We start from the raw sequence: 54,673 nt of genomic DNA on the forward strand, positions 1-54,673 counted from the left end.
CTTCTCCAGCAAACGCTGGGTAACGTCGTAGCAGCCCTGCAGGTCGCCGATGGCCCAGACACTCATGCGCGCGCCTCCATCAGTGCAGTGTGCGCGGAACGGTCAACACGAACGGCGCGATCGCGGCGGCGAACTCGGTGCCATCGTCGGCCACCATGTCGTAGTGCCCCTGCATCGTGCCGTGTTCGGTTTCCAGCATGACACCGGAGGTGTAACGGAAGTCTTCACCCGGGCGCAGCCGCGGCTGCTCGCCGATCACGCCGTCGCCATCCACATGCTCGACCCGGCCGTTGGCATCGGTGATGCGCCAATGCCGGGCGATCAGGCGCGCAGCAACGCGGCCCTGATTGTGGATGCGGATGGTATAGGCGAACGCGTAGCGCCCGTCCTCCGGCGTGGACTGGTCGTCAAGGAAGCGCGGGGCGACCTCGACCGAGATCGCATACTGTGCAGCGTCGTTCATGCGGGCAGTTTAGCGTGTGCTTACGCGGTGGGCGCGTGTGGAACGTTGGCCAGTGCGATGAACTGCGCGACTTCCAGCTGCTCGGCGCGTGCATCGCTGCGCACGCCGGCCGCTTCGAACTGCTCGGGCGTGCACACGCCATTCAACGCATTGCGCAGGGTCTTGCGACGTTGCCCGAAGGCGGCCCGGACCACGTCGGCGAAGCGCTTGCGGTCAAGAATGCCAACCGTGGCCGGATCGCGCGGGACCAGGCGGACCACGGCCGAATCGACCTTCGGCGGCGGCCGGAACGCACCCGGCGGCACCACGAACAGCGAGGTGACCTTGCAGAATGCCTGCAGCATCACGCTGAGCCGGCCAAAGACCTTGCTGCCGGGATCAGCGGCCATGCGGTCGACCACTTCTTTCTGCAACATGAAGTGCATGTCGGTGATCACCGCCGCGTGGTCCAGTGCATGGAACAGGATGGGCGAGGAGATGTTGTAGGGCAGGTTGCCGACCAGACGGATCTGGCCGCCGGCGGCCAGCTCGGTGAAGTCCACCTGCAGCACGTCGCGGTGGATGATGGTCATCTCGCCCAGCGGTTCGGCGGCGGCGGCCAGCGGGCCGACCAGATCACGGTCGAACTCGATCACGGTCAGCTTGGGGTGGCGGCGCAGCAACGGCAGGGTGATGGCGCCCTGGCCCGGGCCGATCTCGACCAGGCGGTCGCCGTCCTTGGGGTTCACGGCCAGCACGATCCGGTCGATATAGCTGCGGTCGGCCAGGAAGTGCTGGCCGAGCTGCTTTTTGGCCGGTCCGGTGAACCCGGCGGCAGAAGAGGAATACGGGGAAGTCATGACACCAGTGTACGTTGGCGCGCCAGCCGGGCACACAGGCCGGTGGCAGCGAGGAGGCTGGAGGGGTCGGCGATGCCGCGGCCGGCCAGGTCCAGCGCGGTGCCGTGGTCGACGGCCACGCGCGGGTAGGGCAGGCCCAGGGTGATGTTGACCGCCTGTTCGAAGCCGCTGTACTTGAGCACCGGCAGGCCCTGGTCGTGGTACATCGCCAGCACCGCATCGAAGCCGGCCAGTTTGGCCGGCAGGAAAGCGGTATCGGCGGGCAGCGGCCCGACCAGATCCATGCCCTGCGCGCGCAGGCGCGCCAGCAGGGGAATGATCAGGTCGAGTTCTTCGCGGCCCAGGTGGCCGTCTTCGCCGGCATGCGGGTTCAGCCCGAGCACGGCGATACGCGGGGCGGCGATGCCGAACTCGCGCCGCAGCGCGGTGTGCACGGTGTGCAGGGTATGGGCCAGGCCGTCGGCGGTGATCGCATCGGCGACCGCGCGCAGCGGCAGGTGGGTGGTGGCCAGCGCGACGCGGACGATGGCGTTGGCCAGCATCATCACCACCTCGACGCCGGCTTGGTCGGCCAGCAGTTCGGTGGTGCCGCTGTAGGCGATACCGCCCTGGTTGATCACCGCCTTGTGCACCGGGCCGGTGACCACCCCGCCCAGTTCGCCGGACAGGCAGGCCTGGCCGGCCTGCAGCAGGGCACCGATGACCGCGCCGGCATTGGCCGGATCGGTGTGGCCGAAGCGGGAGGGGACGGCGTTGCGCACCGCGCGCAACGGCAGATCACCCGGCTGGCGGGCGATGGCATCTTCAGGCAGGAGCTGCAGCGGCAGCGACAGCGCTGCGGCAGCAGCACGCAGCGTGTCCGGGTCAGCGAATGCCAGCAGCCGGCAATCAGTGCGCGGCTGCTGGATGAGACGGAGGCAGAGTTCCGGGCCGATCCCGGCCGGCTCGCCCGGTACCAGCGCGAGCTGCGGGATCATCGGCTCAGGACTGCGGCGGCGGCGTGGCGGCGCCTTCGGCGCGGTCGCCGCTGCGCAGGTTCACGTAGGCTTCGCCACGCAGTTCCTGCAGGAAGCGGTTGTACTCTTCTTCCAGCTTGCGACGGCCGATGGTCTCGCGGACCTGGGCCCGCTGGTTGTCGGTGGTGGCATCGGTCTGGCGGGTGGCCACGCGCTGCACGATGTGCCAGCCGGCATCGGTGCGGAACGGCGAGCTGACGCCGCCATCGCTGACGCTTTCCACCTGCTTGCCGAACTCCGGACCGAACGCATCGGCCGGGAACCAGCCCAGATCACCGCCCTGGCCCTTGCTGTTGTTGTCCTCGGAGGACTCCTTGGCAACGGTCTGGAAGTCGGCACCCCCGGCAATACGTGCCCGCAGGGTATCGATCTTGGCCTTGGCGGCAGCAGCATCCTGCTGGTCGGTGATGCGGACCAGGATGTGGCGGCCGTGGTATTCGGTGATCGACTGGCCACCGGCGGCGGCACTGGCGTCGCGCACTTCGACCAGCTTCAGCAGCTGGAAGCCACTCGGGCCACGCAGCGGACCGACCACGTCGCCGGACTTCATCTGGGTCATCATCTGCGCGAACGCATTGGGGATTTCATCCAGCGAACGCCAGCCCAGGTCGCCGCCTTCCAGCGCGTTGGGGCTGTCGGAATAGCGCACGGCGGCCGCGTTGAAGTCCAGTTCGCCCTTGTCCAGCAGCGCCTTGACGCCATCGGCCTTCTTCTGGCCGGTGCTGATCTGCTCGGCGGTGGCGCCTTCGGGCAGGCCGATCAGGATGTGCGCCAGGTGGTACTGGGTACCGGCGGTGGCCTGCTGCTTCAGCGCGGCATCCACTTCGCCTTCGCTGACGGTGATGCGGCTCTGCGCGAAGCTCTGGCGCAGGCGCTGCACGGTGATTTCGTCACGCACCGAGGCACGGAAGTCGTTGAAGTCGATGCCGTCATGGGCCAGACGCTGGCGCAGGGCGTCCAGGTTGGAGCCGTTCTGCTGGGCAATCGCGTTCAGGGCCTGGTTCAGTTCCTGGTCGCCGATCTTGATGCCGCTGCTTTCCGCACGCGCCACCTGCAGCTTGACCAGCACCAGGCGCTCGAGCACCTGGCGGCTGAGCACGTCGTCCGGCGGCAGCTGGTTCTCGCGGCCGGCGTACTGTGCCTTGATGTTCTGGATCGCACGGTCCAGTTCGCTCTGCAGCACGACATCCTCATCAACGATCGCCGCGATGCGGTCCAGCGACTGGCTCTGCTGGGCCAGCACCTGCAACGGTGTGGCGACGGTGGATACCGCCAGCAGTGAAGCGAGTAGAACGGGAAGGGTCTTGGTCATGGGATCAGGTTCGGATCGTAGTCATCGCGGTCCGCGCCGGTGTTGCTGGGCGGGACGAGATAGAGGTCGTCTCGGTAGTACCCGAGAATAGCACGGCGCAAGGTGCGGTCCGTGTTCTGGCCGATGGAGCTCAAGCCCTTGAGCACGAACTCGATCTGGAAGGAATTGTTCAGCTCACCCTCGCGGTTGCGGACGTAGCGGCGGGCCAGTGCGCGGACGGCCAGGCAGCAGCTGTCCCACTGCACGCCACCGATGATTTCCAGCGGGGCCCGGTCTTCGATGGAGTAGTAGTAGCGGCCCACCACGCTCCAGCGCGAATTGATCGGGTACAGGAAAGACAGGTCGGCCTGCTTGAGCAGGTTGGTGCCATCCGGGTTCAGGCGGTGGCGGTAGGTCAGGTTGACCACACCATCGTTGGACATCAGGTAGCGCGCGCGCACGCTGGCCAGGTCCTCGCGCTTGTACTTGGGATCCCACTGGTAGGTGGCGCCCAGGTTCCAGCGGTCGTTGATGGCGTAATTGGCATCGGCGATCCAGGCCGACTTCCCTTGTTCCACCGGCGTGGTGTTGCCGGGCAGGCTGACCCGCGAATCGTCGAAGTACAGGATCTGGCCGATGCTGCCGGAGAACCGTTCCTTGCCGGTGGTCTGGTCGATGAAGCGGGTGCTCAGCGCCATGGTCAGCTGGTTGGCATCGTTCTGGCGGTCCGCGCCGGTATAGCGCGAATCGCGGAACAGCTGGCCCCAGCTGAAGGTGAAGTCGCGGGTATCGAAGACCGGCAGGTCACTCTGGTCGCGGTAGGGCGTGCGCAGATAGAACAGGCGTGGTTCCAGCGTATGCAGGAACGACTTGCCGCCGAGGGTGGTCTCGCGGTCGAAGAACATGCCGGCATCGAGGGTGGCGATCGGCAGGCTGCGGCTGGGCGATGAATTGCCGCGCAGCTGTTCGGGGGTCGGATTGGTGATACCGGCCGCGGCGAGGTTGGCCGCACGGATCTGGTCGGCCAGGCCCTGGTCCAGGTCATAGCCGGTATAGCGCCAGGCCACGGTCGGGGTGACATACCAGGCCGGGCCACTGAACGGCATCGACACGTACGGCTTGATGTCGATGCGCGAGCCGTTGTAACGCTTGAACACCCGTCCGTCGCGCGCGTACTCGCGGTCCGCGCCAAATTTGACGTTGACATCTTCGTGGGTGAAACGCACCGCCTCGGCATAGACGCCGGCTTCCAGCCACGGCAGCAGCGGCTTGTCCCAGTTGAAGAACAGGCGTGGCTGGCGGGCGTAGGGCAGCGAGTCTTCGGTGAGGGTGTAGTCGGTGAGCTGCCAGTAATCGGCCATCAACCCACCGGTCCAGTTTTCGCCGGTACCGTAGATGCCCGCCTGGCTCTGCAGGTTGGAGGCGGTCACCCCGAGCAGCTTGCTGGAGAAGTCCTCGGTGTAACGCTCATCGCTGACCCAGGCCAGGTTCGCACGCGCCTGCCAGTGGGAGTTGATGTTGTGGTACCCGGTGAAATCGACCTGGCCGCGATCGCGATCGCGCAGCTTGTCGTTGGGCAGGTAGGCGGTGGTCAGCTCGCCGCGGCCGCCTTCATACAGGTAGCGGAACTCGTTGGTCAGCATCAGGCCGCGCTTGCTCATGTAGCGCGGGGTCAGCGTGTCGTCGTAGTTCGGCGCCAGGTTGAAGTAGATCGGCTGGGCGTAGTCGAAGCCATTGCGCCCGGACAACCCCAGCTCGGGATAGAGCAGGCCGGTCTGGCGACGGTCATCGATCGGGAACTTGAAGTACGGCGCCCACAGCACCGGCACCTTGCCGATCCGCAGCACGGCGTTGCGCGCGGTGCCGAAGCCTTCGTCGTTGTCCACTTCAATCTGCGGCGCCGTCAGCGTCCAGACCGGCTGCGACGGGTCGCAGGTGGTGTAGGTGGAGCGGTGCATCTGGCCGACCGCACCCTGCAGGTCGACAGACTCGGCCTTGCCGTTGCCGCGCCGGGACACCAGCTGGTACTGGATGTCGCTGATCTTGTGGGTGTCGCTTTCCTGGTTGCCTTCGGCACGCTTGGCCAGCATCCGGATCGAGGAGTCCTGGTAGCGGACGTTGCCCTCGGCGATGTAGTTGCCGCTTTCGGTATCGAAGCTCAGGTGGTCGGTGCCCAGGAACTGGTCGCCGCGCTTGAGCGCCACGTTGCCCTCGTACTGCGGCACCGTGGTGGTACCGAACAGCTGGTTGCCCTCGATATCCGTGGGCTGCTGGTCGCGGGTAGCGGCAGCGCTTTTGTCGACTTTGGGGGCATCGCTGAAGGCAGGCAACACATCGGTGGCCGGGCACAGGCCCCAGTTCACCGGTTTGTCGTCGGCCATGGCCGGCAGGCAGATGGCGATGCTCAGGGGGAGAGGCAACAGGCGGAGGGCTCGGCGCACGCGGTAGTCGGATTCGGGCGAAAACGGATCGTAGCTTGCCCCATCCCTTGCATAGGGGCAATGAAGGCCTGCTCGGCGCTGGGGTTCAGGTTCATGCGTGGGCCCGGTCTGCGCCGGCTCAGCGCAGGGCGCCGACGTGGGCCACGCTGCACTCGGCCAGCGCCTGCAGGTCGTATCCGCCCTCCAGCATCGACACCACCCGGCCGCCGCCGTGGCGCCTGGCCAGGGCCCGCAGCTCGCTGGTGATCCAGGCGAAGTCCTCGGTTTCCAGCATCAGGTCGGCCTGCGGATCGCGCATATGCGCATCGAAGCCGGCCGAGATCAGCAGCAGCTGGGGCCGGAAGTCGTCGATGGCCGGCAGCATCTCGTCGGCCCAGGTGTTGCGGAAGCGGAAGCCGCCACTGCCCGGCGGCAGCAGGATGTTGAGCAGGTTGCCGGCCCCGCGGTCGCGGCGCAGCCCGGAGTTCGGGAACAGCCCGGCCTGGTGGGTGCTGTAGTAGGACACGCCGGGGTCGGCGATGAAGATGTCCTGGGTGCCGTTGCCGTGGTGCACGTCGAAATCCACGATGGCGATCCGTTCCAGGCCATAGCGGTCGCGCGCATAGGCGGCGGCCACCGCGATGTTGTTGAACAGGCAGAAGCCCATCGCGGCGGTGGCGGTGGCGTGGTGGCCGGGCGGGCGCACCGCGCAGAAGGCGACCGGGTCGGTGCCCAGCATCACCGCATCCACCGCGGCCACACCGGCGCCGGCCGCGTGCAGGGCCGCGGTTGCCGAGCCGGGCGAAGTCAGGGTGTCCATGTCGATCAGCCGCAGCGGTTCGGTCTGCGGGGTGAGCACCAGGTCGATCAGCGCGCTGTCGTGGACCCGCGCCAGCTCACCGAGCTTGGCCGGCGGGGCTTCACGCCAGTCCAGCTGGTCCGGGTAGGCGGCCTGCAGGGCATCGAGCACCACCTGCAGGCGTTGCGGGCATTCGGGGTGGCTGCGGCCGGGATCGTGTTGCAGACAAGCGGGGTGGGTGAAGACCAGCATGCGGGCAGGGGTTCCGGTGGGGCGGCAGCGCCGCTCAGGCGTGGCGGCGCGCGTGGTGCCAGAGCACCTCGCCCTGACCATCGGCCCGGGCCAGCACGCGCGCCAGCACGAACAGCAGGTCCGACAGCCGGTTGAGATAGCCGATCGCCTCGGCACGGACCGGCTCCAGCCGGGCCAGGCTGACCGTCTCGCGTTCGGCGCGGCGCACGATGGTACGGGCCAGGTGGCAGCGTGCCGCAGCTTCGCCGCCGGCCGGCAGGATGAACTCCTTCAGCACCGGCAGGTCGGCGTTGTAGTGGTCCAGCTGCTGCTCCAGCGCAGTGATGTCGGCGGCCTGGATGGCCGCGTGGCCGGGGATGCACAGCTCGCCGCCCAGGTCGAACAGCTGGTGCTGCACGGTGGTCAGCAGCGCGCGCACGTCATCGGGCAACGGCACCGCCAGCAGGACGCCGAGCGCCGAGTTGGCCTCATCCACGGTGCCATAGGCATGCACGCGCGCGGCATCCTTGCCGACCCGGGTGCCATCGCCCAGGCCGGTGCTGCCGTCATCGCCGGTGCGGGTATAGATGCGCGAAAGCCGGTTGCCCATCGTCAGTGCAGCACGTCACGGCGGGCCTGCAGCAGCTTGCCGACCTGTTCGGTGGCCAGCTGCAGCGCGGCGGCCAGCCCGACGTAGATCGCTGCGGTGCGCAGGTAGGGCAGGAACCAGTCCGCATAGTTCTTGGCCCAGCCGGCAACGCTGGGCTCGGCGACCATGCTGCTGGACCAGTAGAAGCCGCCCTGCGCAAACAGGTGGCATACCGCCACGGCGGTGATCAACAGCAGCGCGCCGCTGGCCAGCGCGGCCCAGTTGGCACTGCGGTAGCGCTGGCGCAGCAGCATGCCGCCGGCCCACAGGGCGAAGTAGGCGGGCAGCAGCATCCAGGTGCCCGGCGAGACACAGTAGTGCTGCCAGTAGCTCTGGCCACTGGCGCGGATCACCAGTACGTCGATCACCAGCGCCAGCCCCATCAGCAGCGGGAAGGCCCAGCGGGTCCAGCTGCGCAGGTAGAAGCCGCCCAGGAAGAACACCGCCCAGGAGGCATCCGGGATCGCCGCGAAATGGTTCAGGCGGGTCGCGGCCATCAGCAGCACGAGCACGGACAGGATGAAGGCGCGTTGGGCGGAGGTGGTCATGGCGGCGACAGAGGTGGATTCAGCTTCCATTCTAGGGCCGCGCCCGGGCAGCGCAATGTGCCGCCCGGTGCGACCGGACCGGATGCGGCCGCGCGACGCACGCCGGGCCGGGGGTGAGCGATTATCATGGGCACCATGAGTGAACGACATGATGTGGTGATCGTCGGCGGCGGACTGGTCGGTGCCAGCCTGGCCATCGCCCTGGACCGCGCCGGGCGCGACGTCGGCCTGGTCGAGGCCTCGCCGGCCGGGGCACTGCCGCCGGTGTTCGACCAGCGCAACCTCAGTTTTGCCGCCGCCACCGTCAATGCGCTGACCGCGTTGGGGGTGATGCCGCTGCTGGGCTCGGCGGTGGGCCCGATCACCCGCATCCATGTCAGCCGCGCCGGGGACTTCGGCCGTGTGCAGATGGAGGCCGCCCAGTACCAGCGCCCGTGGTTCGGCCAGGTGGTGGTGGCGCGCGATTTCGGCCAGGCACTGGAAACCCGGCTGGCCACCCTGCCGCACCTGACCCGCTACCGGCCGGCGCGCTTCGTGCGCCTGGGCGGCACGGTCGACGGCTACCGCGAGGTGTTCATCAGCGGCGATAGCGGCGAACGCTGCCTGCGGGCGCGGCTGGTGGTGGGTGCCGATGGCACCCGCAGCGGGGTGCGTGAAGCGCTCGGCATCGCGGTGGACGAGCACGACTTCCAGCAGACCCTGTTCGTGTCGCGGGTGCGCAGTGCACGCGCACCGGACGGCACCGCCTACGAGCGCTTCACCGATACCGGCCCGACCGCGCTGCTGCCGCGTGGCGACCGCCACTACGGCGCGGTGCACGGCGTGGCCCGTGACCAGGCCGATGCGGTGCTGGCACTGGACGACGCCGCATGGCTGCAGCGCCTGCAGGAGGCGATCGGCTGGCGTGCCGGGCGCCTGCTCGAGAGCGGCCCTCGCAGTGCCTACCCGCTGATCCAGGTGCTGGCGCAGGCCCTGACCGGCGAACGCGCGGTGCTGCTCGGCAATGCCGCCCAGACCATCCATCCACTGGGCGCGCAGGGCTTCAACCTGGGCCTGCGCGATGCGCTGACCCTGGCCGAACTGATCACCGATACAGAAGATGTCGGCAGCGATGCGCTGTTGCGCGCCTATGTGGCTCGGCGCGAGGAAGACCGCACGCAGACCATCGCCTTCTCGGGTGGCTTGGCGCGGCTGACCAGCAATCCGGCGCCGCTGATGCGGCCGCTGCGCAGCCTCGGCCTGCTGGCCGCGCAGGCCACGCCGATGCAGTCGATGCTGGTCGGTGGCGCGATGGGCTTCCGCGGTGACGTGCCGGCCCTGTGCCGCGGGGGCGGCGCATGAGCCGGCGCCCGCGCGATGTGATCGTGGTCGGTGGTGGCGTGGTCGGCGCGGCCTGCGCGCTGGCCTTGGCCGATGCCGGGTTGGAAGTAACTCTGGTGGAAGGCCGCGAGCCTGCCCCGTGGCAGCCACAGCAAGCGGACCTGCGCGTGTATGCCTTCGCCCCGGACAACGCGCAGCTGCTTGCCGCACTCGGCGTATGGCCGGCGGTGACCGCGGCGCGTGCCTGTGCGTACCGGCGCATGCGGGTCTGGGACGCGGCCGGTGGCGAGGAACTGCGTTTCGATGCCGACACCCTGGGGCGCGAACAGCTCGGCTGGATTGTCGAGAACGACCTGCTGGTGGACCGCCTGTGGGCCGCGTTGCCTGCAGCCGGGGTGCAGCTGTGTTGCCCGGCGCGGGTGGAGGCGTTGGAACAGGACGCCGATGGCGTGCGCCTGCGGCTGGACGACGGGCGCCGGCTGGAGGCCGCGCTGGGGATCGCCGCCGACGGTGCCGAATCCACCCTGCGCCGGCTGGCGGGCCTGGAGGTCACGCGCCAGGACTACGGCCAGCGCGGTGTCGTCGCCTACGTGGACAGCGAAAAGGACAATGAAGCCACGGCCTGGCAGCGCTTCCTGGTGACCGGGCCATTGGCGGTGCTGCCGATCGGTGCGCGCCGCAGTTCGATCGTCTGGACGCTACCCGATGCCGAGGCCGAACGCGTGCTGGCGCTGGACGAGGCGGCGTTCGGGCGTGAGTTGACCCATGCCTTCGCCGGGCGCCTGGGCGCGATGACGCTGGCATCCACGCGTGCGGCATTCCCATTGCGTCGGCAGCTGGCCACCGGCTATGTGGCCGGTCGGGTGCTGGCGCTGGGCGATGCCGCGCATGTGGTGCATCCGTTGGCCGGGCAGGGCGTCAACCTGGGGCTGCGCGATGTGGCGGCCTTGCGCGCGCTGGTGCTGGCCGCACAGCAGCGCCGCCAGGACTGGATGTCACCGCACCGGCTGCAGCGCTGGGCGCGCGAGCGGCGCAGCGAGAATACCGTGGCCGCCTACAGTTTCGATGCGATCAACACGGTGTTTTCCAACGACGAGATGCACCTCACGCTGGCGCGCGGCCGCGTGCTGGGCTGCGCGGGCAAGCTGCCGCCGTTGGTGTCGATGTTGTGGAAGCGCGCCGCCGGGGCGTGAGCGGCGCTGGGGTATGCACGGTAACGCCGCGCGGCGCGCGGTTGCCACGCATGGCGTGGCACTACCGGGATCGTGCGACGGGGTCCATCAATCGGGATCGTGCGACGGATGCCCGGACCGGGTCTGGCGATATCCGGGTAGTGCCACGCCATGCGTGGCTGCGCGGAATCAATCGGCAAGCCACCCGGCCAGATCGACGCGATCCAGCTTGCCGCGCCGCTTCACATCCAGCGCAGTGAATTCATCGGCCAACGCCGGGTTGGCCTGCGCTTCGGCGCGGCTGATGTAACCATCGCCGTCGACATCCAGCGAAGCGAACACGAACCGGTACTGGCCGACCACGCTCACCGGTTGCACCGAGCGTACCGTCACCTGCGCTTCGCCGGCCGGAGCGGAGAGGGTCACCTGCCGGGTGACGCGCCCTTCCGACAACGGCTGGGTACGCACGCTGGCGGGAACCTCGCGCAGCGGTTCGCTGATCGCCGGCGGCGGCGTGTGGACCTGGGCCGTGGCGAGGGTGGGCAGCAGTGCCAGCAACAGGATCGAACAGCGGCTCATGCGGGTCTCCGTGCATGGGGACAACGGTAGCGCCGACCGCGCGTCGGCTGGCGGCGCACCGCGCGGTGATGATCGAGGTACGTGCCAAGCGATGCCCGGCACCTGCCCTCACTTCATCGGCGAGGCCAGCACCGTGATTTCCTCGCGATCGTGGTACAGCTGTTTGGCGCGCACCACCAGCGGCTTGCCGGCCTGTTCCTGGAACAGGTCCAGGCACATCCGGGTCTCGTCCCAGCGCTTCTTCATCGGCAGTTTCAGGTTGAAGATCGCATGCTTGCACCAGCCCTCGCGGAACCAGGTGGCCATGCGCTCGGCAACCCGGCGCGGCTGTTCGACCATGTCGCAGACCATCCAGTCCAGCGGCGCATCGGGCTGCCAGCGGAAGCCATCGGCACGCAGGTGTTCAACCAGCCCGCCTTCCAGCACGTGCTCGCGCAACGGACCGTTGTCCACGCTGATCACCCGCACGTGCTGGCGGGTCAACACCCAGGTCCAGCCACCCGGTGCGGCGCCCAGATCGGCCGCGCGCATGCCCGGCTTGACCAGCAGTTCGCGCTCTTCCGGGGTCATCAGGGTCAGCAGCGCCTCGTCCAGCTTCAGGGCCGAACGCGACGGCGCTTCCGGCAGCAGCTTGAGGCGCGGAATGCCCAGCGCCCACGGCGCGCTGTCACGGGTATCGGCCACGCACACGAACGCGTGGCGGCCATCGACGAATACGATGTGCAGGCGCGGCAGCCCGGTGTTGGGCTTGTCGGTGAGCAGCCCGGCCTTGCGCAGCGCCGGGCGCAGCGCATTGCCGAAGGCGCGGGCGAGCCCGGCCAGCGGCTTGCCTTCATCCGAATCGGGGTGCTCCACCCACATGTCGCCGAAGCGTAGCTGGCCGGCCAGCGCGGCGATGATCGGGGTGATGCGGTCGCTCGGGTCCAGCTGCGGCAGCTCGGCCAGTACCACCAGTTTCTGCCGGGCGAAGATCAGCGAGCGCCACGGCAATGCCTTGGACAGCGCGGCCCCTTCCTCGGTGGCGAACAGCACGTAGCCATCGTTGCGTTGGGTGCGCGCATAGCCGGCGACACCGGCATAGGCGGCGCGCTCGGACAGTTCACCGGCCAGTTCCGGCTCGAAGCCCTGGCGGCACAGACACAGCAGGCCGCTCATCGCATCGCGCCCGAGGCGCGGCGGTCAGTAATGCGCACCGTTGGCCTCCCCGTACTGGCGCAGCACCGCGCGTGCGGCGTCGCGCTCGATGTCGCGCACGACCTCAATGCCACGCTTGTTGAGTTCCCCGACCCAGTCGGCCGGCAACGGGCCTTCATCGAACGGGGTGAGTTCTTCCACATCCTGCGCGCTCGCCCCGATCAGCAGGCGGTCGATGCCCGCCCACACGGTGGCGCCGTAGCACTGGCAGCACGGCTGCGAGGAAGTGGCCAGGGTGATCGGCGTCAGCACGTCGTTCAGACGCGGCGTCTGCAGGCGCTGCTGGGCCAGCATGTAGGCCATGTTCTCGGCATGCGCCAGCGAGGTGCTGTGCGGCACCACGCGGTTCACGCCCGCGGCGATGACGCGATGGTCCGGGCCGAACACCACTGCGCCGAACGGGCCGCCGCTGGCATGCTCGACATTCAGCCGCGACAGTTCAATGGCCAGGGTGACCTTGTCGGCATCGCCGGGATAGGCGCGGCCGAGGTCGATCTGGTCGTGGATCCAGGCGGGCAGGGTGAGGTGGACTTGCGCGTACAGCATCGGGGCGGGGGTCTCTTTCAAAGGGGGACGGCTTACGCCGACCAGGTGTCGCGCAGGGTCACGCTGCGGTTGAACACCGGCGTGGTGGCGGTGTGGTCGCGGCGGTCGGCGACGAAGTAACCGGTGCGCTCGAACTGGAACGACTGCTCCGGCGCGGCGGTGGCCGCGGCCGGCTCGACGTAGCCGGTGACGGTACGGCGTGAATCCGGGTTGAGGTAATCGCGGTAGGTCTTGCCCTCGGACTCGTCGTCCGGGTTGGCCACCGAGAACAGGCGGTCATACAGGCGCACTTCGGCCGGCACCGCATGCACCGCGCTGACCCAGTGGATGGTGCCCTTGACCTTGCGGTTGGCGCCTTCCATGCCCGGACGCGATTCCGGGTCCAGCCAGCCGCGCAGCTCGGTGATGGTGCCGTCGGCATCCTTGATCACCTCATCGCAGCGGATGATGCCGGCGCCGCGCAGGCGCACTTCACCACCCGGAACCAGGCGCTTCCAGCCCTTCGGCGGCACTTCGGCGAAATCCTCGCGCTCGATCCACAGTTCGCGGGCGAACGGCACCTCGCGGGTACCGAAGGTTTCGTCCTTGGGATGGTTGGAGAAGGTCAGGGTCTCGGCGTGGCCGTCGGCCAGGTTGGTCAGCACCAGCTTGACCGGATCGATCACCGCCATGCGGCGCGCGGTGGCACTGTCCAGGTCTTCGCGCAGCGCGCCTTCGAGCACGCTGAAATCGATCAGCGAGTTCTGCTTGCTGATGCCCACGCGCTCGGCGAACAGGCGCATCGCCGCCGGGGTATAACCACGGCGACGCAGGCCCTGCAGGGTCGGCATGCGCGGGTCTTCCCAGCCGTCGACCAGGTTTTCGGTGACCAGCGCCATCAGCTTGCGCTTGCTCATCACCGTGTAATTGATGTTCAGACGCGAGAATTCGATCTGGCGCGGCTTGGCTGCTTCACGCGGGAGGCCACGTGCGACCAGCGGCTGGGTCAGCGCGTCGTCATGGGCGAAATCGACGTTGTCCACGCACCAGTCATACAGCGGGCGGTGGTCTTCGAATTCCAGCGTGCACAGCGAATGGGTGATGCCTTCGATGGAATCGCCCAGCGCATGCGCGAAGTCGTACATCGGGTAGATCGGCCAGGCATTGCCGGTGTTCTGGTGTTCGACGTGCTTGATGCGGTACAGCGCCGGATCGCGCAGGTTGATGTTGCCGCTGGCCATGTCGATCTTGGCGCGCACGGTGCGCGCACCGTCCGGGAACTCGCCGGCGCGCATGCGACGGAACAGGTCCAGGTTTTCCTCGACGCTGCGCTCGCGCCACGGCGAGGGACGGCCCGGCTCGGTCAGGGTGCCGCGGTAGGCGCGCACTTCCTCGGCCGACAGGTCGCAGACGTAGGCCTTGCCATCGCGGATCAGCTTCTCGGCGGCCAGGTAGTACGCATCGAAGTAATCGGAGGCGTGGCGCAGTTCGTTCCACTCAAAGCCCAGCCAACGCACATCGTCCTGGATGGCGGCGACGTACTCGGGGTCTTCCTTGGCCGGGTTGGTGTCATCGAAACGCAGGTTGCAGGCGCCGCCGAACTCGCCGGCCACGCCGAAGTTAAGGCAGATCGACTTGGCATGGCCGATGTGCAGGTAGCCGTTGGGCTCGGGCGGGAAGCGCGTCTTGATCGCGGCATGCTTGCCGCTGGCCAGGTCCTCGCGGACGATCTGACGGATGAAATCCCGCTTTTCGTGGGTTTCCGGAAGGGCGTCGGTGGGGGCGGCAGTAGGCTCGGACATGATGCGCGGGTCGCAATGAAAAGGCAGAAAGACCAACAGTTTAGCCTGTCGCAAGGCGACAGGCTAAACGGGTAGGTGCCGACCGTTGGTCGGCACGCCTTTCGCCGGCCGGCTCCTTCAGATAGATGTCGGTAGTGCCGGCCGCTGGCCGGCTCTCGATGCTGCCGGCCTTGCGTGGCGCCGGCCAGCGGCCGGCACTACCCGGTGGGCGGGCGTATCCTGAAGCCATTGCCCGCCGGAGCCCGCCCATGCACGTGATCTACAAGGCCGACAACCTGTTTGACGCCCATCTGGTCAAGCACGCGCTGGAAGCGGCCGACATCCCCGCCTTCGTCTTCGGCGAGTCGCTGCTGGGCGGCATGGGTGAGCTGCCCTTGTTCGGTGTGCTGCGGGTCTGCGTCCCGGACCTGGCCCGGCCACAGGCCGAGGACATCGTGGCCCAGCTCGACTTGGGCCATGGCGGGGACGACCCCATATTGGACGGTGACGAAAGCGCCGGCCTGTCGCCGGCCTAGGAGAACGCCATGTTGGGCATTGCCAAGGGTCTGTTGGGGATCGGGGCGTTCAAACAGCGCCTGCCACGCCCGGAAGAGGCGCTGCCGGGCCGTGAGCAGCCGTTGCCGCTGCACGACCAGCACTACGTCAACAGCCACCCGCTCACCGGCAGCCCCGACGGTTTGCCGCGTATCCGTTTCGCGATGGGCTGCTTCTGGGGCGCCGAGCGCAAATTCTGGACCCTGCCGGGCGTCTACACCACCTCGGTCGGCTACGCCGGCGGCTCCACCCCCAATCCCACCTATGAAGAAGTCTGCTCCGGCCTGACCGGGCACACGGAGATCGTCGACGTCGTCTACGACCCGACCATCATCCCGTTGGAGCAGCTGCTGCAGGTGTTCTGGGAAAGCCACGACCCCACCCAGGGCATGCGCCAGGGCAACGACACCGGCACCCAGTACCGCTCGGCCATCCACGCCACCAGCCAGGCCCAGCACGACGCCGCCGTGGCCAGCCGCGACGCCTACCAGCAGCGCCTCACCGATGCCGGCTATGGTGCCATCACCACCGATATCGAATTCCCCGCGCCCACCTACTTCTACGCCGAGGACTACCACCAGCAGTACCTGGCCAAGAACCCGAACGGCTACTGCGGTATCGGCGGCACCGGCGTGAGCTGCCCGATCGGGGTAGGTGCCTGAGCCCGGATAGCCGAGCATGGCTCGGCTCTACCGATCCGGATGTCGACGAAGCCTGCCCCGCTTGTTCCCGATGCGACGACGCTGCGTCGTTGGGACGGGGGTGTGTGCGGGTACGCGACCGTAGGCAACATGGATGTTGCCTACGAGCCCCCATGGATGGGTTCACGGCGTGTCGCGTACCCGCGCACACCCCCGTCCCAGGCTCGAGGCAGTGACGCGTTGCTGTTGACGTTGACGTAGCGCGCAAAACAAAAGGCCCCGCAGTGCGGGGCCTTTTGTCGTTCGGCGCAGGGGCGCTTACAGCCGCTCGCGGATCGTCTGGCGCAGCGCTTCCAGGTCCTTCGCGAACGCATCGATCCCCGTGGCCAGCTTCTCAGTGGCCATCGCATCGGCGGCCAGATCGGCTGCGAAGCGCGCCGCATCGATCGGCGTCACCGCCACGTCTTCCGCTGCGCCCGCCACCAGCTTGCGCGGCAGCACGCCGTGGTCGGCGTCCAGCTTCTCCAGCAGGTCCGGCGAAATCGTCAGACGGTCGCACCCGGCCAGCGCCTCGATCTGCGCCGTCGAACGGAACGACGCCCCCATCACCACCGTCGCCGAACCGCGACGCTTGAACTCCGCATACACCCCGCGCACGAACACCACGCCCGGATCGGCATCGATGTCCGCCGGTGCCTGCCCGTTGGCCACATACCAGTCCAGGATGCGCCCCACGAACGGCGAAATCAGGAAGGCGCCCGCCTCGCTGCAGGCCAGTGCCTGGGTCGGATTGAAGATCAACGTCAGATTGCAGTCGATCCCCTCCGCCTGCAGCACACGGGCTGCCTCCACGCCTGCCCAGGTTGCCGCGATCTTGATCAGCACCTTGCTGCGCGGCACACCGGCCGCCTCGTACATCGCAATGAACTGGCGCGCCTTGGCCACCGTCGCCGCCGTATCGTGGGCCTGGTCGGCGTCCACCTCCGTCGACACCCGGCCCGGCACCAGCGTGCTCAGCAGCGTGCCCACGCCCACCGTCAGGCGATCGGCCACCGCGTGCACAATGACCTCGCGCTCACCGGCCTGCTCGCGGCCCCAGGCCAGCGCGCGTTCGATCAGCTCGGCATACACCGGCAGATCCAGCGCTTTCTTCACCAGGGTCGGATTGGTCGTGCAGTCGACCGGCTTCAAGCGCTTGATCGCCTCGTAGTCGCCGGTATCGGCCACCACGACGGACAGATCACGCAGCTGGGAGAGTTTGGACGGCGAAACGGTACTCATTGCAACTCCTGGTACGGAACGTGGGACCTGCGCGGTGCGCGGCAGGGAAGAATCAGGCGTGGGGCTGGTTGTGGACCGCCGTCACGCGCAGGCGCAGCTTGCGGCCACCCGGTGCATCCCAATCCATGGTCTGGCCGACCGACAGGCCCAGCAGGGCAGTGCCCACCGGTGCAAGAATCGACACCTTGCCCTGCTCGACATCGGCTTCGCGCGGGTAGACCAGCGTCAGCACGTGCTTTTCGTTCTGCAGCTCATCTTCGCATTCCACCCGCGAATGCATCATGACGGTGCCCTCGGGCATTTCTTCAGGCGCCACCACGGTGGCCCGGTTCAACTCCTTGGACAACGCGATCGCCGCCGGGGTCTGGCTGACCGCGGGCGATTCGAGCATGGCGTCCAGGCGATCCATGTCGTGGCTGGAAACAATGATGGACGGGGGCAGTCCGCTGGAAGTGGACATGTGAAGCTCCTTGCGATTGATGATGGCCCATGCAAAAGGCGGCGCCTGCTGGCGCCGCCTGTGTTCTATTGTGCTGCCTATCGAAGACGGATGCGACCCGTCCCCCGCACCGGCCGCTGCAGCCGGTTCAGCGGGCCTCAGGCCGGGCGCTGCGGCGCGGCCTGCGGGGAGACTGCGAAGTCGCCACTGTCCAGCGTGAACAGCTCCTGCGGCAGGCGTTTGAACTGCTGTGCCAGCTGCTCCAGGAACCCGGTCATCGCCGAACTGCGCCGCCAGGCCATGGCGATGCGCCGGCTCGGCCGGTCATCGCCGCTGAAATCGAGCAGGCGGATGTTGTCCGAACGCGGCACCGGCGGCTTCACCGACAGCGTCGGCAACAGGGTGATCCCGACATCGGCGGCCACCATCTGCCGCAGGGTCTCCAGGCTGGTCGCGCGGAATTCGGATTTCTCGTTGGCCCCGAACAACCGGCAAACCGCGAGGGCCTGGTCACGCAGGCAGTGGCCATCTTCGAGCAGCAGCAGCTTCTGCGAGGACAGCTCCTGCACGTCCAGGTGATGGCGGCGCGCCAGCGGATGCTGGCCGGACACCGCCAGCAGGAACGGCTCCTCGAACAGGAACTCGGCATGCAGCTGGTCGTCGTCCAACGGCAGCGCCAGCAGCGCCGCGTCGAGTTTGCCTTCGCGCAGACGGGCCAGCAGCTCGTCGCTCTTTTCCTCCACCAGCAGCAGTTCCAGCTGCGGGAAGCGTTCGCGGATACTCGGAATCACATGCGGCAGCAGGTACGGCCCCAGCGTGGGGAAGATCCCCAGCCGCACCGTCCCGGCCTCCGGATCGCGGCTGCGTCGCGCCGCTTCCTTCATCTGTTCCACTTCGGCCACGATCGTGCGTGCACGCGCCGCGGCCTCGACCCCGGCCGGGGTCAGCATCACTTTGCGGGGCGCACGTTCGACCAGTGGCAGGCCCAGCTCATCCTCGAGCTTGCGGATCTGCGTGGACAGGGTGGGTTGGCTGACGAAGCACGCCGCCGCAGCGCGGCCGAAGTGCTTGTGGTCGGCCAGCGCCACCAGATATTTCAGATCACGTAGGTTCATTCCTTAGACCTCTAAGCGGTAATGGACCGGGTGACGGCGTGGCTTACCCAGCAGAAATACAAGGTTCCCGGCGAACCGGGAACCGGACGTTTCAGGCAGCTTCGGCAACAGCACCGCTGCTCTTGGGAACGGACGTGCGGATCAGATGATCAAAGGCGCTCAGTGCGGCCGTGGAGCCGGCACCCATCGCGATGATGATCTGCTTGTACGGAACGGTAGTGCAATCTCCTGCCGCGAACACACCCGGGACACTGGTCTGGCCGCGGTCATCGATGATCACCTCGCCACGCGGCGACAGCGCCACCGAATCCTTCAGCCATTCGGTGTTGGGCAGCAACCCGATCTGCACGAAGATGCCTTCGAGCTCGACCCGGTGCGCATCGCCACCGACACGGTCGTGATAGACCAGGCCCGTCACCTTCTGGCCATCGCCCAGGACTTCCTGGGTGAGTGCGCTGGTGATGATGGTGACGTTGCCCAGGCTGCGCAACTTGCGCTGCAGGACCTCATCGGCGCGCAGTTTGTCATCAAATTCCAGAAGGGTCACATGCGTCACGAGGCCGGCCAGATCGATCGCCGCCTCGACACCGGAGTTGCCGCCGCCGACCACCGCCACGCGCTTGCCCTTGAACAGCGGGCCGTCGCAATGCGGGCAGTACGCCACGCCCTTGTTGCGGTACTGGTCTTCGCCGGGCACGTTCATCTGCCGCCAGCGCGCGCCGGTGGACAGGATCACCGAACGCGACTTCAGCGACGCGCCGTTCTCCAGCACGATTTCGACCAGGCCATCATCGCCGGCCGGCTTCAACGCGGTCGCGCGCTGCAGGTCCATGATGTCCACGTCGTACTCGCGCACATGCTGTTCCAGTGCGGTCGCCAGCTTCGGGCCTTCGGTTTCCTTGACCGAAATGAAGTTCTCGATCGCCATGGTGTCCAGTACCTGGCCGCCGAAACGCTCCGCGGCCACACCGGTGCGGATGCCCTTGCGCGCGGCATAGATCGCCGCGGCGGCACCGGCCGGGCCACCGCCGACCACCAGCACGTCGAAGGCCGCCTTGGTGGCGATCTTCTCGGCATCGCGCTTGGCGGCGCCGGTGTCCAGCTTGGCCACGATCTGCTCCAGGGTCATGCGGCCCTGGTCGAACACTTCGCCGTTGAGGTACACGGTCGGCACCGACATGATCTGGCGGGCCTCGACCTCGGCCGGGAACAGCGCACCGTCGATGGCCACGTGCTGGATACGCGGGTTGAGCACGGCGGCCAGGTTCAGCGCCTGCACCACGTCCGGGCAGTTCTGGCAGGACAGCGAGAAGTAGGTTTCGAACTTGAACTCGCCCTCCAGATTGCGCACCTGTTCGATCAGCTCGGCGGTGGCCTTGGACGGGTGCCCGCCAACGTGCAGCAACGCCAGCACCAGCGAGGTGAACTCATGCCCCATCGGCAGCCCGGCAAAGGCCAGGTGGATGTCCTGGCCCGGGGTGGTCAGCGCGAACGACGGCGTGCGCGCGCTGTTGTCGCGGCGCACCTCCAGCGTGATCTGCGTCGACAACGACACCAGGGTGTTCAGCAGCTCCAGCATTTCCTGCGACTTGGCGCTGTCATCCGCATGCGCCGTGATCTGGATCGGGCGGGTGACGCGTTCCAGGTAGGTCTTGAGCTGGGACTGGAGGTTGGCATCCAACATCGAAAAACTCCTTGATTCAGGCAAGCGGTCGGCGTCGACGCACCCCAAGGATGCACCTGCGCAGCGTAGGGGTGAACCGGAGGCCGCGCGAACGGGCACGGGCTTCGGTTCACCCCCACTCCCGCCGAAACGGGAATGGGAGTGGGGTACGGCTTAGATCTTGCCGACCAGGTCCAGCGACGGGGTCAGGGTCTTCTCGCCTTCCTTCCACTTCGCCGGGCACACCTGGTTCGGGTTGGCGGCGGTGAACTGGGCAGCCTTCAGCTTGCGCAGGGTCTCGGAGACGTCACGGGCGATCTCGTTGGAGTGGATCTCCAGGGTCTTGATCACGCCTTCCGGGTTGATGATGAAGGTGCCGCGCAGGGCCAGGCCTTCTTCAGCGATATGCACGCCGAAGGCGTTGGTCAGCTGGTGGGTCGGGTCGCCGACCAGCGGGAACTGGGCCTTGCCGACGGCCGGCGAGGTTTCGTGCCACACCTTGTGCGAGAAGTGGGTGTCGGTGGTGACGATGTACACCTCGGCACCGGCCTTCTGGAACTCGGCGTAATGGTCAGCCGCGTCTTCGATCTCGGTCGGGCAGTTGAAGGTGAATGCGGCCGGCATGAAGATCAGCACGGACCACTGGCCCTTCAGGGTGCTGTCGGAGACCTTGATGAACTCGCCATTCTGGTAGGCGTTGGCTTCGAACGGCTTGATCTGCGTATTGATGAGCGACATCGGTATTCCTCTTGGTGAAGGGGGTGGGTGAAGCGACCAACACAGGTTAGCGGCTCCTTTCCCATAAGGACAATCCATTGATTGCATCTATACGATAGATGCAGGCTATCAAATTGGGCTGATCCTGCGATGAATGCTCCCTCCGATATCGGCCAGAAGCGTTGCAGCACAATGACTGCCCGGGGACGTCCGCTGATCGCAGCAATAGCCGGTGTTTATCCGAATGCGATGAAAGCTGAACGAATATCTCAGCGTCGGCCCGCCGTTGCCGCGATCTGAGCGTCATTTCGATAGTGGCCAGATATCGATATTGGCTCCGCAGTTCATCTATTCAATGTATTTGCGCCTGCGCAGGCGCCGCCCGCTGTCGCCACCGCCGTCCGGCGATGTCCGATCCGGTGGACTAAACTGCGCGGCCGTTCCGCCTGCGCCTTCACCATGACCGTCGCCCCGCGAGACATCCGTCAGTTGCTTGCCGAGGCGGCCGTCGCCCTGCCCGGGGTCGAGGGCCGCCACGAAGCCGAGCTGCTGCTCCTGCACGTGCTGGGGCGCGCGCGCAGCTGGCTGTTCGCGCATGCCACTGACCCGGTCGCGCCAGAGGCCGCCGCCGCCTTCCAGGCGCTGCTGGCGCGGCGGGTGGCCGGTGAGCCGGTCGCCTATCTGGTTGGCCGCCGCGGTTTCTGGACGCTGGACCTGGAGGTCGATCCGGCCACCCTGATCCCGCGCCCGGAAACCGAGTTGCTGGTCGAGCTGGCGCTGGCGCGCCTGCCAGTGGACACGCCCCTGCAGGTGGCCGACCTGGGCACCGGCAGCGGCGCGATCGCGCTGGCGCTGGCCAGCGAACGTCCGCAGGCGCAGCTCACTGCCACCGACTTCAGCGCTGCCGCGCTAGCGGTGGCCGCGCGCAATGCGCAGGCGCACGCGCTCGGCAACGTCCGTTTCGTGCAGGGCCCGTGGTATGCGCCGCTGCAGGGCCAGCGCTTCGACCTGATCGCCAGCAATCCGCCGTACATCGCCAGCGATGACCCGCATCTGCAGCAGGGCGACCTGCGCCATGAGCCGGCCACCGCGCTGGCCTCCGGTATCGATGGGCTGGACGACATCCGCCAGATCATCGACGGTGCCGGCGCGCACCTGCGGCCCGGTGGCTGGTTGCTGATCGAGCACGGCTGGGACCAGGGTGCGGCGATCCGCGCGCTGTTCCAGCAGGCCGGTTTCGCGCAGGTTGGCACCGCGCAGGATCTGGAGCAGCGCGACCGGGTGAGCCTGGGCTGTCTCGGCCACTGACTGACGCCGGGCCGCCGGCCGGGCAAGGCTAGAATGACCCCCTCCACCGCACGGCGTCGCCGCCTGCGTCATGCGCGCGCCGAGGGTGGTTGTCATTCCACATGGAGTTCTGTCATGCGTACGCTGTACCCCGCCATCACCCCTTACGACGTCGGCACACTGAAGGTCGACGACCGCCATACGCTGTATTTCGAGCAGTGCGGCAACCCCGACGGCAAGCCGGTGGTGATGCTGCACGGCGGCCCGGGTGGCGGCTGCAGCGAGAAGATGCGCCAGTTTCATGACCCGGCCAAGTACCGGATCATCCTGTTCGACCAGCGCGGCGCCGGTCGCTCCACCCCGCACGCGGACCTGGTCGACAACACCACCTGGGACCTGGTCGCCGATATCGAGAAACTGCGCGAACACCTGAAGGTGGATCGCTGGCAGGTGTTCGGCGGCAGCTGGGGCTCCACCCTGGCGCTGGCGTATGCACAGACCCACCCGCAGCAGGTCACCGAACTGGTGCTGCGCGGCATCTTCATGCTGCGCCGCTGGGAGCTGGAATGGTTCTACCAGGAAGGTGCCAACCGCCTGTTCCCGGATGCGTGGGAGCACTACCTCAAGCCGATTCCGGCGGTGGAGCGCCATGACCTGATTTCGGCGTTCCATCGCCGTTTGACCAGTGAGGACGAAGCCACCCGCCTGGCCGCGGCCAAGGCATGGAGCGTGTGGGAAGGCGCAACCAGCTTCCTGCATGTGGACCCGGACTTCGTGAACAGCCACGAAGACCCGCAGTTCGCGCTCGCCTTCGCCCGTATCGAGAACCACTACTTCGTCAACGGCGGTTTCTTCGAGGTGGAAGAACAGCTGCTGCGCGACGCGCACCGTATCGCCGATATCCCCGGTGTGATCGTGCACGGCCGCTATGACGTGGTGTGCCCGCTGCAGAGCGCCTGGGAACTGCACAAGGCGTGGCCGAAGTCGACGCTGGAAATCAGCCCGGCCTCGGGCCATTCGGCCTTCGAGGCCGAGAATGTGGACGCGCTGGTACGCGCCACCGACAGCTTCGCCTGATCGAGGCGGGCGCGGGAAATCCACCCGCGCCCGCACCCGCACCGAGGCCGATGGGTAGCGCCACGCCATGCGTGGCTGGCGCGGCAACGCCGCGCACATGCTTCACCTCGCCCGATGCCGGAACGAAGCGCAGCCACGCATGGCGTGGCTCTACCATTGGCCGGCCAGCAATGCTTCGGCGAGCACCTTCAATTTGGGCGACGCCTGCCGCGAGGGCGGGTACACCAGCGACAACCCCCGGCTGCGTCCTTCAAACGGCTGCAGCACGCGTTGCAGCCGTCCCGCAGCAAGCGCGTCGGCCACCGCGAAATCCATCACCTGCACGATCCCGATCCCGGCCAACGCCCCTTCCACCAGCGGGTCGCCACTGTCGAACACCATCCGCGCCGGTGGGGTGACGTCGCGCAGCTGGCCGTCATGCTCGCGGAACTGCCAGTCCACCAGCCGCCCGCTGCGCAGGTTGCGCACCGCCAGGCAGGTGTGGTCCTGCAGCGCATCGACCGTGGCGGGGGCGCCATGGCGTGCCACGTAGGCCGGTGAGGCCACGGTCACCCAGTGCAACGGCCGCAATGGTCGCGCGACCATGCGCACATCGCTGATCGGCCCGGTCCGCAAGGCCGCATCGAAGCCTTCTTCGACCAGGTCCACCAGCCGGTCGTTGAGCACCAGCTCGAACTGCAACTGGGGATAGGCGGCCATCAGCTGCCCGGCCAGCGGCACCAGTACCTTGCGCCCGAACATCGACGGCGCGGTCAACTTCAACACGCCTGAGGGCGTACAGGGGCGGTCGCCCAGGCGGCGCTCGGCGTCGTCCAGCCCGGACAGCAGCGGCGTGCAATGCGCCACGAACTCACGCCCATCCGGGGTCAGGCTGACATGGCGGGTGCTGCGGTGGAGCAGGCGCACCCCCAGTTCCTGTTCCAGCCGCCCGATCGCGCGTGACAGCCCGGACTGGCTGATGCCCAGCTGGCCGGCGGCCACGGTGAAGCTGCGGGCCTCGGCCACCTGGACCAGCATGCGCACGGCGTTGAGATCCACGGCGGTCCTCGATTGATGCGAAAATGCATGGCAGAAATCGAAGTATCCGGGTTTATTTGTCTCTGGTCATCAATGAGACTGCCCGCCTCCCCACGCACTCCCATTGGCATGACCAACTCCTCCCCCTATTTCCCGCCACGGTTGGCGCTGACCCTGCTGGCCATGGCCCAGCTGATCATCGCGCTGGACGCCACCATCATCTTCGTGGCCCTGCATGAGATGGGGGTCCAGCTGCAGATCAATGCGCAGCAGCTGCAGTGGATCGTCAGCGGCTACACCGTCGCGTTCGGTGGCTGCCTGCTGCTCGGTGGCCGCGCCGCCGATCTGCTCGGCCGCCGCCGCATCTACCGGGTGGGCATGGCGCTGTTCGCGCTGGCCTCGCTGGTCGGTGGCTTCAGCAACAGCGCCTGGCTGCTGATCGCCGCCCGCGCGGTGCAGGGCATCGGTGCGGCGTTGCTGTTCCCGGCCACGCTGTCGCTGATCAACACGCTCTACGCCGAAGGCGCGCCGCGCAACCGCGCGCTGGCGATCTGGTCGATGGCCAGCGCCGGTGGCCTGGCCCTGGGCACTTTGCTCGGTGGCGTGCTGACGCAGAGTTTTGGCTGGTCCTCGGTGCTGCTGGTGATCGTGCCCTTCGCCAGTGCCTGCGCGCTGCTGGGCGGCTGGTGGCTGCCGCGCGATCCCGCGCCGCAGGCCGGGCGCTCGTTCGACCTGGCCGGCTGCCTGACCGTCACCCTCGGCGGCAGCCTGCTGGTGACCACCCTGGTGCAGGGCCCGGAATGGGGCTGGCTGGCGCCACGCACGCTGGGCTGCCTGGTGCTGTCGGCGGTGCTGCTGGTGGTGTTCGTGCAGATCGAGCAGCGCAGCCGCGACCCATTGATGCAGTTCGCGCTGCTGCGCCTGCGCAGCCTGCGGGCGGCGATGCTGCTGACGATGCTGTTCATGAGCAGCTTCGGCGTGCAGTACTACTTCCTGGCGCTGTACTTCCAGGACGGCTACGGCTGGAGCGCGCTGCAGGCCGGGTTGGCGTTCCTGCCGCCGACGTTGGTGTGCACCTTCGGCATCCGCATCACCGAGCGCATGCTGATCCGCCGTTCGCCGCGCCAGGTGTTGTCGCTGGGCATGGCCGCCGGCGCGGTCGGCATCGCCGCCGTGGCCATCGCGCTGCCGTATGGCGCCAGCTACTGGGCGTTGCTGCCGGGCATCGTGGTGCTGAGCATCGGTCAGGGCATGACCTGGACGGCGATGTGGATCGTGGCCGGGCAGGGCGTGCCGGCCGCGCAGCAGGGCGTGGCCTCGGGCATGGCGGCCACTGCGCAGCAGATCGGCGGCGCGCTGGGCTTGGCGGTGCTGGTGATGCTGGCCAACGCCGGGCGCAGCGCGACCGCGGCCGGCACCAGTCCCGAAGCCCTGCAGGGCCTGGTCAACGCCCAATACGGCGCCGCGTTGTTCGCGTTGCTCGGTGTGGTGGTCGGCCTGTGGCTGCGGCCGCAGCAAGCCATCGTCGCGCCGCCGGAACCCTGCAACGCAGAGGCGTGACGCCCAGCGCCCACGCGATGCGTCCACGGCCCATAGGTAGCGCCACGCCATGCGTGGCTATCGCGGCGCAGCCGCGCAGATGCCTCACCGCGCGGCCTGCCGGAACGAAGCCGCGCGTCATGCGTCCGTCAAACGTTCACCGCACCGGATCAACCCGCAAGGAGCTCGCCCTGCAGCGCGGTGAACACGCGTGCCAACCGCTGCGCCCAGGCTTGCTGGCCGGCCGCATCGGCGATCAGGTCCTGGCGGATCTCCAGCTCCACGTGCACCAGGCCGCGGCCTTCGCCGTGCACCGGCACCGCGTAGTCGCTGGTGCTGCTCACCGAATACGGTTCGTTGTCGCCCACCACCAGGTCGCCTTCCCCGCGCAGCGCCTGCAGCAGCGCATGTGCGAAGCGGGTGTCGCGGTGGTACAGCACGCCGGCATGCCAGGGCCGCTGCACGCCGTTCATCAGCGGGGTGAAGCTGTGCATCATCACCAGCAACGTGGGCCGCGCGGCATCGCGGCGCGCGTCCAGTTCGGCATCGATGCGCGCATGGTACGGCGCGTGGATCGCCGCGATGCGCTGCTCGCGCTGCGCCGCTGACAAACCGGCATTGCCCGGCACGTGGGTGTGGTCGCTGACCTCGGGGATCAGCGTCGGCGAGGCCAGGGGCCGGTTGCAGTCGATCAGCAGCCGCGAGTAGGTCTGCTCGATCGCCCAGGCATCGAGCAGCCCCGACAGCGCACGGGTGACCCCGGCGATGCCGATGTCCCAGCCGATATGGCGGTCCCGCTCGGCCTGCGACAGGCCCAGCCCGGCCAGCGCGTGCGGAATCTGCTGACCGGCGTGGTCGGCCAGCAGCAGGTACGGAGAACGGCCCTGCGCGCGGTGGATCGTATGGATCGCCGGGTCGTGGGGACCCAGCAACGCCGGCAACCCGTGTGCGTCGGCATCAGCCACGGGGCGTGCCGTCCAGATGGTGTTCGATCATCCACAGCCCGGCCCACAGCTTGGCATCCAGCGCATAGCCTTCGCCCATCTTCTCCACCAGCCATGCCGCCGCGCGGGCACGCGGAATCTCGTGCACGGTGATGTCCTCGCTGGCATCACCACCGCCGTCGCCGATCTTGCGCAGGCCGGTGGCACGCACGAAGGCGATCTGCTCGCTGCTCGCGCCGGAGGACGTCGGGCCGATCATCAGCACCTCGGCATGCGCGGCGGTCCAGCCGGTTTCCTCTTCGAGCTCGCGCACCGCCGAAACTTCGATCGATTCACCGGCGTCGATGTCACCGACCAGGCCGGCCGGCATCTCGATGGTGTTGGCCTGCAGCGGCACGCGGAACTGTTCGACGAACAGCACGTTGTCGTCCGGGGTGACCGCGATGATGATCGCGGCCAGGCCGCCGGCGTGGGTGCGCTCGCTGTATTCCCAGGTGCCGCGCACGACCATGCGCTGGTACTTGCCTTCGTAGACGACCTTGGGGGCTTGCGTGTTGGGGCTCATGCGAACTCGCTGGCAACGGAGGAGGAATCGGTCAGGCCGGCGGCACTGAACAGGCGGCGGCGGGTCAGCGGGCCGAACCGCAGCGCGTCGCACAGGCCCTGCAGCATCTGTGCGTCGGCACCGCCGCGGGTGAAGTCGGGCTGGTTGCTGTCCAGCGGCGCATCCAGCGCGATGGTGGTCAGCTGCCGCCACAGCAGGGCGTGCTCATGCTGTTCGCGCAAGCGCACCGCCATCTGTGCCGCACCGCGCAGGCGCAGGAACGGTACTTCGTCCAGGCGCGCGTAGAGGGTGTCCAGGCTGCCGAAATGGGCCAGCAGCACGGCGGCCGATTTGGCGCCCACGCCGGTGACCCCGGGAATGTTGTCCACCGCGTCGCCGCACAGCGCCAGGTAGTCGGCGATCTGGTGCGCGTGCACGCCGTGGCGGGCCTTGACCCCGGCCATGCCCCAGCGCTGGTTGCGCGCGTAGTCCCACTGCTCGTCCTGTTCGAACAGCAGCTGGGAAAGATCCTTGTCGGCCGAGACGATCACCCCGCGCATGCCGTCCTGGCGACGCGCATGCAGTGCGCTGCCGATCAGGTCATCCGCTTCGTATTCGTGGTGGGCCAGCACGGCCAGCCCGAGCGCGCCGCACAGCGCCTTGCAGTGCGCGAACTGGCGGCGCAGCGCATCCGGGGCGGGGTCGCGGTTGGCCTTGTAGGCGGCATACAGGCGGTGCCGGAAGCAGCTGTCCAGCGCCTCGTCGAAGGCGATGGCGATGTGGCGCGGGCGCTCGCGTTCGAGCAGGTCGAGCAGGAAGCGGGCAAAGCCGTGCACGGCATTGGTCGGCCAGCCCTGCTGGTCCTGGAACTCGTCCGGCATCGAATGCCAGGCGCGGAACACATACAGGCTGGCATCCACCAGGTACAGCGGTGGCCGCAGGGGCGAGGTCACGGTGCCGGGTTCGGACATCTCAGCCCACCCAGTCCTGCAGCAGCGTGGCCGGGTCCGGGCGGTCGCGTTCGGGCGCGGCGGTGCGCGGCGTGCCGATATGGATGAAACCGGCGATGCCCTCATGCGCGGCCAGGCCCAGGTGGGCGTGCACGGCCGGATCGAAGGCCATCCAGGCGGTCAGCCACTGTGCGCCGAAGCCCATCGCCTGCGCGGCCTGCAGCAGTGCGAAGCACACGCAGCCGGCGGTCATCAGCTGTTCCTGCTCGGGCACTTTGGGGTTGGGGCGGGCGCTGCTGATCACCGCGATGACCAGCGGCGCATGCGAGAACCGCTGGCGATCCTTCTCCAGCGCGGCCTCGGCGATGTGCGGGTCGCGCTCCAGGCTGCGGGCGGCCAGGAAGGCGCCCAGACTGTGACGCGCATCGCGGGCGATCTGCAGGAAACGGTAGGGCACCAGCTTGCCGTGGTCGGGCACGCGCACCGCCGACGCCAGCATCCGCAGCACGGTGGCCGGGTCGGGGCCGGGCTCGCCGAGTTGCTTGGCGGGGACCGAACGACGGGCGTCCAGGGCTTGCAGCGCAGGGGATTCGGGCATGGGGGCTCAATCAGGTTTCACGGTGTGCCGATTATAGGCGTCGCCTGGTTACGGCGGTTTGTGACGCGACCTGGGGCCATCTCGATACGATTTGCGACGAACCGTGATGAACATCACCTAATGAACGGCATTCCTTCACGTGGCTGTACTCGCTTCCACGCGGCGCTGGCCTTACGATACAAGGCCTGCCGGTACCCCGGTCATGAGGTTTAACGTGCGGACTGTTGCACTGTCCCAGACCGGTGGGCCGACCTGCCACACGAACATGGGGGCCTGGGGGGTTCCGATGTTCTTCGTTTCCATGCTGCATTCTGTACCTGCGAAGGTGGGGAGCCTTTTCGCATGATCGCTACGCCCAATGGGCAGCCGGGCCATGACCCGGCGCTGTTGAAGCTTGCCCGCGAGGCCGTGCTGCCCGCGTTGGCCGAGTCGTTCGCGACCGTGCTGGCCCGCTTCGACGACGTGCTGTTCGACCGTGCCGGTACCGCTGGCGCGTCGCAGCTGCTGTTCCTGGACGGCATGCGTGAACTGCGTCGCCGCCGCGAGGACATCGTGGCCGGCTTCCGCACCCACCTGGCCCAGGCCTGGGCCGGGCTGGAGGCGCGTGAACCGCTGTCGGCCGAGGCGACCCTGGCCGGGCAGATCGAAGACGGCCTGAGCCTGGTCCCCGAACACGTGCTGGAGTCGCGGTTGGCGGTGCGCAATTTTGCCACCGTGCTGCTGCGCGACTGGAAGCCGGTGCTGGGGCGGCTGGACCGCCGCCTGGGCTGGATCGCCGGCGGCCTGGAACTGAATGCCGACAGCAACCCGATCAGCCCCGAGCACATCGGTGTGGCCATCCACGAGGCCTTTGCCGACTGTGAACTGGCTCCTGAAGTGCGCCTGGTGCTGATCAAGCTGTGCGAGCGTGACCTGCACGCCCCGATCGGCAAGCGCTACGAGAAGCTGGACGAACAACTGGCCGCGGCGGGGGTGATGCCGCAGATGTCCGCCCCGCGGCGCGCACCACCGCGTGCGCCGGCGCCCCGCCACGAGCTGGACGAGTTGGTGGAGGCACTGGATGCCGAAGCGCAGGGCGCTGCCGGTGCCGCCGATGATGGTGCTGCACCGGCCTGGGCGCGCCGCTTTGCCGAGCGCTGGGCCGAAAGCCGCGGCCGCATGCAGTCCGGTCACGCCGGGCACGAGAGTGCGGGCGAGGGCCCGGATGGCCTCAGCGGCAGCCAGGGCATGTTGCTCGAAGCCCTGCACGAACTGTTGCAGCAGACCCGCCACGTACGTGACGACGCCACCTCGGCGGCCAGCGTGGCGGTGGGCCAGCAACGTCCGCTCAGCCAGCGCGAAATGATGTCGGTGCTGTCGCTGCTGCAGGCCACCCCGAGCGCGACCCTGCGCGCGGCGATCGGCGAGGACGGTGAATCGCTGGCGCAGCGCCTGAAGAGTGAAGTGCTGTCCGGGGCCACCCGGCTCGGGGTCGATCCGACCCAGGCGCGGCTGGACCCGCAGGATGAGGATGCGATCGACCTGGTCGGCATGCTGTTCGATGTGATGCTGGACGAGCGCGACCTGGAAGGCCGCTCGCGCGAGCTGATCGGTCGGCTGGTGGTGCCCTTCGTCAAGGTCGCCATGCTCGACCGCCGCATGTTCGTGCAGAAGACCCATCCGGCGCGAAAGCTGCTCAATTCGCTGGCCGAAGCCTGCGAAGGCAACACCGGCGAAAGCCAGGCCGAGCGCGTGCTGATGGGCAAGGTCGAGGAAATCATCGAGCGCCTGGTGGCCGAGTTCAACGAGAACCTGGCGATCTTCCTCACCCTGGAAGAAGAATTCCGCGATTTCCTGGCCCAGCATCGACGCCGGATCGAAATCGCCGAGCGACGTGCCGCCGAAACCCAGCGCGGCCAGGAAAAACTGGAGATGGCCCGAAGCCGCTCTGCCGCCGAGCTGGACCGCCGCATCGCCGATGCGACGCTGCCACAGGCAATCGGTGAGTTCCTGCGCCAGCCGTGGCAGCACCACCTGACCCTGACCGTGCTGCGCGAAGGCGAAGACGGCGCGTCGGTGGGCGAAGCGCTGGCGCTGGCTGACGGCCTGCTGGAAGAGGTGGCCGAAGCGCGCCGCCAGATCGTCGGCAAGCCCTGGTTGCAGGCCTGGCAACCGGCGCTGCGCAAGGTGTTTGCCAGTGTCGGTGTGCATGCCGATGCTGCCACTACGGCGATCGATACCCTGCACGACACGCTGCAGTCCATTGCCGAATCGCGCCCCGAACTGGAACGCGCGCTGCCGGAACTGCCGCAGGTGGCCTTGCCGGTACCGCCGACCCAGGAAAGTGCGGCGGTGGAACTGGGCAGCAAGGTGGATGTCAGCGATTTCGACAATGCCGATGCCGACCGCTTCCGTGGGCTGGAAATTGGCAGCTGGCTGGATTTCGTCGACAAGGATGGCAAGGTCCAGGCCGGCAAGCTGTCCTGGGTCAGCCCGATCTCCTCGCGCCTGCTGTTCGTCAACCGTCGTGGCGTGCGCTTCTGCGTGGCCTCGCCGGAGGAGCTGGCGGTGATGGTGCGGCTGGGCCGGCTGCGCGCGCATATCGACGATGGTGCCTTTGACAGCGCCATGCAGGGCGTGATCGACCGCCTGGACAACAAGAACGCCACTGTGCATTGAGGCACCTGCGGTCCCCAGCGCCCACCGATCAGGTTACGATCAGCCCCACATTCCGCTGATCGTCGGGGACAGGCATGGCTGTCGAGGTGTTGGTGGTAAAGGAAAGCGCGCCGGGAGAACGGCGCGTGGCGATGACGCCGGAAACGGCGCGCAAGCTGGCCGCGCTCGGCGCGACGGTGTGGTTCGAACCCGGCGCCGGACAGGCCGCCGGCTTTCCCGATCAAGCCTATCTCGACGTCGGTGCACAGGCGGCCGATGACGCGCGCCTGGCACAGGCCGACATCGTGCTGTGCGTGCAGCCGCCGGACACCGCGCGGCTGGGCCAGCTCAAGGCCGGCGCCAGCCTGGTGGGCATGCTGCATCCGCAGGCCGATGCGGCCCGCGCGGGCATGATGCAGTCACGCGGACTGCAGGCGTTCCCGCTGGAGCGCCTGCCGCGCACCACGCGCGCGCAGTCGATGGATGTGCTCAGTTCGCAGGCGGGCATGGCCGGCTACAAGGCCACCCTGATCGCCGCGCAGCTGGCACCGCGCTTCTTCCCGATGCTGACCACCGCCGCCGGCACGATCCGCCCATCGCGGGTGCTGGTGGTGGGTGCCGGTGTGGCCGGGCTGCAGGCGATTGCCACGGCACGCCGGCTGGGCGCGCAGGTGGAGGGCTTCGATGTGCGCCCGGAAACCCGCGAGCAGATTGAATCCCTTGGCGGCAAGTTCCTCGACCTGGGCGTCAGCGCGGTGGGCGAAGGTGGCTATGCGCGGCCGCTGACCGAAGACGAGCGTGCCGAACAGCAGCGTCGGCTGGGCGAGCACCTGCGGCTGGTCGACGTGGTGGTGTGCACCGCGGCGGTGCCCGGGCGCCCGGCGCCGAAGATCCTCAGCACCGCGATGGTGCAGGGCATGAAGCCGGGCAGCGTGATCGTGGATCTGGCGGCCGAGACCGGTGGCAACTGCGAGGCCACCCGCCCCGGCGAAACCATCGACCTGCAGGGCGTCACCATTGATGGCCCGCTCAACCTGGCCAGCCTCGGCGCGGTGCATGCCAGCGAGATGTACGCGCGCAACGTGTACAACTTCGTCGCGCTGTTCCTGAAGGACGGCGCGGTCAATTTCGACTGGGACGACGAGTTGTTGGCCAAGACCCGCTGGGTCGCCGAGGGCTGAGGCGCAGCCACGCATGGCGTGGCGCTACCCAGGCACCATGACGTGGCACCTGGAATGCGCCCGACACCACAGGTAGAGCCATGCCATGCATGGCTATCGCGGCGCCAGCCGCGCAACTTCACCCGTCGAATGTCAGTGCCGAGGCGGCGAAGACCGCTCCGACCGCTCCGACCGTTCCGGGGCCGGGTTGGCCTTGAGCCAGTCCTGGCGCTGTTCCGGGCTCATCCTGGCCCAACGGTCGCGCAGCTCCTGGCGCTGGGCCGGGCTCAATTCACGCATCTGCGCGAACAACGCGCGGGCCTGCTCGCGCTGCTCCGGGGACATGTTTTCGAAACGGTGGCGGCCGCGCCGGGCCAGCTCACGCTGCTCGGGCGTCATGCTCTGCCAGCGTTGGCCGTGCTGCAGCATGCGTTCGCGCTGCGGCGCCAGCGCATCGTTCCAGCGGTCACGCACCGGAGCGATCAGCGCTTCACGCTGCTGCGGGGTCAGCCGCTCCCAATCGGGCAGCGGCGTGGTTGAAGTCTGGGCCCAGCCCGCAGCGCTGATCGACAGCAGCAACAAGGCCAGGGTCAGTCGCGGTTTCATCATTCACTCCATTGCCAGGTCGGTACCGCCCAGCCACAAGTACAGATCGGGATTCTCGTCGAGAACGTCGCTGTTGTCGTCCATCGCTGTGGTCAGGGTGGCCGTCGGCGGGGCGCTGGGCGGGTTGGCGGTGAAACTGTAGCCCAAGGCGAGCGCGGCCACCGCCGAACAGGCGGTCGCCATCCACCAGCCGTGCGCGCGGGCGCGTGGGCGGGCGGCCTGGCGGGCACTGCGCAGCCGGGCCAGGGTGGCCGGTGACAGGCTGCCCAGTGCCTGGGCATGCAGCTGCTGCAGGGCGCTGTCGTCGTGCAGGGGCGGGACGGGATGACGGTTCACTGCGGATTCTCCAGATGCTGCTGCAGCGCTTGCCGGGCGCGCGAAAGATGGGTCTTTACCGCCCCTTCGCTGCAGCCCATGGCCGTGGCGGTAGTAGCGCCGTCCAGTTCCTGCAGCACGCGCAGGGTGAAGGCTTCGCGCTGGCGGGCCGGCAATTGGCGCAGCGCCTGCACCAGCTGCGCGTACTGCTCGCGCTGTTCGTGGGCCTGGGCCGGGCCGGGGGCGTGGTCGGCCCAGTCGATGTCGTGCTCACTGCCGGTGTCCTCACTGCTGCGCCAGAAGCGCAGGCGGAAACCCCGGCGGCGCTGCAGGTCGACCACCCGGCGGCGCAGGATGCTCCAGAACAGCGGCGCCCATTCGGCGGCGGGCTTTTCACGGTAGGTCAGCATCTTCAGCATGCTGTCCTGCACTGCATCCAGCGCGTCGTCGCGCTGGCGCAGGCCGGCCTCGGCGAAACGGAACGCGCGCGGGCCGATCCCGGCCAGGAACGCATCCAGCGACACCGGCAGCGCGGCGTCGGCCTCGACGGGCAGCGACGGTAGGGTGGGGCTCACCAGCACAGAGTAGCGCTCGCGCAGGGGGGATACAGTGACAACGCACCGGCACCGGATCGGTTGACCGGCCTGCAGAATGGTTCAGCGCATGGTTATGATGCGGGGGACGGGATCACCGCCTGGGAGACAGACAGCAATGAGCGACGGGTTCGTGGCGTTGTACATCTTCATGCTGGCCGCAATCGCCGGCCACGTGATCATTTCACGGGTGCCGGTGATCCTGCATACCCCTTTGATGTCCGGGTCCAACTTCATCCACGGCATCGTGCTGATCGGTGCGATGGTGGTGCTGGGGCACGCGCAGACGCCGCTGGAGAAGATCATCGGCTTCATCGCGGTGGTACTCGGTGCCGGCAATGCCGCCGGTGGCTACGTGGTCACCGAGCGCATGCTGGACATGTTCAAGCCCAGCGCCAAGCGCGGCAGCGGGGAGAAGGCACCTTGAACATCAGTACCGCGCAACTGCTGCAGTGGCTGGTGCAGACCAGCTACCTGGTCGCGGCCACCCTGTTCCTGCTCGGCCTGCAGCGCATGGCCTCGCCGATGACCGCGCGCAGCGGCATCCGCTGGGCCGGGCTGGGCATGTTGATCGCCACCGTGGCGACCTTCTTCCTGCCCGAACTGCACAACATCCCGCTGATCCTGGCCGCGGTGGTGATCGGCACCGGCGTGGCCTGGTGGTCGGCCAAGCGCGTGGCCATCACCGACATGCCGCAGATGGTGGCGCTGTACAACGGCATGGGCGGTGGCTCGGCCGCGGCGATCGGTGCGGTGGAACTGCTGCGCTTCTCGTTCCTGGCCAACCGCGATACCTCGCATTGGAGTGAGCAGGCGTTGGCCGAGCTGGCCGCGCGCCAGCCCTCATCCACGGTGCTGGTGCTGGCCATCATCGGCTCGGCGATCGGCGCGGTGTCGCTGTCCGGTTCGATCATTGCCTGGGCCAAGCTCGACGGTCGGCTGGATCGGCGCGTTACGTTCCCCGGCCAGCAGGCCTTCAACCTGCTGGTGGCGTTGGCCATGGTGGTGCTGGGCATCTGGGCCGGGATCAGCCTGAGCCCGGTGGCCATCGTCAGCTTCTTCGTGGTCGCGCTGGCGCTGGGCGTGTTGATGACGCTGCCGATCGGCGGTGCCGACATGCCGGTGGTGATTTCGCTGTACAACGCGTTCACCGGCCTGGCCGTGGCGTTTGAAGGCTATGTGCTGGGCAACGAGGCCTTGATCATCGCCGGCATGATGGTCGGCGCGGCCGGCATCCTGCTGACCCGCTTGATGGCCAAGGCGATGAACCGGCCGATCAGCGGCGTGCTGTTCTCCAACTTCGGCGGCGGTGGCACCGCGCAGGAAATCACCGGCGCGCAGAAGCCGATCGAGGCCAGCGACGTGGCGGCCATGCTGGCCTTCGCCGAACGCGTGGTGATCGTGCCCGGCTACGGCATGGCGGTGGCCCAGGCCCAGCACAAGGTGTGGGAGCTGGCGCAGCGGCTGATCGAGCGCGGCATCAAGGTCAAGTTCGCGATCCATCCGGTCGCCGGGCGCATGCCCGGGCACATGAACGTGCTGCTGGCCGAAGCGGGCGTGCCCTACGACCTGATCGCCGACATGGACGACATCAACCCCGAGTTCCCCAACACCGACGTGGTGCTGGTGATCGGCGCCAACGACGTGGTCAACCCGGTGGCGCGCACCGACCCGGCCAGCCCGATCTACGGCATGCCGATTCTGGATGTGGTCAACGCGCGCAACGTGGTGGTGATCAAGCGCGGCAAGGGCACCGGCTTTGCCGGCATCGAGAATGCGCTGTTCTACGCCGACAACGCGCGCATGCTGTACGGCGATGGCGCCGGTGCGGCCAGCGCGCTGGTCAGCGAATTGAAGGCGCTCGACGGCGGCCATTGATGCGCCGAACCGCGTCATGCCCCAAGCAGAAGCAGGGTAGTGCCGGCCGTTGGCCGGCGCCACGCGATGCCCGAACGTGCGATTGGTGCGCGGGGAGCCGCCGGCCAGCGGCCGACACTACCCGTTGCGTGGCCTTGCCGCTACCGGGCGATCCACCAGCCGATCACCAGTGCCACGCCCAGCCACAGCACTTCCACCACACCGTTGGACAGCTGGATCAGGGTCCAGGCCAGGAACGGCCCCATCCGCAACGCTGAATCCCACGGATTGAGGCCCATCGAGCCGCCCAGGTAGGCCGAGGCGATGCCCCAGTTGGCCGCCAGCGCCACCAGCAGGGTGGCCGCCAGGGTCAAGGACACCCGAAGGGTACCGGCGCGCAGGCTGCCCAGGCGCAGCATGAAGCCGACATCCAGGGCCACCAGAACCGCCATCCAGCCGGCCTGGCGGCCGCTGAGCAGGGCGATGAACAACCAGGCCAACGTGGCCGTGACGACACCAAGCAGCAACATCGGGGGCCAGAGCCAGTGGTGGCTCCGGACAGGCACGGACGTGGATGACATGCAATCTTCCTGTGAGTGTCCACAGGATACCGGCTTGCGGGCCGGGCGGCGCGTGACCTGCGGCTGGGCTAAAATGGCCGCCTTGCGGGAATTGGCCGCGACCCCCATATCGATCCACATGTATTCCCGTAGCAGTGAACCTGTCCACTTCGAACGCGACTGCGAGGCCGTCATGGTCCCGCAGGGCGAAACGGTCACGCTGCCCGCTGGCAGCTATGGCTACATCACCCAGGCTCTGGGTGGCAGCTATACCGTGTTTGTCGAAGGCAATCTGTTCCGCATCGCCGGCAAGGATGGCGATGCCATCGGCAAAGAGCCGCCGCCGGCGCTGGAACTGCCCGAAAACGCCTCCGACGAGGAAGTGGAGAAGCTGGTGTGGCAACAGCTGCGCACCTGTTTCGACCCGGAAATCCCGTTCAACATCGTCGACCTGGGCCTGGTCTATGAAGTGGATCTCAAGCACCTGGACGATGGCCAGCGCGAGGTCGACATCAAGATGACCCTGACCGCGCCCGGCTGCGGCATGGGCGAGATCCTGATCGACGATGTGCGCAGCAAGCTGGAAATGATCCCGACGGTGGCCGAGGCCGACGTCGAGCTGGTGTTCGACCCGCCGTGGGGCCGGCATATGATGTCCGAGGCCGCCCGGCTTGAGACCGGCATGTTGTAACCGCCGCGCCGCCGCGCAGCGGTGGTGTTGGTGTTCCCCGTAACCAGAACAGGAAATATCCGGTGTCCCAGTCTTCCCTGAGCTTCAGCACCACCCGTTCCGCCCAGCCGCGCAGCAGCGAGGAGCGCGAGCGCATCCTGGCCGCCCCCGGTTTTGGTCTGCACTTCACCGACCACATGGTGGAAGTACGCTGGGACAAGGACACCGGTTGGCACAACGCCAGCGTGCGCCCGTATGGCCCGCTGCAGCTGGACCCGGCCGCGGCGGTGCTGCATTACGGCCAGGAAATCTTCGAGGGCATCAAGGCCTATCGCCACGCCGATGGTTCGATCTGGACCTTCCGCCCGGACGCCAACGGCCGCCGCCTGCAGCGTTCGGCGCAGCGTCTGGCGCTGCCGGAACTGCCGGTGGATATCTTCGTGGAGTCGCTCAAGCAGCTGATCGCCGTGGACGCCAGCTGGGTGCCGTCGGCCGACGAATCCAGCCTGTACTTCCGCCCGTTCATGATCGGCGATGAAGCCTTCCTCGGCGTGCGCGGCGCGCACAAGGCCGGTTACTACGTGATCGCCAGCCCGGCTGGCCCGTACTTCGCCAAGGGCGTGGCTCCGGTGTCGATCTGGCTGTCCACCGAATACGCGCGTGCGGCCAAGGGCGGCACCGGTGCGGCCAAGTGCGGTGGCAACTACGCCGCCTCGCTGTTGCCGCAGCAGAAGGCGCAGGCGCAGGGCTGCTCGCAGGTGCTGTTCCTGGACCCGGTCGAAGGCAAGTACCTGGAAGAACTGGGCGGCATGAACGTGTTCCTGGTCTACAAGGACGGCACGCTGGTGACCCCGGCGCTGTCGGGCAGCATCCTGGAAGGCATCACCCGCGAGAGCATCCTGCAGCTGGCCCGCGACCGCGGCATGAAGGTCGAGGAGCGCAAGGTCACCATCGATGAGTGGAAGCAGGGCGTGACCTCCGGTGAGATCGCCGAAGTGTTCGCCTGCGGCACCGCCGCGGTGGTCACTCCGATCGGCCAGCTCAAGGGCGAAGGCTTCGCGGTGGGCGACATCAATGCGCCGGCCGGTGAAGTGACCATGTCGCTGCGCAAGGAATTGACCGACATCCAGTACGGTCGTCTGCCGGACCGTCATGGCTGGCTGGTGCGCCTGGACGCCTGAGCGGCGCCCGCACCGGTGTGATTCAAGGCCCGCCTGGCAACAGGCGGGCTTTTTTTTGGGGTTCTTCTGCCCTCCGTTGGAAAGTTCACGGCGCAGCTTTTCCGTGTAAGGCCCTGCGGTGCAGAGGGCTGGGGCGCCTGCCAGCCACCAAGGGGGCCCCAACGCTCGCCTCACACTCAGAACGAAGACAGAGCAGTGACTCTAGAAGGCCCGCAGCCGGCAGAACCGTGCAGCCCGCTGCCGTTGATCTGCGCGTAGGCAGGGCAGGGCGCGCTAAGTTCTTGTTGCGCAAGCAATAGTCCAGCAATGACGGCAGGACAGTCGCGAAGGACAGAAAAACCTGTCCGATGACCGTGACGGTGCAATGAAAGTTCCTTCACCTTCACAAACCATTGACCCGGAAAGTCTCAATTCGGACATTTCACATTGCTGAAGTGCGGCTGAAACATTGTTGATCGGGAATCGAACCACTAGCGTCGCGATGGGCGGTTTGATTCAGGGGAACCGATCCAACAACCGGTTTCGATCCGCGCCATCTCTTCAGCAGCCCCCGGATCGGGGCCGGATTCTCAGCCGCGTTCGCGGCATCCACTGTCTGAAAGGGAAATCCGATGTCTCATGATTCGCAACCCCGTTTGCGTCAGCGTGCATTGGTTGTACTCGGCGCTTCCGTACTCTCGACCCTGCTGCTGGCCGCCCCGGCGTTCGCCGGCGATGTGCAGCTGAGCGGCCTGGCTTCGGCACCGAAGCACCAGCAGTTCATCGTCAGCTACAAGGAAACAGTCAGCGCACCGCTGACCCAGACCGCGCTGGCCAGCTCGCTGAAGGCCGCCGCCGCAGCGGTACCGGCCGCACAGGGCCGCGCGCTGGGCGTGCAGAAGCTGCGCCAACTGGCCACCGGCCCGACCGTGCTGCGCACCGACCGTGCACTGGATGTGGCCGAATCGGAGCTGCTGATGCGGCGCCTCGCCGCCGACCCGAACGTGGCCTATGTGGAAGTGGATCAGCTGATGCACGCCACGCTGGTCCCCAATGACACGCGTCTGTCCGAGCAGTGGGGCTTTGGCACCAGCACCTCTTCGATCAACGTGCGCCCGGCCTGGGACAAGGCCACCGGCACCGGCGTGGTGGTGGCGGTGATCGACACCGGCATCACCAACCATGCCGACCTCAACGCCAACATCCTGCCCGGCTACGATTTCATCAGCGACGCGGCGATGGCCCGCGATGGCGGTGGCCGCGACAACAACCCGAACGACGAAGGCGACTGGTACGGCGCCAACGAGTGCGGGTCGGGCATTCCGGCCTCCAACTCCAGCTGGCACGGTACCCACGTGGCCGGCACCGTGGCAGCGGTGACCAACAATGCCACCGGCGTGGCCGGTACCGCGTTCAATGCCAAGGTCGTGCCGGTGCGCGTGCTCGGCAAGTGCGGTGGCTACACCTCCGACATCGCCGATGCGATCACCTGGGCGTCGGGCGGCACGGTCAGCGGTGTGCCGGCCAATGCCAACCCGGCCGAAGTGATCAACATGTCGCTGGGCGGCGGTGGCACCTGCTCGGCCACCTACCAGAACGCGATCAACGGCGCGGTGTCGCGCGGCACCACCGTGGTGGTGGCCGCAGGCAACAGCAACACCAACGTGTCCTCGTCGGTGCCGGCCAACTGCGCCAACGTGATCGCGGTGGCCGCGACCACCTCGACCGGCGCGCGTGCCAGCTTCTCCAACTACGGTGCGGGGATTGATATCTCGGCGCCGGGCCAGGCGATCCTGTCCACCCTCAACAGCGGCACCACGGTACCGGGCACGGCGTCCTACGCGTCCTACAACGGCACCTCGATGGCGGCGCCGCATGTGGCCGGCGTGGTCGCGCTGGTGCAGTCGGTGGCCACCACGGCACTGACCCCGGCGGCGATCGAAACGCTGCTGAAGAACACCGCGCGGCCGTTGCCGGGCGCGTGCACCGGCGGCTGCGGTGCGGGCATCGTCGACGCGGATGCGGCGGTGGTGGCCGCGCTCAACGGCACCGGCCCGGGACCGGGTACCGGCGTGTTGCAGAACAACGTACCGGTCAGCGGTCTGGGGGCGGCCAGCGGGGCGTCACTGAGCTACACCGTGGCTGTGCCGGCCGGCAGCACCCAGCTGAAGGTGACCATCGCCGGTGGCAGCGGTGATGCCGACCTGTACGTGCGTTCGGGCAGCGCGCCGACCGATACGGTCTACAACTGCCGCCCGTACCTGAGCGGCAACAACGAAACCTGCACGATCAGTGCCCCGGCTGCGGGCACCTGGCATGTGCGGCTGAAGGCGTACTCCACCTTCTCCGGCGTGACCGTGACCGCGCAGTACTGAGCCCAGATCCCTCTCCAATGGGCACGCCCCGGCTTCGGCCGGGGCGTTTTTGTTTCAAGCGGCGATCAGGCTTCTTCGAAGCGGTTCGCGGCGACGTTCTTGCGCACGTGCTCGGGATTCCAGATGCGGCCGTTCATGGCGATGTACACGCCGCTGGGCAGCGACTGCACCGCGCCGATCGCGCAGCCGATGTTGAACTCCGCATCCGAACCGCGGAAGCGTGCCGGGCTCAGCGCGCCGGTCATCACGATGGTCTTGTCGGCGATGCTGCGCAGCACCTGGCCGGTCTGCACCATCGAGTCGGTGCCGTGGGTGACCAGCACGTGGCGGGTCGGCTGCGCGGCGATGGTGGCGCGGATCAGCTCGCGGTCGTCATCGGTGATGTGCAGCGAATCCTTGCGCAGGATCGGGATCACGTTGAAACGGAAGGTCACGCCCAGCTCGCGCAGGATCATCCCGATCTGCGGATCGCCGATCTGGTAGTCCGACTTGTCGTCGAAGTAGATCTTGTCGATCGTGCCACCGGTGGTGATGATCAGTAGTTCTTCCATTGCAAGCATCCTGGTACCCGACAGAAGGGCGCGGAGGTACCGCGCCGACCGGTGAATGATACGGCGGCAGCCTGCCCGATGCAGGCATGCACGCGTGACCCGGGTCAGCTGCCGCTGGGGCGCCGGCCAAAGCGACGGCGCAGGCCGGGGGCGCTGGCCACGCCGATCACCGCCAGTGCCAGCAGCAGTTCCAACCACGCCCACAGCGCGGTCTGCGGGTGACTCCAGGCGCTCATCACGCCGTGGCTGAACCAGAACAGCGCCAGCACGCCGGCCCAGAAGGCCGCCTTGCCACGCCGCAGCCACACGCCGAGGGCAAGCAGCAGCGGTGGCGCGGTGAACACCAGCTGGGTGGCCAGCCAGTGCTTGTCGTGCGCGAACCACAGCGCATACACCGCCGCCAACGCCACCAGCAGCAACGCCAGCACGGCGTCCTGCGCGCGGCCCTTCATGCCAGCCGCCGGGCGATATCGGCCACGCGCCGGCCCAGCGCGCGCGCCAGGATGGCCTCGTCTTCGCTGGGCACCGGGTTGTCGTCGGCACCGGCCACGTGGCTGGCGCCATAGGGCGTGCCGCCGGTGGTGGTGTGGCTCAGCGCCGGCTCGGTGAAGGGGATGCCGACGATCAGGCAGCCGTGGTGCAGCAGGGGTACCTGCATCGAGAGCAGCGTGGACTCCTGGCCGCCGTGCAGCGAGGCGGTCGAGGTAAACACGCCGGCCGGCTTACCGACCAGGGTGCCGTTGACCCACTCCGCGCCCAGCCCGTCCAGGAAGTGCTTGACCGGCGCGGCCATGTTGCCGAAACGGGTGGGGCTGCCCAGCAGCAGCCCGCTGCACTCGGCCAGGTCCTCGACGCTGACATACGGCGCGCCGTCTTCAGGCACCGGCGGGCGTGCGGTCTGGGTCACCGCGGCCACCGGCGGCACCGTGCGCAGCCGCGCGCTCATGCCCGGCACTTCGCCGATGCCCCGCGCGATCTGGCGGGCAAGCCGGGCCACCGAACCGCCGCGGCTGTAGTACAGCACCAGGATCTCCGCCATCGCGCTTTCATCTCATTGGGACCAAGGGGCCAGTATGGCGATGCAGCCGGCGCAGGGCGAGCCTGCATGGCATCGATGCGGCCGGCTGCACCCCGCATCGGGTACCCTTGCGCCGATGGAACCTCTGGACACCCTCAACCTGTGGATGGAGCGCGTACGCGATCGCGCGCGCACCGCCAGCTTCGGCCGCTTCCTGTGGCGGCGCTTTCTCGACGACCGGCTGTTCCAGGCGGCCGCCTCGCTGGCCTACACCACGGTGTTCGCGCTGGTGCCGCTGGCGATCGTGGTGTTTGGCGTGTTGTCGGCGTTCCCGGTGTTCGACCGCTGGAGCGACCAGCTCAGCGACTACGTGTTCTCCAACTTCGTGCCCAATGCCGCGCGCGCGGCCGAGGGCTATCTGCGTCAGTTCTCGGCCAGTGCCGGCCAGCTCACCGCCGCGGGCTTCATCGCGCTGGTGGTCTCACTGCTGATCACTCTCAACAGCGTCGAGCAGACCTTCAACCAGATCTGGCGGGTGAGTTCGGGGCGGCCGAAGCTGACCCGCTTCCTGGTCTACTGGACCGTGCTGACCCTGGGTGCGATGCTGGCGGCAGCGTCGCTGGCGGTCTCGGCGCGCGTGTTCGCGCTGCCGTTGTTCGGCACCAGCGAGGGCCGCTGGCTGGCCGACCTGTCGCTGACGGTGGCGCCGATCCTGATCGAGTTCCTGTGCATCATGCTGGTCTACCGGGTGGTGCCGCACCACACGGTGAAGTGGCGCCATGCGGTGCCCGGCGCGATCCTGGCTGCGGTGATGCTGGAACTGGTGAAGTGGGGCATGGGTGCCTACCTGGGCAGCTTCCAGTCCTATCAGAAGCTGTATGGCACGGTCGCCTTCGTGCCGATCCTGCTGCTGTGGATCTACCTGTGCTGGGTCTCGGTGCTGCTCGGCGCGTCGCTGGCGTCCTCGATCGCCGCGTTCCGCTACCAGCCCACCGACCTGCGCCTGCCCACCGGCTATGAAATCTATGGGCTGCTGCGCCTGATCGGGCGCTTCCAGCAGGCGCGCATCGAGGGCCACAGCCTGGACGATGACGAGATCCTGCGGCTGGAGCCGATGCTCACCGATTCGCTGCTGCAGACCATGCTGTGCGATCTGGAAGCGATCCGCGTGGTGCGCCGCGACGAACGCGGCGAGTGGCTGCTGTCGCGTGACCTGGACAAGCTGACCCTGGCCGACCTGTACGAAACCACGCAGATGCGCATTCCGGTCCGCGAGGCTTACCTGCCGTACCGCGACGACAGCCTGGGCGAGGCCTCGCTCACCGCGCTGGACGCGCTGCGGCTGCCCCTGCGCGAGCTGCTCAAGCGCCGCGTCAGTGACATCTATACGACGACCCCCGGAGACAAGACCCCATGACTGCCAAGCCCCTGCTGCTGGCCATCGGCCTGCTGGCCCTGGCCGCCTGCAACAAGCCTGTCGCCCAGCCCGAAGCCGCCGCCCCGGCGGCACCGCCTGCGCCCGTTGCCGAACCGGCGGCGGCCCCGGCCGAAGAGAAAGCTGCCAGTGATCGCAAGACGGTCGAGCGCCCCAGCCTGAAACTGCCGGCACTGGATGGCAGCACCTACGACCTGGCCGCGCATCGCGGCAAGTGGGTAGTGGTGAACTTCTGGGCGACCTGGTGCGCCCCGTGCCGCAAGGAGATGCCGGAGCTGTCGGCGCTGCATGCGATGCGCAGCGAGATCGAAGTGGTCGGGCTGGCGTATGAGGACATCGAGCCGGCCGAGATGAAGGCGTTCCTGGACAAGCGTCCGGTCACCTATCCGATCGTGATCGTGGATACCTACAACCCGCCGGAAGACTTCGCGATCCCGCGCGGGCTGCCGCTGACCTACCTGATCGCACCCGATGGCAAGGTGGCCAAGGAATTCCTCGGCCCGGTCACCGCGCACGACATCGAAACGCGGATCGCACAGGGCGGCTGAGGCCGCCTCATTCGGCCAGCGGGTAGGCCTGGATCGGCTTGAGCACATCGAAGTGCTCCTTGTGCAGCTTGCCCTTCAACGGCGGCAGCGCCAGCACCGGTTCGTCCACGCGGGTGTCGGGCAGGCGGTCGAGCAGGTTGCGGACCAGGCCCAGGCGCCCGCGTTTCTGGTCGTTGAAATCCACCAGCGTCCACGGTGCCTCATTGCGATGGGTGGCGCGCAGCATCGCCTCGCGCGCTTCGGTGTAGGCGCTGTACTTGCTGCGTGATTTCAGGTCCACCGGCGACAGTTTCCAGCCCTTGAGCGGATCCAGGTGGCGCTCGGCAAAGCGCTTCTCCTGCTGCGCCTGGTCCACGCTCAGCCAGTACTTGAACAGCAGGATGCCGTCGTCCACCAGCAGCTTTTCAAACACCGGTGCCTGCGCCAGGAAGGCGTGGTACTGCGCTTCGCTGCAGTAGCCCATCACGTGCTCGACCCCGGCGCGGTTGTACCAGCTGCGGTCCATCAGCACGATCTCGCCGGCCGCAGGCAGGTGGCCGACGTAACGCTGGAAATACCACTGGGTGGCCTCGCGGTCGGTCGGCTTGGGCAGGGCGACCACCTTGCACTGGCGCGGGTTGAGGTGTTCGGCGATGGCCTGGATCGCACCGCCCTTGCCGGCGGTGTCGCGGCCTTCGAACAGCACCAGCACGCGCTGGCCGGTGTGCTGCACCCAGCGCGCCATCGCGGCCAGTTCCAACTGCATCGGTTCCAGCAGTTCCTGGTAGTCCTTGCGCTTGAGCTTGCCCATCGGTGTGCCTGTGCGGTCAGCGGAGCTCTGAGCCTAGCGCAGGCCATGCTCAGGGCGTGTGTGGACCCTGCCAGCCATGCTCGGCGGCGATCGCCGCAACGGCGTCGGTGAAGTCGGCCGCGAAGCCAGCCATGTCGAACAGCCCGCTGCGCTGGCGCTGCACGGCCAGCTGCGCCCGCACGGCCTGCAGGGCCTGTCGATCATTGCCCAGTCGAATCGCCTCGGCGACGAAGGCGCGGTCATCGGCGACGTTCATGCCGGGCAGGCCGAGGTGGTGGTTGAGGCTGCCCGCGACGCGCGCGGCGAAGGTCGTGCCCGGGCAGGTCAGTACCGGGCACCCGGCCCACAGGGCGTCGGAGGCGGTGGTGTGGGCGTTGTACGGGTGCGTGTCCAGGAACAGGTCGGCGTGCTGGTAGCGGGCCAGGTACGCCGGATGCGGCAGCCGCGGCATGAACACCAGCCGTTCGGGATCCAGCTGTGCCTGGCGCGCCGCGCTGCGCAGCCGTGCATCGGCATTGCCCGGCCCGGACAGCAGCCACAGCACGCTGCCGGGTACCCCGTGCAGCACCGCGAACAGGCGCTGCATGCTGTGCGGGTTGAGCTTGTAGCTGTTGTTGAAGCAGCACAGCACCACGCCTTCCGCCGGTAGACCGCAGGCCTCGCGCGTGGGCGGTGTCGCCACCACGCGGGTGTTGTCGGAGGGCTGGAAGGCGCGTGGCAGATGACGCACGGCTTCGCTGAAGGCCGGCGCCAACGTGGCAGGCAGCACATAGGCGTCGGCGAGCACATGGTCGATCCACGGCGCGCCGGAGGTACCGGGGTAGGCCAGCCAGTTGATCTGCACCGGCGCCGGACGCATCGCCAGCACCGCCGGTGTACCGCCACCGCCCCAGCCGCGCAGGTCGAACAGCACATCGATGCCGGCCGCGCGGATCTGGGCGGCAATGGCCCGGTGCGGGCGTGCGCTGACATCGTGCAGTTCGTGCGCAGCGGTCTGCAGACGCTGGCGGATGTCGCTGCCGTCGTCGCCGTTGAGCGCGAACAGGTGCAGCTCCAGCGTGCCGAGCGCACGCAGTTGTTCGAACAGCGCCACGGTCAGCAGGCCGGTCGGGTGGGCACCGAAGCCGTTGGACAGAAAGCCGACACGCAGCGTGCCCTGGCGGCGCACGTGAGTGCCTGGGAGTGCAGCCAGCCCCTCGGCAACGGTGGCGGCGCGCTGCCGTGCACAGCGCAGCTGTTCGGCGGCGCTGCTGTCTTCGCTGAGGAAGGCGAACGGCTCCACCACCGCATTGCCCTGCGCGACGGCTTGGCGCACCTGCGCGGACAAGCGGTCCAGATCACGCCAGTCGCACAACCGGCGCTGCCAGTTGAGCAGCTGCGCGGTGATGTAGGGCTCGCCCGGCAGCAAGGCATGCGCGTGGCGGTAGGCATCGGCAGCGGCTTCGGGCTGGCCGGCATCTTCCAGCGCATGGCCCAGCCACAGGGCGATGCCGGGGTGTTGCGGGGCGCGGTCGGCGGCTTGGCGCAGCAGCGTGGCGGCGTCGCCGTGGCGGCCCTGCATCCAGCGTGCACGGCCCAGCCGCGCCAGCGCTTCGGGATGCTCGGCGCGCAGCTGCAGCGCACGCGTGGCGGCCTGTGCGCCGGCCTCGATGTCGCCGGCTTCCAGTTCCGCATCAGCCAGCATCACCCAGGCGATGAAGTCGGCCGGCTCCTGGTGCACGGCCTGGCGCAACTGCTGCCGCGACGGCTCGGCCGTCATGCTCAGTGACCCGCCGACAACTGGGCCAGTTCATCGGCCTGGTGCTCGTGGATCAGCCGTTCCACCAGGGTGTCCAGCTCGCCGGCGATGATGTTGGGCAGGTCGTACAGGGTCAGCCCTTCAACGCGGTGATCGGTGATGCGCCCCTGCGGGAAGCTGTAGGTGCGGATGCGCTGGCTGCGGTCGCCACTGCCCACCTGCAACCGGCGGCTCTCGGCGGTGGCGGCGGCCTGCTTGCTGCGCTCGGCATCCAGCAGCTGCGCCTTCAGCCGCTTCATCGCCTTGTCGCGGTTGGCGTGCTGGCTGCGCTCGGTCTGGCATTCCACCACCACGCCGGACGGCACGTGGGTGATGCGGATCGCCGACTCGGTCTTGTTGACGTGCTGGCCACCGGCACCCGACGAGCGGAAGGTGTCCACGCGCAGGTCGGCCGGGTTGATCACGATCTCATCGACCTCGTCGGCCTCCGGGATGATCGCCACCGTCGCCGCCGAGGTGTGGATGCGGCCTTGCGATTCGGTCGCTGGCACGCGCTGCACGCGGTGCGTGCCCGATTCGAACTTCAATTTGGAGTACGCGCCACGCCCGACCACGCGGGCCACGATTTCCTTGTAGCCGCCATGCTCGCCGGGGCTGTCCGATTCGATCTCGACCTTCCAGCCCTGGCGCTCGGCATAGCGGGCGTACATGCGGAACAGGTCGCCGGCGAAGATCGCCGCTTCATCGCCGCCGGTACCGGCCCGTACTTCCAGGAACAGGTTGCCGTCGTCGCGCGGATCACGCGGCACCAGCAGCAGGGCCAGTTCCTGGTCCAGCTGCTGCAGGCGTTGTTGGGCTGCTTCGATTTCTTCTTCGGCCAGCTCGCGCAGGTCCGGGTCGGCGCGCATCGCCTCGGCGGCAGCCAGGTCGGCCAGCGCGCGGGCTTCATCGGCCAGGGCGGTGGCAATGGGCTGCAGCTGCGCGAACTCGCGCGAGAACGCGCGGAAGCGCTCGTTGTCGCCGACCACGTCGGGGTCGGCCAGCAGGCGTTCGAGTTCTTCGCGGCGTTCGGCCAGCGCTTCCAGCTTACGGCGCAGGGTCGGCGTCATCAGTCTTCACAACAGGGGGCGTCATCACAGGATGCACGTAACCCGGCTTGGCCGGGAACAGGCGCTCGGCGGCGCGGGTCAATTCGGTATCGCCGCTCAACGCCGCCGCGCGCAGCGCAGCGGTCGGCGGGTGCAGCAGGCGGTTGGTCAGGCCATGTGCCAGCAGTTCCAGCACTTCCTCCGGCGATTTGCCGTGGGCCAGCTGCTGGCGGGCCTTGTCCAGCATTTCCACGCGGGTGGCTTCGCCATAGGCGCGCAGCTGCCGCAGCGGGGCCTGGTGGGCACTGGCCTGCAGGGTTTCGACGAAGCGCGCGACCTGCAGATCGATGATCGCCTCGGCTTCGGCGGCGGCCTCGCGGCGGCTGCGCCGGTTGTCTTCGACCGCGCGTTCCAGGTCGTCCACGGTATACAGGAAGGCATCGGGGAGGTCGCCGACACCGGCTTCGATATCGCGCGGTACGGCCAGGTCGAACAGCAGCATCGGCTTGTGCTTGCGGGTCTTCAGTGCGGCGGCGACATGCGCACGCGCGATCACCGGTTCCCGCGCGGCCGTGGCCGAGAACACCACGTCGGCCTCGCCCAGGTGACGCTCCAGCTCGGTCAGGGGCAAGGCCACGCCGCCGTGGCGGCTGGCCAGGTCCTGGGCGTGGCTGAGGGTACGGTTGGCGATCAACAGCCGGCGCACCTTGCCTTCACTCAGATGGCGCGCGGCCAGCTCGATGGTTTCACCGGCACCGACCAGCAGCACCGTGGAATCTTCCAGGCGCGCGAACGAGTTCTGCGCCAGGCGCACCGCAGTGGAGGCCACCGACACCGGATTGGCGCCAACCCGGGTATCGGTACGCGCACGCTTGGCCACCGAGAAGGTCTGCTGGAACAGCCGGTCCAGGCGCTGGCCGAGCAGGCCGTGGTCGCGTGCGATCGCCCAGGCGTCTTTCACCTGGCCCAGAATCTGCGGTTCGCCCAACACCATCGAGTCCAGACCCGTGGCTACCCGGAACAGATGGCGCACCGCTTCGGCATCGGCATGCTGGTACAGGTAGCCGTGCAGTTGCCCGGCGTGCGACTCCAGCCACTGGGCCAGTGCTTCACCGGATTCGGCCACGGCATACAGCTCGGTGCGGTTGCAGGTGGACAGCAGCACCGCCTCGGTCACCTGCGGGGTATCGCGCAGCGACGCCAATGCCTGGGGCAGGGCGTCGCCGCCAAAGGAGGCGCGTTCGCGCAGTTCCACTGGCGCGGTCTGGTGATTCAGTCCGAGCACCCACAGGGTCATTGTTCAGTTGCTTGCGATAAGCTGCTGGCCATTCAAGTCGTCATTTTAAGGCCAGAAGCCCCCGATGCCCGCATTGATTCGCATCTCCAGCGTTCTGCTGCTGTCCCTGGCCACCGCCACCGCCCTGGCGGCGCCCCCGGCCGCCCCGGTGGGCGCAGCGGTCAGCCCCGCCGCCAAACCCGCCAGTACCGCCGAAGCGGCGCCGCTGACCCCGGTGATGGCCGGTGAATTCGCCCTGCAGGCCGGCAAGCTGGCCGACGCCGCGCGCTGGTACCTGGAGGCGGCCGAGGCCGGTAGCGACGACGCCGGGCTGGCCGAGCGCGCCACCCGCATCGCCATGCTGGCCGACGACGACAAACGCGCCGCCCGCGCGCTGTCGCTGTGGGAAGCGCGGGCGCCGCGCACCCTGGCCATGCGCAGCAGCGCCGCGGCGCTGGACATGCGCCAGAACAACGTGAAGGCCGCACGCGCCGAGCTGGGCGCGCTGCTCAAGGACCCGGACCCGCGCGGCTGGAAGTTCGCGATGGCCGCACTGATCGGCGGTGGTCGCGATCCGGCGGTGCCGGCCGACGTGCTGGGCGGGCTGGTGGATGACAACGCCATCCCCAACCAGCTGGAGATCTGGCAGGAGTTCGGCCGCCTGGCGATGCGCATGGAACGGCCGGAGCTGGCCCGGCGCATGGTCGATGAAGTGGTCCGGCGCTTCCCCAACGAACCGCGCGTGGCCCTGCTCAACGCCAGCCAGCTGAGCCAGGCTGGCAAGACGGAAGAGGCCCTGGCGATGTTGCGCGGGGTAGAACCCAAGAGTCGTCAGGATCCCGAGCTGCGCAACGCGCTGGCCATCGCCTACGACGCGATGGGCGATGCGAAGTCGGCCGAGCGGGTGCTGGCGGTCGGCCCGCAGGATGTGCAGACCTATGGCATGCGCGCCTCCCTGCTGGCCAAGCAGCAGGACAACCCGGGGCTGCTGGCGCTGTACAAGGAGCTGTCGAGCAAGGCGGCCAAGCCGGACCCGGCGCAGCGCCTGCTGCTGGGCAAGATCGCCGAATACCTCAAGCGCCCGGCCGAGGCCGTGGACTGGTACCACAGCGTGCCCGGTGGCGCTGAACTGGACGAAGCGCGCCTGCGCGCGGCCAATGCGCAGTACGAAGTGGGCCGCCACGACAAGGCGTTCGCCGAAGTCCATGCCATTCAATCCGATGCCACCGTGGACGACGAAGCGCGCCGCGATGCCTACCTGCTGGAAGCCGAACTGCGCCAGCGTGGCGAGGATCTGCCCGGTGAGCTGGACGCGCTGGCACGCGGCCTGGCCGCCTACCCGGACGAAAACGCGCTGCTGTATGCCCGCGCACTGGCCTGGGAGCGTCGCGACGATGTGCCGCGCGCCGAGGCCGACCTGCGCAAGATCCTGGTGACCGATCCGGAGAACGTGGCCGCGCTCAATGCGCTGGGCTATACGCTGGCCGATCGCACCCAGCGCTACCAGGAGGCGCTGGAGCTGATCGACCGTGCGCGCGTCGCCGAGCCGGACAACGCCGCCATCGTCGACAGCTACGGCTGGGTGCTGTATCGGCTGGGGCGCAATGAAGAAGCGCTGGTGCACCTGCGCCGCGCCTGGACCCTGGCCAAGGACCCTGAAATCGCCGCGCATGTCGGCGAGGTGCTGTGGGTGCTGGGGCGCAAGGACGAGGCGCGCCGCTTCTTCGAAGAGGCGCGCAAGCTGGACCCTGACAACCGCGCGCTGCAGCGTGTGATCGAGAAATACGGCGTATGAATCGGATGTTCCTGAAGGCCGCCGCTGCGGTGGCCACGGTGCTGTCGTTGTCTGGCTGCGTGTCGCTGGACGAACGCAAGGCGCCGACCGCACCGGCGGTGGTGACGACGGTGTCGGCCGAAGCCGAGCAGGCTGAAAGCGCACGTTTGGCGGCGCTGCGCGCGCAGCCGCAGTGGTCGTTCCAGGGCCGGGTGGCGGTCAACAAGGGCCGCAATGGCGGCAATGGCCGTATCGAGTGGCAGCAGCAGGACCGCCAGTACGTGGTTGAACTGAGTGCACCGGTGACCCGGCAGAGCTGGAAGCTGAGCGGCGACAGCCACCACGAGGGTGGCCGCCTGGAAGGTCTGGACGGCGGCCCGCGTGAGGGCGAGGACGCCCAGCAGGTGCTGCTCGAGGCCACCGGCTGGGACATTCCGGTCAACCAGCTGCCCGACTGGGTGCGTGGCCTGGTCGCCACCGATACCGCGCCGGCCGAGCAGGTTGAACGCGATGCCGAGGGTCGCCCGCGCCGGGTCCGCCAGATGGGCTGGGAAATCCAGTACCTGGACTGGTACCCGGCCGAAGGCGCCCGCCCGGTGCTGCCGCGGCGGATCGAAGCGGTTAATGGCGATGCCAAGGTGCGCCTGGTGGTGGACAGCTGGGCGCTGGGCAGCCCATGACCGCGCTGGAACTGAACGCGGGCTGGTCGCACTGGCCGGCCCCGGCCAAGCTGAACCTGTTCCTGCACATCACCGGCCGCCGCGCCGATGGCTACCACCAGCTGCAGACCGTGTTCCGGCTGTTGGACTGGGGCGACCGGGTTCGCCTGCGAGGGCGTGAAGATGGTCAGGTGCGTCGTGACGGGGCCTCGGTGCCCGGTGTCGCCGAGGCCGATGACTTGGCTGTGCGCGCCGCGATTTTGCTTAAAAACTACGTAAACATCGCCCAAGGTGCCGATATCGGCATCGAAAAGCACATTCCGGCCGGTGGCGGCTTCGGCGGGGGGTCGTCCGATGCGGCCACCGTTCTGGTCGGCCTGAATCGGCTCTGGAACGCGGGGCTGGACGTGGACGCGCTGGCCGCGCTGGGCCTGCAGCTCGGCGCGGACGTGCCGGTGTTCGTGCGCGGCCACAACGCCTGGGCCGAAGGCGTGGGTGAACAATTGACGCCATTGGCGCTGCCGCCCGCCTGGTATGTGCTCGCCGATCCCGGGGTGCATGTGCCCACCGCAGCGCTTTTCGCACAATCGGATTTGACGCGCGACGCCCCAGTGGCGAAAATAGCGGACTTCGCTTCCGGGTCTTTGCTCGGGAATGCGTTCGAGCCGGTACTGCGCCGTCGCGAACCTGCCGTAGCGGCAGTGCTTGCGACGTTGAGCAGTATTGGCCGGGCACGACTCACCGGGTCGGGAAGCGGTTGTTTCGTCGAGTTCGCCACGCGCGCTGCTGCAGAGCAGGGCCTGGCGCGGTTGCCGAAGGAACTGCGGGCATGGGTGGCTGCGGGCGTGGAGCGCTCGCCACTGCTTGATGTACTCGAGCGTTATTGATTTTGATGCAGGGGCGTCGCCAAGAGGCCCAAGGCACCAGGTTTTGATCCTGGCATTCGGAGGTTCGAATCCTCCCGCCCCTGCCACTTGCGGAAGTTCGCCGCGTTCCCATGCGCATCACTGCGCGGGCACGGCCGGTCTTCCGCGGTGTTGTCACCGCAGACACTTCCGGGTGCCGGCGGCAGAGTTCTCCGCCAATCGCTCCCGCCCGAGACCGTCATGATGCAAGATCATCCCAACCTGCTGGTATTTTCCGGCAACGCCAACAAGCGCCTTGCGCAGAGCATCTGCAAGGAACTGGGGGTGCGACCGGGCAAGGCGTTGGTGTCGCGCTTCTCCGATGGTGAAGTGCAGGTCGAAATCGAAGAGAACGTCCGCAAGCAGGACGTCTTCGTGATCCAGCCGACCTGCGCACCGAGCGCTGAGAACCTGATGGAGTTGCTGGTGCTGATCGATGCACTCAAGCGCGCCTCGGTCAACAGCGTCACCGCGGTGGTGCCGTACTTCGGCTACTCGCGCCAGGATCGCCGCATGCGTTCCTCGCGCGTGCCGATCACCGCCAAGGTCGCCGCCAAGATGTTCAGTGCGGTCGGTGCCGACCGGGTGCTGACGGTGGATCTGCATGCCGACCAGATCCAGGGCTTCTTCGACATGCCGGTCGACAACGTGTACGCCTCGCCGCTGCTGCTCGCCGATATCTGGCGCGCCTACGGCACGGAAAACCTGATCGTGGTGTCCCCGGACGTGGGCGGTGTGGTGCGTGCGCGCGCCGTCGCCAAACGCCTGGACGATGCCGACCTGGCGATCATCGACAAGCGCCGTCCGCGCGCCAACGTCTCCACCGTGATGAACATCATCGGTGACGTCGAAGGCAAGACCTGCGTGATGGTCGATGACATCGTCGATACCGCCGGCACCCTGTGTGCGGCTGCCGCGGCGCTGAAGGCGCGCGGTGCCCTCAAAGTGGCCGCGTACTGCACCCATGCCGTGCTCTCGGGCCCGGCGGTGGACAACATCAACAACTCCCAGCTCGATGAGCTGGTGGTGACCGACACCATCCCGCTGCGTGAAGAGGCGCGGGTGTGCAGCAAGATCCGCCAGCTCAGCGTGGCGGAGATGCTGGCCGAGACGATGCGCCGCATCGCCTTCGGCGAGTCGGTCAGCTCGCTGTACGTGGATTGATTTTTCCGCCCGCCGGCAACGGCGGACGGGCCCCGGGTACTTCTGGTCGCGGAAGTACCTTCAATCGCCAAGCCATCCGGCAAGGCACCAACTGGTAGCAGAAAAATGTCGAAGACCCATGAAATCAAGGTCACCGCTCGTGACGTGCAGGGCAAGGGTGCGAGCCGCCGCCTGCGTCACGCCGGCGTGATCCCGGCCGTCGTGTACGGCGGCGATGTCGCCCCGATCAACATCAACCTGGACCACAACCAGATCTGGCTGGCCCAGTACAACGACTGGTTCTACTCCTCGATCCTGGACCTGAACCTGGACGGCCAGATCACCAAGGTGCTGCTGCGTGACATGCAGCGCCACCCGTTCAAGCAGCTGATCATCCACCTGGATTTCCTGCGCGTGAACGAGAACGAGGCCCTGACCGCCAACGTCCCGCTGCACTTCATCAACGAAGACACCTCGCCGGCCGGCAAGGCTGCCGACGTCGTGGTCACCCACGAACTGAAGGAAGTGACCATCTCCTGCCTGCCGAAGGACCTGCCGGAGTCGATCGACATCGACCTGGGCGAGCTGAAGGCTGGCGACGTGATCTACCTGTCGGACATC

General features: G+C 67.9%; 55 protein-coding genes and 1 tRNA gene (2 of these 56 cut by a window edge). 22 read left to right on the top strand and 34 right to left on the bottom strand.

The window, feature by feature from the left end:
• The 9 genes from AC3IPM_RS03595 to AC3IPM_RS03635 form a co-directional block, all read right to left on the bottom strand.
• Window positions 1-66 carry the 5' portion of a symmetrical bis(5'-nucleosyl)-tetraphosphatase gene (locus tag AC3IPM_RS03595; RefSeq protein WP_489302578.1) on the bottom strand. The gene continues 954 nt to the left of window position 1, outside the view, so the window shows 66 of its 1,020 coding nt (coding positions 1-66); its start codon is at window positions 64-66; its stop codon lies off the left edge, out of view.
• 13 nt (window positions 67-79) lie between these two features.
• A complete protein-coding gene (gene apaG / locus AC3IPM_RS03600) occupies window positions 80-463 on the bottom strand; it encodes a Co2+/Mg2+ efflux protein ApaG (RefSeq protein ID WP_489302580.1) in 384 nt (127 codons plus the stop codon).
• Between the two features lie 20 nt (window positions 464-483).
• A complete protein-coding gene (gene rsmA, locus AC3IPM_RS03605; RefSeq protein ID WP_489302581.1) occupies window positions 484-1,302 on the bottom strand; it encodes a 16S rRNA (adenine(1518)-N(6)/adenine(1519)-N(6))-dimethyltransferase RsmA in 819 nt (272 codons plus the stop codon).
• Entirely contained in the window at window positions 1,299-2,279 is a 981-nt protein-coding gene (gene pdxA, locus AC3IPM_RS03610; RefSeq protein WP_489302582.1) for a 4-hydroxythreonine-4-phosphate dehydrogenase PdxA, read from the bottom strand. Before pdxA ends, rsmA begins: the two co-directional genes overlap by 4 nt.
• A gap of 4 nt (window positions 2,280-2,283) precedes the next feature.
• Window positions 2,284-3,630, bottom strand: a complete 1,347-nt coding sequence (locus AC3IPM_RS03615) for a peptidylprolyl isomerase (RefSeq protein ID WP_489302583.1) — start codon at window positions 3,628-3,630, stop codon at window positions 2,284-2,286.
• Complete coding sequence (lptD, locus tag AC3IPM_RS03620) at window positions 3,627-6,050, bottom strand: LPS-assembly protein LptD (RefSeq protein ID WP_489302584.1); 2,424 nt, start codon at window positions 6,048-6,050, stop codon at window positions 3,627-3,629. The genes AC3IPM_RS03615 and lptD overlap by 4 nt, the downstream gene beginning before the upstream one ends.
• A 118-nt stretch (window positions 6,051-6,168) precedes the next feature.
• Complete coding sequence (locus AC3IPM_RS03625) at window positions 6,169-7,080, bottom strand: histone deacetylase family protein (RefSeq protein ID WP_489302585.1); 912 nt, start codon at window positions 7,078-7,080, stop codon at window positions 6,169-6,171.
• 34 nt (window positions 7,081-7,114) lie between these two features.
• Window positions 7,115-7,669 (bottom strand): cob(I)yrinic acid a,c-diamide adenosyltransferase, encoded by a 555-nt coding sequence (locus AC3IPM_RS03630; RefSeq protein WP_489302586.1) that lies wholly within the window; start codon window positions 7,667-7,669, stop codon window positions 7,115-7,117.
• 2 nt (window positions 7,670-7,671) lie between these two features.
• Window positions 7,672-8,256 carry a hypothetical protein gene (locus AC3IPM_RS03635; RefSeq protein ID WP_489302587.1) on the bottom strand — a complete coding sequence of 195 codons (585 nt, stop codon included), beginning with the start codon at window positions 8,254-8,256 and terminating at the stop codon, window positions 7,672-7,674.
• 135 nt (window positions 8,257-8,391) lie between these two features.
• Between AC3IPM_RS03635 and ubiH the strand changes: the two genes are divergently transcribed.
• Together ubiH and AC3IPM_RS03645 are read left to right on the top strand one after the other, a co-directional pair.
• Window positions 8,392-9,597, top strand: coding sequence for a 2-octaprenyl-6-methoxyphenyl hydroxylase (gene ubiH / locus AC3IPM_RS03640; RefSeq protein WP_489302588.1), 1,206 nt, complete (start codon window positions 8,392-8,394; stop codon window positions 9,595-9,597).
• Window positions 9,594-10,769 (top strand): UbiH/UbiF family hydroxylase, encoded by a 1,176-nt coding sequence (locus AC3IPM_RS03645; protein WP_489302589.1) that lies wholly within the window; start codon window positions 9,594-9,596, stop codon window positions 10,767-10,769. Before ubiH ends, AC3IPM_RS03645 begins: the two co-directional genes overlap by 4 nt.
• 168 nt (window positions 10,770-10,937) lie before the next feature.
• On the opposite strand, the gene AC3IPM_RS03650 is transcribed toward AC3IPM_RS03645, so the two are convergent.
• The 4 genes from AC3IPM_RS03650 to AC3IPM_RS03665 form a co-directional block, all read right to left on the bottom strand.
• Complete coding sequence (locus AC3IPM_RS03650) at window positions 10,938-11,327, bottom strand: EF-hand domain-containing protein (RefSeq protein ID WP_489302590.1); 390 nt, start codon at window positions 11,325-11,327, stop codon at window positions 10,938-10,940.
• Window positions 11,328-11,435: 108 nt separating this feature from the next.
• A complete protein-coding gene (rlmM, locus tag AC3IPM_RS03655; protein WP_489302591.1) occupies window positions 11,436-12,482 on the bottom strand; it encodes a 23S rRNA (cytidine(2498)-2'-O)-methyltransferase RlmM in 1,047 nt (348 codons plus the stop codon).
• A gap of 24 nt (window positions 12,483-12,506) precedes the next feature.
• Complete coding sequence (locus AC3IPM_RS03660; RefSeq protein ID WP_489304008.1) at window positions 12,507-13,067, bottom strand: nucleoside deaminase; 561 nt, start codon at window positions 13,065-13,067, stop codon at window positions 12,507-12,509.
• Between the two features lie 32 nt (window positions 13,068-13,099).
• The gene (locus AC3IPM_RS03665; RefSeq protein ID WP_489302592.1) at window positions 13,100-14,848 is read right to left on the bottom strand and encodes a glutamine--tRNA ligase/YqeY domain fusion protein; all 1,749 of its coding nucleotides are present in this window, start codon (window positions 14,846-14,848) and stop codon (window positions 13,100-13,102) included.
• Between the two features lie 248 nt (window positions 14,849-15,096).
• On the opposite strand from AC3IPM_RS03665, the gene AC3IPM_RS03670 reads away from it, so the two are divergent.
• Together AC3IPM_RS03670 and msrA are read left to right on the top strand one after the other, a co-directional pair.
• Window positions 15,097-15,363, top strand: a complete 267-nt coding sequence (locus tag AC3IPM_RS03670; RefSeq protein WP_489302593.1) for a putative signal transducing protein — start codon at window positions 15,097-15,099, stop codon at window positions 15,361-15,363.
• A 30-nt stretch (window positions 15,364-15,393) separates the two neighbouring features.
• A complete protein-coding gene (gene msrA, locus AC3IPM_RS03675; protein ID WP_489304009.1) occupies window positions 15,394-16,044 on the top strand; it encodes a peptide-methionine (S)-S-oxide reductase MsrA in 651 nt (216 codons plus the stop codon).
• Window positions 16,045-16,341: 297 nt separating this feature from the next.
• On the opposite strand, the gene AC3IPM_RS03680 is transcribed toward msrA, so the two are convergent.
• The 5 genes from AC3IPM_RS03680 to ahpC all read right to left on the bottom strand — a co-directional run bounded on the left by AC3IPM_RS03680 (window position 16,342) and on the right by ahpC (window position 21,259).
• Window positions 16,342-17,304: a transaldolase gene (locus AC3IPM_RS03680; RefSeq protein ID WP_489302594.1), complete on the bottom strand. Its 963-nt coding sequence runs from the start codon at window positions 17,302-17,304 to the stop codon at window positions 16,342-16,344.
• A gap of 52 nt (window positions 17,305-17,356) precedes the next feature.
• Window positions 17,357-17,764, bottom strand: coding sequence for a nucleoside diphosphate kinase regulator (gene rnk / locus AC3IPM_RS03685; protein ID WP_489302595.1), 408 nt, complete (start codon window positions 17,762-17,764; stop codon window positions 17,357-17,359).
• Between the two features lie 137 nt (window positions 17,765-17,901).
• On the bottom strand, window positions 17,902-18,858 hold the full coding sequence (oxyR, locus tag AC3IPM_RS03690) for a DNA-binding transcriptional regulator OxyR (protein ID WP_489302596.1): 957 nt from the start codon (window positions 18,856-18,858) through the stop codon (window positions 17,902-17,904).
• A gap of 91 nt (window positions 18,859-18,949) precedes the next feature.
• Entirely contained in the window at window positions 18,950-20,542 is a 1,593-nt protein-coding gene (gene ahpF / locus AC3IPM_RS03695; RefSeq protein WP_489302597.1) for an alkyl hydroperoxide reductase subunit F, read from the bottom strand.
• 153 nt (window positions 20,543-20,695) lie between these two features.
• On the bottom strand, window positions 20,696-21,259 hold the full coding sequence (ahpC, locus tag AC3IPM_RS03700; RefSeq protein ID WP_068849365.1) for an alkyl hydroperoxide reductase subunit C: 564 nt from the start codon (window positions 21,257-21,259) through the stop codon (window positions 20,696-20,698).
• A gap of 438 nt (window positions 21,260-21,697) precedes the next feature.
• Between ahpC and prmC the strand changes: the two genes are divergently transcribed.
• Entirely contained in the window at window positions 21,698-22,546 is an 849-nt protein-coding gene (gene prmC / locus AC3IPM_RS03705) for a peptide chain release factor N(5)-glutamine methyltransferase (protein WP_489302598.1), read from the top strand.
• Between the two features lie 114 nt (window positions 22,547-22,660).
• Window positions 22,661-23,602: a prolyl aminopeptidase gene (pip, locus tag AC3IPM_RS03710; RefSeq protein ID WP_489302599.1), complete on the top strand. Its 942-nt coding sequence runs from the start codon at window positions 22,661-22,663 to the stop codon at window positions 23,600-23,602.
• Window positions 23,603-23,752: 150 nt separating this feature from the next.
• Here the strand turns inward: pip and AC3IPM_RS03715 are convergent, their stop codons facing one another.
• The gene (locus AC3IPM_RS03715) at window positions 23,753-24,640 is read right to left on the bottom strand and encodes a LysR family transcriptional regulator (protein WP_489302600.1); all 888 of its coding nucleotides are present in this window, start codon (window positions 24,638-24,640) and stop codon (window positions 23,753-23,755) included.
• 108 nt (window positions 24,641-24,748) lie between these two features.
• Here AC3IPM_RS03715 and AC3IPM_RS03720 point away from each other — a divergent pair, with 108 nt between their 5' ends.
• Window positions 24,749-26,179, top strand: a complete 1,431-nt coding sequence (locus AC3IPM_RS03720) for an MFS transporter (RefSeq protein WP_489302601.1) — start codon at window positions 24,749-24,751, stop codon at window positions 26,177-26,179.
• A gap of 149 nt (window positions 26,180-26,328) precedes the next feature.
• Here the strand turns inward: AC3IPM_RS03720 and AC3IPM_RS03725 are convergent, their stop codons facing one another.
• From AC3IPM_RS03725 to AC3IPM_RS03740, 4 genes are read right to left on the bottom strand one after another with little or no spacing between them, the layout of a single operon-like run.
• Window positions 26,329-27,123, bottom strand: coding sequence for an N-formylglutamate amidohydrolase (locus AC3IPM_RS03725; protein ID WP_489302602.1), 795 nt, complete (start codon window positions 27,121-27,123; stop codon window positions 26,329-26,331).
• Entirely contained in the window at window positions 27,116-27,667 is a 552-nt protein-coding gene (locus AC3IPM_RS03730; protein WP_489302603.1) for an NUDIX hydrolase, read from the bottom strand. The genes AC3IPM_RS03725 and AC3IPM_RS03730 overlap by 8 nt, the downstream gene beginning before the upstream one ends.
• Window positions 27,664-28,617, bottom strand: coding sequence for a 5'-3' exonuclease (locus AC3IPM_RS03735; RefSeq protein ID WP_489302604.1), 954 nt, complete (start codon window positions 28,615-28,617; stop codon window positions 27,664-27,666). The genes AC3IPM_RS03730 and AC3IPM_RS03735 overlap by 4 nt, the downstream gene beginning before the upstream one ends.
• 1 nt (window position 28,618) lies before the next feature.
• Complete coding sequence (locus AC3IPM_RS03740; RefSeq protein WP_489302606.1) at window positions 28,619-29,194, bottom strand: nitroreductase family protein; 576 nt, start codon at window positions 29,192-29,194, stop codon at window positions 28,619-28,621.
• A 342-nt stretch (window positions 29,195-29,536) separates the two neighbouring features.
• On the opposite strand from AC3IPM_RS03740, the gene AC3IPM_RS03745 reads away from it, so the two are divergent.
• Both AC3IPM_RS03745 and AC3IPM_RS03750 read left to right on the top strand, forming a co-directional pair.
• Window positions 29,537-31,852 (top strand): DUF1631 domain-containing protein, encoded by a 2,316-nt coding sequence (locus tag AC3IPM_RS03745; protein ID WP_489302607.1) that lies wholly within the window; start codon window positions 29,537-29,539, stop codon window positions 31,850-31,852.
• A 74-nt stretch (window positions 31,853-31,926) separates the two neighbouring features.
• Window positions 31,927-33,012: an NAD(P) transhydrogenase subunit alpha gene (locus AC3IPM_RS03750; RefSeq protein ID WP_489302608.1), complete on the top strand. Its 1,086-nt coding sequence runs from the start codon at window positions 31,927-31,929 to the stop codon at window positions 33,010-33,012.
• Between the two features lie 132 nt (window positions 33,013-33,144).
• Here the strand turns inward: AC3IPM_RS03750 and AC3IPM_RS03755 are convergent, their stop codons facing one another.
• The 3 genes from AC3IPM_RS03755 to AC3IPM_RS03765 are packed head-to-tail and all read right to left on the bottom strand — an operon-like array spanning window position 33,145 to window position 34,493.
• The gene (locus AC3IPM_RS03755; RefSeq protein WP_489302609.1) at window positions 33,145-33,600 is read right to left on the bottom strand and encodes a DUF3106 domain-containing protein; all 456 of its coding nucleotides are present in this window, start codon (window positions 33,598-33,600) and stop codon (window positions 33,145-33,147) included.
• Complete coding sequence (locus AC3IPM_RS03760; RefSeq protein ID WP_489302610.1) at window positions 33,601-33,933, bottom strand: hypothetical protein; 333 nt, start codon at window positions 33,931-33,933, stop codon at window positions 33,601-33,603.
• Window positions 33,930-34,493 (bottom strand): RNA polymerase sigma factor, encoded by a 564-nt coding sequence (locus AC3IPM_RS03765; RefSeq protein WP_489302612.1) that lies wholly within the window; start codon window positions 34,491-34,493, stop codon window positions 33,930-33,932. The genes AC3IPM_RS03760 and AC3IPM_RS03765 overlap by 4 nt, the downstream gene beginning before the upstream one ends.
• A gap of 130 nt (window positions 34,494-34,623) precedes the next feature.
• Between AC3IPM_RS03765 and AC3IPM_RS03770 the strand changes: the two genes are divergently transcribed.
• Window positions 34,624-34,932, top strand: coding sequence for an NAD(P) transhydrogenase subunit alpha part 2 (locus AC3IPM_RS03770; protein WP_489302613.1), 309 nt, complete (start codon window positions 34,624-34,626; stop codon window positions 34,930-34,932).
• Window positions 34,929-36,383 carry an NAD(P)(+) transhydrogenase (Re/Si-specific) subunit beta gene (locus tag AC3IPM_RS03775; protein WP_489302614.1) on the top strand — a complete coding sequence of 485 codons (1,455 nt, stop codon included), beginning with the start codon at window positions 34,929-34,931 and terminating at the stop codon, window positions 36,381-36,383. Before AC3IPM_RS03770 ends, AC3IPM_RS03775 begins: the two co-directional genes overlap by 4 nt.
• Window positions 36,384-36,523: 140 nt before the next feature.
• On the opposite strand, the gene AC3IPM_RS03780 is transcribed toward AC3IPM_RS03775, so the two are convergent.
• Window positions 36,524-36,943, bottom strand: a complete 420-nt coding sequence (locus tag AC3IPM_RS03780; protein WP_489302615.1) for a hypothetical protein — start codon at window positions 36,941-36,943, stop codon at window positions 36,524-36,526.
• Between the two features lie 118 nt (window positions 36,944-37,061).
• Here AC3IPM_RS03780 and sufT point away from each other — a divergent pair, with 118 nt between their 5' ends.
• The 3 genes from sufT to AC3IPM_RS03795 all read left to right on the top strand — a co-directional run bounded on the left by sufT (window position 37,062) and on the right by AC3IPM_RS03795 (window position 41,127).
• The gene (gene sufT / locus AC3IPM_RS03785) at window positions 37,062-37,613 is read left to right on the top strand and encodes a putative Fe-S cluster assembly protein SufT (RefSeq protein ID WP_489302617.1); all 552 of its coding nucleotides are present in this window, start codon (window positions 37,062-37,064) and stop codon (window positions 37,611-37,613) included.
• Window positions 37,614-37,675: 62 nt separating this feature from the next.
• Window positions 37,676-38,773, top strand: coding sequence for a branched-chain amino acid aminotransferase (locus AC3IPM_RS03790; RefSeq protein ID WP_489302618.1), 1,098 nt, complete (start codon window positions 37,676-37,678; stop codon window positions 38,771-38,773).
• Window positions 38,774-39,384: 611 nt separating this feature from the next.
• On the top strand, window positions 39,385-41,127 hold the full coding sequence (locus AC3IPM_RS03795; RefSeq protein ID WP_489302619.1) for a S8 family peptidase: 1,743 nt from the start codon (window positions 39,385-39,387) through the stop codon (window positions 41,125-41,127).
• 65 nt (window positions 41,128-41,192) lie between these two features.
• Here AC3IPM_RS03795 and AC3IPM_RS03800 read toward each other — a convergent pair whose 3' ends face one another.
• From AC3IPM_RS03800 to wrbA, 3 genes are all read right to left on the bottom strand, one after another.
• Window positions 41,193-41,678, bottom strand: a complete 486-nt coding sequence (locus AC3IPM_RS03800) for an asparaginase domain-containing protein (protein ID WP_489302620.1) — start codon at window positions 41,676-41,678, stop codon at window positions 41,193-41,195.
• Between the two features lie 104 nt (window positions 41,679-41,782).
• Window positions 41,783-42,130, bottom strand: coding sequence for a DUF2069 domain-containing protein (locus tag AC3IPM_RS03805; protein ID WP_489302621.1), 348 nt, complete (start codon window positions 42,128-42,130; stop codon window positions 41,783-41,785).
• The gene (gene wrbA, locus AC3IPM_RS03810; protein WP_489302622.1) at window positions 42,127-42,717 is read right to left on the bottom strand and encodes an NAD(P)H:quinone oxidoreductase; all 591 of its coding nucleotides are present in this window, start codon (window positions 42,715-42,717) and stop codon (window positions 42,127-42,129) included. The genes AC3IPM_RS03805 and wrbA overlap by 4 nt, the downstream gene beginning before the upstream one ends.
• Before the next feature lie 115 nt (window positions 42,718-42,832).
• Here wrbA and AC3IPM_RS03815 point away from each other — a divergent pair, with 115 nt between their 5' ends.
• Both AC3IPM_RS03815 and AC3IPM_RS03820 read left to right on the top strand, forming a co-directional pair.
• Window positions 42,833-44,113 (top strand): YihY family inner membrane protein, encoded by a 1,281-nt coding sequence (locus tag AC3IPM_RS03815; protein WP_489302623.1) that lies wholly within the window; start codon window positions 42,833-42,835, stop codon window positions 44,111-44,113.
• Window positions 44,110-44,679, top strand: a complete 570-nt coding sequence (locus AC3IPM_RS03820) for a TlpA family protein disulfide reductase (protein ID WP_489302625.1) — start codon at window positions 44,110-44,112, stop codon at window positions 44,677-44,679. Before AC3IPM_RS03815 ends, AC3IPM_RS03820 begins: the two co-directional genes overlap by 4 nt.
• Before the next feature lie 7 nt (window positions 44,680-44,686).
• Here AC3IPM_RS03820 and ppk2 read toward each other — a convergent pair whose 3' ends face one another.
• Genes ppk2 through hemA form a run of 4 tightly spaced genes read right to left on the bottom strand, consistent with a single transcriptional unit; the run spans window position 44,687 to window position 49,592 of the window.
• Window positions 44,687-45,469 (bottom strand): polyphosphate kinase 2, encoded by a 783-nt coding sequence (gene ppk2, locus AC3IPM_RS03825; RefSeq protein WP_489302626.1) that lies wholly within the window; start codon window positions 45,467-45,469, stop codon window positions 44,687-44,689.
• Window positions 45,470-45,518: 49 nt separating this feature from the next.
• The gene (locus AC3IPM_RS03830; protein WP_489302627.1) at window positions 45,519-47,228 is read right to left on the bottom strand and encodes an O-linked N-acetylglucosamine transferase, SPINDLY family protein; all 1,710 of its coding nucleotides are present in this window, start codon (window positions 47,226-47,228) and stop codon (window positions 45,519-45,521) included.
• 2 nt (window positions 47,229-47,230) lie between these two features.
• Window positions 47,231-48,316 (bottom strand): peptide chain release factor 1, encoded by a 1,086-nt coding sequence (gene prfA / locus AC3IPM_RS03835; RefSeq protein ID WP_489302628.1) that lies wholly within the window; start codon window positions 48,314-48,316, stop codon window positions 47,231-47,233.
• Window positions 48,294-49,592, bottom strand: a complete 1,299-nt coding sequence (hemA, locus tag AC3IPM_RS03840; RefSeq protein WP_489302629.1) for a glutamyl-tRNA reductase — start codon at window positions 49,590-49,592, stop codon at window positions 48,294-48,296. Before hemA ends, prfA begins: the two co-directional genes overlap by 23 nt.
• A gap of 64 nt (window positions 49,593-49,656) precedes the next feature.
• On the opposite strand from hemA, the gene AC3IPM_RS03845 reads away from it, so the two are divergent.
• From AC3IPM_RS03845 to AC3IPM_RS03870, 6 genes are all read left to right on the top strand, one after another.
• On the top strand, window positions 49,657-51,366 hold the full coding sequence (locus AC3IPM_RS03845; RefSeq protein WP_489302630.1) for a tetratricopeptide repeat protein: 1,710 nt from the start codon (window positions 49,657-49,659) through the stop codon (window positions 51,364-51,366).
• A complete protein-coding gene (gene lolB / locus AC3IPM_RS03850; RefSeq protein ID WP_489302631.1) occupies window positions 51,363-52,025 on the top strand; it encodes a lipoprotein insertase outer membrane protein LolB in 663 nt (220 codons plus the stop codon). Before AC3IPM_RS03845 ends, lolB begins: the two co-directional genes overlap by 4 nt.
• Window positions 52,022-52,891 (top strand): 4-(cytidine 5'-diphospho)-2-C-methyl-D-erythritol kinase, encoded by an 870-nt coding sequence (gene ispE / locus AC3IPM_RS03855; protein ID WP_489302632.1) that lies wholly within the window; start codon window positions 52,022-52,024, stop codon window positions 52,889-52,891. Before lolB ends, ispE begins: the two co-directional genes overlap by 4 nt.
• Window positions 52,892-52,900: 9 nt before the next feature.
• A tRNA-Gln gene (locus AC3IPM_RS03860) sits at window positions 52,901-52,977 on the top strand.
• Between the two features lie 136 nt (window positions 52,978-53,113).
• Window positions 53,114-54,073: a ribose-phosphate diphosphokinase gene (locus AC3IPM_RS03865; protein ID WP_038692467.1), complete on the top strand. Its 960-nt coding sequence runs from the start codon at window positions 53,114-53,116 to the stop codon at window positions 54,071-54,073.
• Window positions 54,074-54,178: 105 nt separating this feature from the next.
• A protein-coding gene (locus AC3IPM_RS03870; RefSeq protein ID WP_489302633.1) for a 50S ribosomal protein L25/general stress protein Ctc crosses the window boundary here: on the top strand, window positions 54,179-54,673 show its 5' portion. It continues 117 nt past the right edge of the window; only the first 495 of its 612 coding nucleotides appear in the window; it begins with the start codon at window positions 54,179-54,181; its stop codon lies beyond the right edge, outside the window.

This window comes from Stenotrophomonas sp. GL_111 (assembly GCF_057835245.1).

What these genes read in the sequence shown, in the direction of transcription:
- prfA (WP_489302628.1), bottom strand. Translation starts at nt 48,316, where the DNA reads ATGACGCCGACCCTGCGCCGTAAGCTGGAAGCGCTGGCCGAACGCCGC.
- hemA (WP_489302629.1), bottom strand. Translation starts at nt 49,592, where the DNA reads ATGACCCTGTGGGTGCTCGGACTGAATCACCAGACCGCGCCAGTGGAA.
- AC3IPM_RS03730 (WP_489302603.1), bottom strand. Translation starts at nt 27,667, where the DNA reads ATGAGCCCCAACACGCAAGCCCCCAAGGTCGTCTACGAAGGCAAGTAC.
- rlmM (WP_489302591.1), bottom strand. Translation starts at nt 12,482, where the DNA reads ATGAGCGGCCTGCTGTGTCTGTGCCGCCAGGGCTTCGAGCCGGAACTG.
- AC3IPM_RS03680 (WP_489302594.1), bottom strand. Translation starts at nt 17,304, where the DNA reads ATGAGTACCGTTTCGCCGTCCAAACTCTCCCAGCTGCGTGATCTGTCC.
- AC3IPM_RS03625 (WP_489302585.1), bottom strand. Translation starts at nt 7,080, where the DNA reads ATGCTGGTCTTCACCCACCCCGCTTGTCTGCAACACGATCCCGGCCGC.
- AC3IPM_RS03745 (WP_489302607.1), top strand. Translation starts at nt 29,537, where the DNA reads ATGATCGCTACGCCCAATGGGCAGCCGGGCCATGACCCGGCGCTGTTG.
- AC3IPM_RS03645 (WP_489302589.1), top strand. Translation starts at nt 9,594, where the DNA reads ATGAGCCGGCGCCCGCGCGATGTGATCGTGGTCGGTGGTGGCGTGGTC.
- wrbA (WP_489302622.1), bottom strand. Translation starts at nt 42,717, where the DNA reads ATGGCGGAGATCCTGGTGCTGTACTACAGCCGCGGCGGTTCGGTGGCC.
- rsmA (WP_489302581.1), bottom strand. Translation starts at nt 1,302, where the DNA reads ATGACTTCCCCGTATTCCTCTTCTGCCGCCGGGTTCACCGGACCGGCC.
- AC3IPM_RS03635 (WP_489302587.1), bottom strand. Translation starts at nt 8,256, where the DNA reads ATGACCACCTCCGCCCAACGCGCCTTCATCCTGTCCGTGCTCGTGCTG.
- AC3IPM_RS03805 (WP_489302621.1), bottom strand. Translation starts at nt 42,130, where the DNA reads ATGAAGGGCCGCGCGCAGGACGCCGTGCTGGCGTTGCTGCTGGTGGCG.
- AC3IPM_RS03670 (WP_489302593.1), top strand. Translation starts at nt 15,097, where the DNA reads ATGCACGTGATCTACAAGGCCGACAACCTGTTTGACGCCCATCTGGTC.
- AC3IPM_RS03720 (WP_489302601.1), top strand. Translation starts at nt 24,749, where the DNA reads ATGACCAACTCCTCCCCCTATTTCCCGCCACGGTTGGCGCTGACCCTG.
- AC3IPM_RS03770 (WP_489302613.1), top strand. Translation starts at nt 34,624, where the DNA reads ATGAGCGACGGGTTCGTGGCGTTGTACATCTTCATGCTGGCCGCAATC.
- ubiH (WP_489302588.1), top strand. Translation starts at nt 8,392, where the DNA reads ATGAGTGAACGACATGATGTGGTGATCGTCGGCGGCGGACTGGTCGGT.
- AC3IPM_RS03630 (WP_489302586.1), bottom strand. Translation starts at nt 7,669, where the DNA reads ATGGGCAACCGGCTTTCGCGCATCTATACCCGCACCGGCGATGACGGC.
- AC3IPM_RS03750 (WP_489302608.1), top strand. Translation starts at nt 31,927, where the DNA reads ATGGCTGTCGAGGTGTTGGTGGTAAAGGAAAGCGCGCCGGGAGAACGG.
- lolB (WP_489302631.1), top strand. Translation starts at nt 51,363, where the DNA reads ATGAATCGGATGTTCCTGAAGGCCGCCGCTGCGGTGGCCACGGTGCTG.
- AC3IPM_RS03650 (WP_489302590.1), bottom strand. Translation starts at nt 11,327, where the DNA reads ATGAGCCGCTGTTCGATCCTGTTGCTGGCACTGCTGCCCACCCTCGCC.
- AC3IPM_RS03735 (WP_489302604.1), bottom strand. Translation starts at nt 28,617, where the DNA reads ATGTCCGAACCCGGCACCGTGACCTCGCCCCTGCGGCCACCGCTGTAC.
- AC3IPM_RS03800 (WP_489302620.1), bottom strand. Translation starts at nt 41,678, where the DNA reads ATGGAAGAACTACTGATCATCACCACCGGTGGCACGATCGACAAGATC.
- ispE (WP_489302632.1), top strand. Translation starts at nt 52,022, where the DNA reads ATGACCGCGCTGGAACTGAACGCGGGCTGGTCGCACTGGCCGGCCCCG.
- rnk (WP_489302595.1), bottom strand. Translation starts at nt 17,764, where the DNA reads ATGTCCACTTCCAGCGGACTGCCCCCGTCCATCATTGTTTCCAGCCAC.
- oxyR (WP_489302596.1), bottom strand. Translation starts at nt 18,858, where the DNA reads ATGAACCTACGTGATCTGAAATATCTGGTGGCGCTGGCCGACCACAAG.
- AC3IPM_RS03865 (WP_038692467.1), top strand. Translation starts at nt 53,114, where the DNA reads ATGCAAGATCATCCCAACCTGCTGGTATTTTCCGGCAACGCCAACAAG.
- AC3IPM_RS03755 (WP_489302609.1), bottom strand. Translation starts at nt 33,600, where the DNA reads ATGATGAAACCGCGACTGACCCTGGCCTTGTTGCTGCTGTCGATCAGC.
- sufT (WP_489302617.1), top strand. Translation starts at nt 37,062, where the DNA reads ATGTATTCCCGTAGCAGTGAACCTGTCCACTTCGAACGCGACTGCGAG.
- AC3IPM_RS03845 (WP_489302630.1), top strand. Translation starts at nt 49,657, where the DNA reads ATGCCCGCATTGATTCGCATCTCCAGCGTTCTGCTGCTGTCCCTGGCC.
- AC3IPM_RS03660 (WP_489304008.1), bottom strand. Translation starts at nt 13,067, where the DNA reads ATGCTGTACGCGCAAGTCCACCTCACCCTGCCCGCCTGGATCCACGAC.
- AC3IPM_RS03815 (WP_489302623.1), top strand. Translation starts at nt 42,833, where the DNA reads ATGGAACCTCTGGACACCCTCAACCTGTGGATGGAGCGCGTACGCGAT.
- prmC (WP_489302598.1), top strand. Translation starts at nt 21,698, where the DNA reads ATGACCGTCGCCCCGCGAGACATCCGTCAGTTGCTTGCCGAGGCGGCC.
- AC3IPM_RS03820 (WP_489302625.1), top strand. Translation starts at nt 44,110, where the DNA reads ATGACTGCCAAGCCCCTGCTGCTGGCCATCGGCCTGCTGGCCCTGGCC.
- ahpC (WP_068849365.1), bottom strand. Translation starts at nt 21,259, where the DNA reads ATGTCGCTCATCAATACGCAGATCAAGCCGTTCGAAGCCAACGCCTAC.
- pdxA (WP_489302582.1), bottom strand. Translation starts at nt 2,279, where the DNA reads ATGATCCCGCAGCTCGCGCTGGTACCGGGCGAGCCGGCCGGGATCGGC.
- AC3IPM_RS03780 (WP_489302615.1), bottom strand. Translation starts at nt 36,943, where the DNA reads ATGTCATCCACGTCCGTGCCTGTCCGGAGCCACCACTGGCTCTGGCCC.
- pip (WP_489302599.1), top strand. Translation starts at nt 22,661, where the DNA reads ATGCGTACGCTGTACCCCGCCATCACCCCTTACGACGTCGGCACACTG.
- ppk2 (WP_489302626.1), bottom strand. Translation starts at nt 45,469, where the DNA reads ATGGGCAAGCTCAAGCGCAAGGACTACCAGGAACTGCTGGAACCGATG.
- AC3IPM_RS03740 (WP_489302606.1), bottom strand. Translation starts at nt 29,194, where the DNA reads ATGCCCGAATCCCCTGCGCTGCAAGCCCTGGACGCCCGTCGTTCGGTC.
- AC3IPM_RS03665 (WP_489302592.1), bottom strand. Translation starts at nt 14,848, where the DNA reads ATGTCCGAGCCTACTGCCGCCCCCACCGACGCCCTTCCGGAAACCCAC.
- AC3IPM_RS03795 (WP_489302619.1), top strand. Translation starts at nt 39,385, where the DNA reads ATGTCTCATGATTCGCAACCCCGTTTGCGTCAGCGTGCATTGGTTGTA.
- ahpF (WP_489302597.1), bottom strand. Translation starts at nt 20,542, where the DNA reads ATGTTGGATGCCAACCTCCAGTCCCAGCTCAAGACCTACCTGGAACGC.
- apaG (WP_489302580.1), bottom strand. Translation starts at nt 463, where the DNA reads ATGAACGACGCTGCACAGTATGCGATCTCGGTCGAGGTCGCCCCGCGC.
- AC3IPM_RS03615 (WP_489302583.1), bottom strand. Translation starts at nt 3,630, where the DNA reads ATGACCAAGACCCTTCCCGTTCTACTCGCTTCACTGCTGGCGGTATCC.
- AC3IPM_RS03830 (WP_489302627.1), bottom strand. Translation starts at nt 47,228, where the DNA reads ATGACGGCCGAGCCGTCGCGGCAGCAGTTGCGCCAGGCCGTGCACCAG.